At 65.3% G+C, this 55,790-nt stretch carries 61 protein-coding genes and 4 tRNA genes; 44 read left to right on the top strand and 21 right to left on the bottom strand.

Annotated features, from left to right (window positions below; genetic code table 11):
* Both bioD and CH256_RS24400 read left to right on the top strand, forming a co-directional pair.
* Positions 1-667: dethiobiotin synthase (gene bioD / locus CH256_RS24405; RefSeq protein ID WP_094670929.1), on the top strand; the 667-nt coding region annotated here is incomplete at its 5' end.
* Positions 668-776: 109 nt separating this feature from the next.
* The gene (locus tag CH256_RS24400; protein ID WP_143536663.1) at positions 777-1,337 is read left to right on the top strand and encodes a hypothetical protein; all 561 of its coding nucleotides are present in this window, start codon (positions 777-779) and stop codon (positions 1,335-1,337) included.
* Here the strand turns inward: CH256_RS24400 and CH256_RS24395 are convergent.
* Positions 1,334-1,867, bottom strand: a complete 534-nt coding sequence (locus tag CH256_RS24395) for a pyridoxamine 5'-phosphate oxidase family protein (RefSeq protein WP_094670927.1) — start codon at positions 1,865-1,867, stop codon at positions 1,334-1,336. The two genes, CH256_RS24400 and CH256_RS24395, sit on opposite strands and share 4 nt — an antisense overlap.
* 76 nt (positions 1,868-1,943) lie before the next feature.
* Here CH256_RS24395 and CH256_RS24390 point away from each other — a divergent pair, with 76 nt between their 5' ends.
* From CH256_RS24390 to CH256_RS24355, 8 genes are all read left to right on the top strand, one after another.
* Positions 1,944-2,375, top strand: a complete 432-nt coding sequence (locus CH256_RS24390) for a DUF1707 SHOCT-like domain-containing protein (RefSeq protein ID WP_068046377.1) — start codon at positions 1,944-1,946, stop codon at positions 2,373-2,375.
* Positions 2,376-2,443: 68 nt separating this feature from the next.
* A complete protein-coding gene (gene hemL, locus CH256_RS24385) occupies positions 2,444-3,763 on the top strand; it encodes a glutamate-1-semialdehyde 2,1-aminomutase (protein ID WP_094641083.1) in 1,320 nt (439 codons plus the stop codon).
* A gap of 52 nt (positions 3,764-3,815) precedes the next feature.
* Positions 3,816-4,478, top strand: coding sequence for a histidine phosphatase family protein (locus CH256_RS24380; protein WP_068046369.1), 663 nt, complete (start codon positions 3,816-3,818; stop codon positions 4,476-4,478).
* Positions 4,471-5,058 carry a TlpA disulfide reductase family protein gene (locus CH256_RS24375; RefSeq protein WP_068046366.1) on the top strand — a complete coding sequence of 196 codons (588 nt, stop codon included), beginning with the start codon at positions 4,471-4,473 and terminating at the stop codon, positions 5,056-5,058. The genes CH256_RS24380 and CH256_RS24375 overlap by 8 nt, the downstream gene beginning before the upstream one ends.
* An 8-nt stretch (positions 5,059-5,066) precedes the next feature.
* A complete protein-coding gene (locus CH256_RS24370) occupies positions 5,067-5,876 on the top strand; it encodes a cytochrome c biogenesis CcdA family protein (RefSeq protein WP_068046420.1) in 810 nt (269 codons plus the stop codon).
* Entirely contained in the window at positions 5,873-7,492 is a 1,620-nt protein-coding gene (resB, locus tag CH256_RS24365) for a cytochrome c biogenesis protein ResB (protein ID WP_068046363.1), read from the top strand. The genes CH256_RS24370 and resB overlap by 4 nt, the downstream gene beginning before the upstream one ends.
* 3 nt (positions 7,493-7,495) lie before the next feature.
* Complete coding sequence (gene ccsB / locus CH256_RS24360) at positions 7,496-8,461, top strand: c-type cytochrome biogenesis protein CcsB (RefSeq protein WP_094670925.1); 966 nt, start codon at positions 7,496-7,498, stop codon at positions 8,459-8,461.
* Between the two features lie 498 nt (positions 8,462-8,959).
* On the top strand, positions 8,960-10,279 hold the full coding sequence (locus CH256_RS24355) for a MinD/ParA family ATP-binding protein (RefSeq protein ID WP_373454871.1): 1,320 nt from the start codon (positions 8,960-8,962) through the stop codon (positions 10,277-10,279).
* A 13-nt stretch (positions 10,280-10,292) separates the two neighbouring features.
* Here the strand turns inward: CH256_RS24355 and CH256_RS24350 are convergent, their stop codons facing one another.
* Both CH256_RS24350 and CH256_RS24345 read right to left on the bottom strand, forming a co-directional pair.
* The gene (locus tag CH256_RS24350; protein ID WP_032393904.1) at positions 10,293-10,490 is read right to left on the bottom strand and encodes a hypothetical protein; all 198 of its coding nucleotides are present in this window, start codon (positions 10,488-10,490) and stop codon (positions 10,293-10,295) included.
* 136 nt (positions 10,491-10,626) lie between these two features.
* Positions 10,627-10,842 carry a BldC family transcriptional regulator gene (locus tag CH256_RS24345; protein ID WP_037187021.1) on the bottom strand — a complete coding sequence of 72 codons (216 nt, stop codon included), beginning with the start codon at positions 10,840-10,842 and terminating at the stop codon, positions 10,627-10,629.
* A gap of 198 nt (positions 10,843-11,040) precedes the next feature.
* Here CH256_RS24345 and CH256_RS24340 point away from each other — a divergent pair, with 198 nt between their 5' ends.
* Both CH256_RS24340 and CH256_RS24335 read left to right on the top strand, forming a co-directional pair.
* Positions 11,041-11,394 carry a DUF4229 domain-containing protein gene (locus CH256_RS24340; protein WP_082899469.1) on the top strand — a complete coding sequence of 118 codons (354 nt, stop codon included), beginning with the start codon at positions 11,041-11,043 and terminating at the stop codon, positions 11,392-11,394.
* Entirely contained in the window at positions 11,391-12,473 is a 1,083-nt protein-coding gene (locus CH256_RS24335; protein ID WP_094670923.1) for a PLP-dependent cysteine synthase family protein, read from the top strand. The genes CH256_RS24340 and CH256_RS24335 overlap by 4 nt, the downstream gene beginning before the upstream one ends.
* A 6-nt stretch (positions 12,474-12,479) precedes the next feature.
* On the opposite strand, the gene CH256_RS24330 is transcribed toward CH256_RS24335, so the two are convergent.
* From CH256_RS24330 to CH256_RS24320, 3 genes are read right to left on the bottom strand one after another with little or no spacing between them, the layout of a single operon-like run.
* Complete coding sequence (locus CH256_RS24330; protein WP_094641482.1) at positions 12,480-12,791, bottom strand: hypothetical protein; 312 nt, start codon at positions 12,789-12,791, stop codon at positions 12,480-12,482.
* 5 nt (positions 12,792-12,796) lie between these two features.
* Positions 12,797-15,256 (bottom strand): aminopeptidase N, encoded by a 2,460-nt coding sequence (pepN, locus tag CH256_RS24325; RefSeq protein WP_094641087.1) that lies wholly within the window; start codon positions 15,254-15,256, stop codon positions 12,797-12,799.
* Between the two features lie 25 nt (positions 15,257-15,281).
* Entirely contained in the window at positions 15,282-16,649 is a 1,368-nt protein-coding gene (locus tag CH256_RS24320; protein ID WP_143536662.1) for a hypothetical protein, read from the bottom strand.
* A gap of 204 nt (positions 16,650-16,853) precedes the next feature.
* On the opposite strand from CH256_RS24320, the gene CH256_RS24315 reads away from it, so the two are divergent.
* Positions 16,854-17,195 (top strand): nitroreductase/quinone reductase family protein, encoded by a 342-nt coding sequence (locus CH256_RS24315; protein ID WP_094670939.1) that lies wholly within the window; start codon positions 16,854-16,856, stop codon positions 17,193-17,195.
* Between the two features lie 44 nt (positions 17,196-17,239).
* Entirely contained in the window at positions 17,240-17,620 is a 381-nt protein-coding gene (locus CH256_RS24310) for a phage holin family protein (RefSeq protein ID WP_037187032.1), read from the top strand.
* Here CH256_RS24310 and CH256_RS24305 read toward each other — a convergent pair.
* From CH256_RS24305 to CH256_RS24295, 3 genes are all read right to left on the bottom strand, one after another.
* The gene (locus CH256_RS24305) at positions 17,617-18,486 is read right to left on the bottom strand and encodes a 1,4-dihydroxy-2-naphthoate polyprenyltransferase (RefSeq protein WP_094641089.1); all 870 of its coding nucleotides are present in this window, start codon (positions 18,484-18,486) and stop codon (positions 17,617-17,619) included. The genes CH256_RS24310 and CH256_RS24305 overlap by 4 nt on opposite strands.
* A 47-nt stretch (positions 18,487-18,533) precedes the next feature.
* On the bottom strand, positions 18,534-19,790 hold the full coding sequence (locus tag CH256_RS24300) for an Hsp70 family protein (RefSeq protein WP_094670919.1): 1,257 nt from the start codon (positions 19,788-19,790) through the stop codon (positions 18,534-18,536).
* Between the two features lie 194 nt (positions 19,791-19,984).
* Positions 19,985-20,764 (bottom strand): PIG-L family deacetylase, encoded by a 780-nt coding sequence (locus tag CH256_RS24295; protein WP_094641091.1) that lies wholly within the window; start codon positions 20,762-20,764, stop codon positions 19,985-19,987.
* Positions 20,765-20,826: 62 nt separating this feature from the next.
* Here CH256_RS24295 and CH256_RS24290 point away from each other — a divergent pair, with 62 nt between their 5' ends.
* Together CH256_RS24290 and CH256_RS24285 are read left to right on the top strand one after the other, a co-directional pair.
* On the top strand, positions 20,827-22,503 hold the full coding sequence (locus tag CH256_RS24290; RefSeq protein ID WP_179272210.1) for an alpha/beta hydrolase: 1,677 nt from the start codon (positions 20,827-20,829) through the stop codon (positions 22,501-22,503).
* Between the two features lie 178 nt (positions 22,504-22,681).
* Positions 22,682-23,056 carry a nuclear transport factor 2 family protein gene (locus CH256_RS24285; protein WP_094670917.1) on the top strand — a complete coding sequence of 125 codons (375 nt, stop codon included), beginning with the start codon at positions 22,682-22,684 and terminating at the stop codon, positions 23,054-23,056.
* A 244-nt stretch (positions 23,057-23,300) separates the two neighbouring features.
* Here the strand turns inward: CH256_RS24285 and menE are convergent, their stop codons facing one another.
* Positions 23,301-24,389 carry an o-succinylbenzoate--CoA ligase gene (menE, locus tag CH256_RS24280; RefSeq protein ID WP_218829160.1) on the bottom strand — a complete coding sequence of 363 codons (1,089 nt, stop codon included), beginning with the start codon at positions 24,387-24,389 and terminating at the stop codon, positions 23,301-23,303.
* Between the two features lie 147 nt (positions 24,390-24,536).
* Here menE and CH256_RS24275 point away from each other — a divergent pair, with 147 nt between their 5' ends.
* Together CH256_RS24275 and CH256_RS24270 are read left to right on the top strand one after the other, a co-directional pair.
* Positions 24,537-25,898, top strand: a complete 1,362-nt coding sequence (locus CH256_RS24275; RefSeq protein ID WP_094670935.1) for a hypothetical protein — start codon at positions 24,537-24,539, stop codon at positions 25,896-25,898.
* Between the two features lie 105 nt (positions 25,899-26,003).
* Positions 26,004-27,287 carry a sensor domain-containing phosphodiesterase gene (locus CH256_RS24270; protein WP_256989532.1) on the top strand — a complete coding sequence of 428 codons (1,284 nt, stop codon included), beginning with the start codon at positions 26,004-26,006 and terminating at the stop codon, positions 27,285-27,287.
* Here the strand turns inward: CH256_RS24270 and CH256_RS24265 are convergent.
* From CH256_RS24265 to CH256_RS24255, 3 genes are read right to left on the bottom strand one after another with little or no spacing between them, the layout of a single operon-like run.
* Entirely contained in the window at positions 27,284-27,664 is a 381-nt protein-coding gene (locus CH256_RS24265; RefSeq protein ID WP_094670911.1) for a VOC family protein, read from the bottom strand. The two genes, CH256_RS24270 and CH256_RS24265, sit on opposite strands and share 4 nt — an antisense overlap.
* A gap of 48 nt (positions 27,665-27,712) precedes the next feature.
* The gene (locus CH256_RS24260; RefSeq protein ID WP_256989531.1) at positions 27,713-28,834 is read right to left on the bottom strand and encodes a GGDEF domain-containing protein; all 1,122 of its coding nucleotides are present in this window, start codon (positions 28,832-28,834) and stop codon (positions 27,713-27,715) included.
* A gap of 7 nt (positions 28,835-28,841) precedes the next feature.
* The gene (locus CH256_RS24255; protein WP_068046296.1) at positions 28,842-29,735 is read right to left on the bottom strand and encodes a 1,4-dihydroxy-2-naphthoyl-CoA synthase; all 894 of its coding nucleotides are present in this window, start codon (positions 29,733-29,735) and stop codon (positions 28,842-28,844) included.
* Positions 29,736-29,813: 78 nt separating this feature from the next.
* Between CH256_RS24255 and CH256_RS24250 the strand changes: the two genes are divergently transcribed.
* Genes CH256_RS24250 through CH256_RS24240 form a run of 3 tightly spaced genes read left to right on the top strand, consistent with a single transcriptional unit; the run spans position 29,814 to position 31,910 of the window.
* Positions 29,814-30,446 (top strand): PaaI family thioesterase, encoded by a 633-nt coding sequence (locus CH256_RS24250; RefSeq protein ID WP_068046293.1) that lies wholly within the window; start codon positions 29,814-29,816, stop codon positions 30,444-30,446.
* A complete protein-coding gene (locus CH256_RS24245; RefSeq protein ID WP_094670909.1) occupies positions 30,443-31,414 on the top strand; it encodes an o-succinylbenzoate synthase in 972 nt (323 codons plus the stop codon). The genes CH256_RS24250 and CH256_RS24245 overlap by 4 nt, the downstream gene beginning before the upstream one ends.
* Positions 31,415-31,466: 52 nt before the next feature.
* Positions 31,467-31,910 carry a DUF6918 family protein gene (locus CH256_RS24240; RefSeq protein ID WP_094641098.1) on the top strand — a complete coding sequence of 148 codons (444 nt, stop codon included), beginning with the start codon at positions 31,467-31,469 and terminating at the stop codon, positions 31,908-31,910.
* A gap of 51 nt (positions 31,911-31,961) precedes the next feature.
* Here CH256_RS24240 and CH256_RS24235 read toward each other — a convergent pair whose 3' ends face one another.
* The 3 genes from CH256_RS24235 to CH256_RS24225 form a co-directional block, all read right to left on the bottom strand.
* The gene (locus tag CH256_RS24235; protein WP_068046318.1) at positions 31,962-33,359 is read right to left on the bottom strand and encodes a DUF2252 domain-containing protein; all 1,398 of its coding nucleotides are present in this window, start codon (positions 33,357-33,359) and stop codon (positions 31,962-31,964) included.
* Positions 33,360-33,434: 75 nt separating this feature from the next.
* Complete coding sequence (locus tag CH256_RS24230) at positions 33,435-34,499, bottom strand: AbrB family transcriptional regulator (RefSeq protein WP_094670907.1); 1,065 nt, start codon at positions 34,497-34,499, stop codon at positions 33,435-33,437.
* On the bottom strand, positions 34,496-35,083 hold the full coding sequence (locus tag CH256_RS24225) for a flavin reductase family protein (protein WP_094670905.1): 588 nt from the start codon (positions 35,081-35,083) through the stop codon (positions 34,496-34,498). Before CH256_RS24225 ends, CH256_RS24230 begins: the two co-directional genes overlap by 4 nt.
* A gap of 62 nt (positions 35,084-35,145) precedes the next feature.
* Between CH256_RS24225 and menD the strand changes: the two genes are divergently transcribed.
* The 4 genes from menD to CH256_RS24205 are packed head-to-tail and all read left to right on the top strand — an operon-like array spanning position 35,146 to position 38,312.
* The gene (gene menD / locus CH256_RS24220) at positions 35,146-36,756 is read left to right on the top strand and encodes a 2-succinyl-5-enolpyruvyl-6-hydroxy-3-cyclohexene-1-carboxylic-acid synthase (RefSeq protein ID WP_094670903.1); all 1,611 of its coding nucleotides are present in this window, start codon (positions 35,146-35,148) and stop codon (positions 36,754-36,756) included.
* 45 nt (positions 36,757-36,801) lie between these two features.
* Positions 36,802-37,281 carry a DinB family protein gene (locus CH256_RS24215; RefSeq protein ID WP_218829034.1) on the top strand — a complete coding sequence of 160 codons (480 nt, stop codon included), beginning with the start codon at positions 36,802-36,804 and terminating at the stop codon, positions 37,279-37,281.
* 37 nt (positions 37,282-37,318) lie between these two features.
* Positions 37,319-37,921, top strand: coding sequence for a class I SAM-dependent methyltransferase (locus tag CH256_RS24210; RefSeq protein WP_176460400.1), 603 nt, complete (start codon positions 37,319-37,321; stop codon positions 37,919-37,921).
* Positions 37,922-37,976: 55 nt separating this feature from the next.
* Entirely contained in the window at positions 37,977-38,312 is a 336-nt protein-coding gene (locus CH256_RS24205) for a hypothetical protein (RefSeq protein ID WP_218829158.1), read from the top strand.
* Between the two features lie 390 nt (positions 38,313-38,702).
* On the opposite strand, the gene CH256_RS24200 is transcribed toward CH256_RS24205, so the two are convergent.
* Entirely contained in the window at positions 38,703-39,206 is a 504-nt protein-coding gene (locus tag CH256_RS24200; protein ID WP_094641104.1) for a DUF2505 domain-containing protein, read from the bottom strand.
* Between the two features lie 55 nt (positions 39,207-39,261).
* Here CH256_RS24200 and CH256_RS24195 point away from each other — a divergent pair, with 55 nt between their 5' ends.
* The 4 genes from CH256_RS24195 (at position 39,262) to CH256_RS24180 (ending at position 42,033) form a co-directional block, all read left to right on the top strand.
* The gene (locus CH256_RS24195) at positions 39,262-39,702 is read left to right on the top strand and encodes a DUF3592 domain-containing protein (protein WP_176460399.1); all 441 of its coding nucleotides are present in this window, start codon (positions 39,262-39,264) and stop codon (positions 39,700-39,702) included.
* Positions 39,695-40,120: a glutaredoxin domain-containing protein gene (locus CH256_RS24190; RefSeq protein WP_094670899.1), complete on the top strand. Its 426-nt coding sequence runs from the start codon at positions 39,695-39,697 to the stop codon at positions 40,118-40,120. Before CH256_RS24195 ends, CH256_RS24190 begins: the two co-directional genes overlap by 8 nt.
* Positions 40,121-40,183: 63 nt before the next feature.
* Positions 40,184-41,323 carry a glycosyltransferase family 4 protein gene (locus tag CH256_RS24185; protein ID WP_179272209.1) on the top strand — a complete coding sequence of 380 codons (1,140 nt, stop codon included), beginning with the start codon at positions 40,184-40,186 and terminating at the stop codon, positions 41,321-41,323.
* Positions 41,324-41,337: 14 nt separating this feature from the next.
* Positions 41,338-42,033: a demethylmenaquinone methyltransferase gene (locus CH256_RS24180; protein WP_068046274.1), complete on the top strand. Its 696-nt coding sequence runs from the start codon at positions 41,338-41,340 to the stop codon at positions 42,031-42,033.
* A 6-nt stretch (positions 42,034-42,039) separates the two neighbouring features.
* Here the strand turns inward: CH256_RS24180 and CH256_RS24175 are convergent, their stop codons facing one another.
* Complete coding sequence (locus tag CH256_RS24175) at positions 42,040-43,287, bottom strand: geranylgeranyl reductase family protein (protein ID WP_094670897.1); 1,248 nt, start codon at positions 43,285-43,287, stop codon at positions 42,040-42,042.
* 188 nt (positions 43,288-43,475) lie between these two features.
* Between CH256_RS24175 and CH256_RS24170 the strand changes: the two genes are divergently transcribed.
* Together CH256_RS24170 and htpX are read left to right on the top strand one after the other, a co-directional pair.
* Complete coding sequence (locus CH256_RS24170) at positions 43,476-44,495, top strand: polyprenyl synthetase family protein (RefSeq protein WP_094641106.1); 1,020 nt, start codon at positions 43,476-43,478, stop codon at positions 44,493-44,495.
* A gap of 89 nt (positions 44,496-44,584) precedes the next feature.
* The gene (gene htpX, locus CH256_RS24165; protein WP_068046268.1) at positions 44,585-45,454 is read left to right on the top strand and encodes a zinc metalloprotease HtpX; all 870 of its coding nucleotides are present in this window, start codon (positions 44,585-44,587) and stop codon (positions 45,452-45,454) included.
* A gap of 137 nt (positions 45,455-45,591) precedes the next feature.
* Here htpX and CH256_RS24160 read toward each other — a convergent pair whose 3' ends face one another.
* Positions 45,592-46,092: a YajQ family cyclic di-GMP-binding protein gene (locus CH256_RS24160; RefSeq protein WP_008713817.1), complete on the bottom strand. Its 501-nt coding sequence runs from the start codon at positions 46,090-46,092 to the stop codon at positions 45,592-45,594.
* 175 nt (positions 46,093-46,267) lie between these two features.
* On the opposite strand from CH256_RS24160, the gene CH256_RS24155 reads away from it, so the two are divergent.
* From CH256_RS24155 to rplA, 11 genes are all read left to right on the top strand, one after another.
* Positions 46,268-46,350: transfer RNA gene (locus tag CH256_RS24155), tRNA-Tyr, on the top strand.
* Positions 46,351-46,532: 182 nt separating this feature from the next.
* Positions 46,533-46,605: transfer RNA gene (locus CH256_RS24150), tRNA-Thr, on the top strand.
* 62 nt (positions 46,606-46,667) lie between these two features.
* Positions 46,668-46,740: transfer RNA gene (locus CH256_RS24145), tRNA-Met, on the top strand.
* An 81-nt stretch (positions 46,741-46,821) separates the two neighbouring features.
* Positions 46,822-46,989 (top strand): 50S ribosomal protein L33, encoded by a 168-nt coding sequence (gene rpmG / locus CH256_RS24140; protein WP_027498281.1) that lies wholly within the window; start codon positions 46,822-46,824, stop codon positions 46,987-46,989.
* 138 nt (positions 46,990-47,127) lie between these two features.
* On the top strand, positions 47,128-47,640 hold the full coding sequence (gene hadA / locus CH256_RS24135) for a (3R)-hydroxyacyl-ACP dehydratase subunit HadA (RefSeq protein ID WP_068046265.1): 513 nt from the start codon (positions 47,128-47,130) through the stop codon (positions 47,638-47,640).
* On the top strand, positions 47,627-48,052 hold the full coding sequence (gene hadB / locus CH256_RS24130) for a (3R)-hydroxyacyl-ACP dehydratase subunit HadB (RefSeq protein WP_068046262.1): 426 nt from the start codon (positions 47,627-47,629) through the stop codon (positions 48,050-48,052). The genes hadA and hadB overlap by 14 nt, the downstream gene beginning before the upstream one ends.
* A 190-nt stretch (positions 48,053-48,242) precedes the next feature.
* A tRNA-Trp gene (locus CH256_RS24125) sits at positions 48,243-48,315 on the top strand.
* A 30-nt stretch (positions 48,316-48,345) separates the two neighbouring features.
* Positions 48,346-48,825, top strand: coding sequence for a preprotein translocase subunit SecE (gene secE, locus CH256_RS24120; RefSeq protein WP_094641108.1), 480 nt, complete (start codon positions 48,346-48,348; stop codon positions 48,823-48,825).
* A 65-nt stretch (positions 48,826-48,890) separates the two neighbouring features.
* Entirely contained in the window at positions 48,891-49,715 is an 825-nt protein-coding gene (nusG, locus tag CH256_RS24115) for a transcription termination/antitermination protein NusG (RefSeq protein WP_094641109.1), read from the top strand.
* Between the two features lie 62 nt (positions 49,716-49,777).
* Complete coding sequence (rplK, locus tag CH256_RS24110) at positions 49,778-50,212, top strand: 50S ribosomal protein L11 (protein WP_008713829.1); 435 nt, start codon at positions 49,778-49,780, stop codon at positions 50,210-50,212.
* 141 nt (positions 50,213-50,353) lie between these two features.
* Positions 50,354-51,073: a 50S ribosomal protein L1 gene (gene rplA, locus CH256_RS24105; RefSeq protein ID WP_027498276.1), complete on the top strand. Its 720-nt coding sequence runs from the start codon at positions 50,354-50,356 to the stop codon at positions 51,071-51,073.
* Positions 51,074-51,144: 71 nt separating this feature from the next.
* On the opposite strand, the gene CH256_RS24100 is transcribed toward rplA, so the two are convergent.
* Both CH256_RS24100 and CH256_RS24095 read right to left on the bottom strand, forming a co-directional pair.
* Positions 51,145-52,056, bottom strand: coding sequence for an alpha/beta fold hydrolase (locus CH256_RS24100; protein ID WP_094670895.1), 912 nt, complete (start codon positions 52,054-52,056; stop codon positions 51,145-51,147).
* A gap of 10 nt (positions 52,057-52,066) precedes the next feature.
* Entirely contained in the window at positions 52,067-54,013 is a 1,947-nt protein-coding gene (locus CH256_RS24095) for a CocE/NonD family hydrolase (protein ID WP_094670893.1), read from the bottom strand.
* A gap of 237 nt (positions 54,014-54,250) precedes the next feature.
* Between CH256_RS24095 and CH256_RS24090 the strand changes: the two genes are divergently transcribed.
* Positions 54,251-55,489, top strand: a complete 1,239-nt coding sequence (locus CH256_RS24090; protein ID WP_094641113.1) for an SDR family oxidoreductase — start codon at positions 54,251-54,253, stop codon at positions 55,487-55,489.
* Position 55,490: 1 nt separating this feature from the next.
* Positions 55,491-55,688: a serine/threonine protein phosphatase gene (locus CH256_RS24085; protein WP_094670891.1), complete on the top strand. Its 198-nt coding sequence runs from the start codon at positions 55,491-55,493 to the stop codon at positions 55,686-55,688.
* Positions 55,689-55,790 lie beyond the last annotated feature (102 nt).

Here is a 55,790-nt window from a genome sequence, read left to right as displayed (position 1 = left end):
CGGCGTCGGCAAGACCGTGGTGACCGCGGGTATCGCGGCGGCCGCGCGCGCAGGCGGATGGACGGTTGCGGTGTGCAAACCGGCGCAGACCGGCGTCGGAGGTGACTACCCGGACGAAGCCGATATCGATGTGGTGCACCGGCTTTCGGGAATTCGGGGAGTGGAGCTGGCGCGATACCCCGAGCCACTGGCTCCGGACGTTGCGGCGCGCCGATCGGGTCGGCCGATGCTCGAACTCGACGCCGTGGTCGACACCGTGCGCACGCTGGACGCGGCCCACGACCTAGTGCTTGTCGAAGGTGCGGGTGGAGTGGCGGTGCGTCTGGGCGCAGGAGGATTCACCGTGCTCGACATTGCCGGGGCCGTGTCTGCGCCGATCGTCGTCGTGGCCGGTGCAGAGCTGGGAACGCTCAACCACAGCGCGCTGACCACTGCCGCGGCGCGGGCGGTCGGGGTCGAATGCGCAGGGCTGGTGATCGGATCGTGGCCCGCCGAGCCGAGCCTTGCCGCGCGGGTCAACCGCGACGAGCTGCCCCTCGTGACGGGGGTCGGGCTGATCGCGCGCATCCCGGAAGGAGCCGGCCGACTCGCATCGCGGGCCTTCGAAGCCCTGGCCGTGGGTGCCTTCGGCGAGTTTACCGAGTCGTTACTCGGGTACCCGCCGTAGAGAATCTGCGGTCTCGGCATTCGAAAACAGACGGGAAATAGACACCATGAACACCACCGTATGGATCATCGTTGCAGTAGTAGTCGTTCTCTTGGTCATTGCCATCGCCGTGGTCGTTGCCCGCAAGAGCAAGGAACGTAAGAGATTGGAAGCGAACGAGATTCGCGAAAAGGCTGCCGATCAATCCTCTGTCGTCGAGGAGCGTGAACTGATGGCGCGCGAAAGCGAAGCCAAGGCACGCCGCGCGCAGGCAGAGGCCGACGTCAAAGCAGCCGAGGCGGAGAAGCTCGCACAGCAGGCGCAGTCTCATCAAGGAGTTGCGGCGTCGTCACGCGACGAGATGGAATCGCAGTTCGAACGTGCGAATCGAATCGACCCGGACGTGAAGAACGGCAAGAACATGACAGGCGATCGGAACGTCACAGGTGACCGGAACATCGCCCATGACCGCACTGTGGCAGATGACCGCACTGTGGCACATGACCGGACCGTGGCGGATGACCGGACTGTGGCGCATGACCGGACCGTGGCAGACGACCGGAACATTGTCGGTGACAGGAACGTCGTCGGTGACCCGAATGTGGCGGACGACCGGAACATCGCCGGCGATCGGAACGTGATGGGCGATCCGGATGTGCCCCCGACGGCACCCCGGCACGAGCGGAACTAGTCGGTCGAGTTGTGCGGTAGTTCGAGCTCGACGACATCGTGCTCGCCCAGGTTCGGACGCTCGTTGGTGATCTTCGCCTTGGCGTAGGCCAGCAGGTTCGACACCTTCGAGCCGGGCGTGGACCAGTACTCGGCTCCCTCGGCGGCCACGTGGATCAGAGCGACCTCGCGCGAATCGGGGTTCTTCTCGAACCATGCGGCCGCCCGGGTGTTCCACAGCTCCTCGGCCTTGGTGGTGTTCTCGACCACCGCGGCCGTACCGGACAGCGACACCCAGCCTTCACCGGACTGGAACGAGACGTTGACCGTCGGGTTCGCCGCGATATCGGCCACCTTGCGGGAGTCGTGGGCGGCGAAGAACCACAGGTCGCCGTCGAACTCGGCTTCCTGCAGCGCCATCGGGCGCGAAATCAGGTGGCCGTCTCGGCCGACGGTGGTGAACATGCACAGTCCGGCTTCGGACATCAATTGAGCGACTTTCGTGACGCCGTCCCCGGGGTTGTCGGCGCTTGTTCTCTCGGTGTTCGTCATCGAAACCAACTACCCGGTGTGTAGCTCGCTCAACCGTTAAGGTGACAAAACGGACACGAGTACCGGGAGGCTGCGCATGGGAAAGAACCTCGACAAGAACAATCGGCCGGACCTGCGCGTGAGCAACGACGAACGTGAGGCCGTCGTGACCACCCTCGGTCTGGCGATGAGCGAGGGCCGCTTGACGTTGGTCGAGTACGAACAAAGGCTCGACGCGGTGTGGGCGTCGACGACTCGCGGTGATCTGGACGAGGTCGTGCGCGACTTGCCGGCCCCCGAGAAATCGACGGCAACGGATGTCGCTCGTACGACGAGCGAGTGGCGGGAATATCTGGACGAGTGGCGCTGGTGGCTCGGTGGTGCCGTCGTCATGAACGGAATCTGGGCCGTTCAATGGATCTCCGACGGCGAACCGACCTCCTACTGGCCCCTGTGGCCCCTCGGTATCTGGGGCATCATCCTGGTCGCGATGGTGTTCATGCCCGAGGAGAAGAAAACCGACGACTGAGGCCGGCGTCGACCGCATTATTACGCCCTGTAGTTGGTGATTTCGCCGAACCTGGGACACTGGAAGACGTGACTGTTTCTCCCGGCGACGACGCCCCCGTATCGGCCCAACTCTTCGCCCGCGCGAGCGAGGTCATTCCCGGCGGCGTCAACTCGCCGGTACGCGCCTTCGCGTCGGTCGGCGGAACGCCCCGCTTCATCACGCAGGCCAGCGGATACACGATGACCGACGCCGACGGAAAGTCGTACGTCGACCTCATTTCGTCCTGGGGTCCGATGATCCACGGACACGCCCACCCGGCCATCGTCGAGGCCGTCCAGAAGGCAGCCGCGACCGGCCTGTCGTTCGGTGCGCCCACGCTCCGCGAAATCGAACTGGCCGAGGAAATCGTGCGTCGCGTCGGCCCCGTCGACCAGGTTCGCCTTGTGAATTCGGGCACAGAGGCCACCATGAGCGCGGTGCGCCTGGCCCGCGGCTTCACCGGCCGCACCAAGATCGTCAAGTTCTCCGGCTGCTACCACGGCCACGTCGACGCCCTCCTGGCCGACGCCGGCTCGGGACTGGCCACCTTCGGGCTGCCGACCTCCCCGGGAGTCACCGGCGCACAGGCGTCGGACACCATCGTCGTTCCCTACAACGACCTCGCCGCCGTCACCGCGGCCTTCGAGGCCAACCCCGGCCAGATCGCGTGCATCATCACCGAGGCAGCTGCAGGCAACATGGGAGCAATCCCGCCGGTCACCGGCTTCAACGAGGGACTGCGCCACCTCGCGACCGAGCACGGCGCACTGCTGATCATGGACGAGGTGATGACGGGATTCCGCGTCAGTGCCTCCGGTTGGTACGGCATCGACGGAGTTGCCGGTGACCTCTACACCTTCGGCAAAGTCATGTCGGGCGGATTGCCTGCCGCCGCATTCGGCGGTCGAGCAGACGTGATGGCCTACCTCGCGCCCGCCGGACCGGTGTACCAGGCAGGGACGCTCAGCGGTAACCCCGTCGCCGTCGCGGCCGGTCTGACGAGTCTGCAACTGGCCGACTCGGCCGTCTACGAGAAGCTGCAGACCAACTCGCAGCGACTCGGAACACTGCTCGGCGACGCTCTCACCGCCGAAGGCGTCACCCATCACGTCCAGTTCGCGGGCACTATGGTGAGTGTGTTCTTCGCCGATGGACCCGTCACCGATTACGCGCAGGCCAAGGCCGCGCAGACGTGGCGATACCCGGCGTTCTTCCACGCCTTCCTCTCCCGCGGTGTGTACCCGCCGCCGAGCGCCTTCGAGGCCTGGTTCGTCTCGGCTGCCCTCGACGATCGAGCCTTCGAGATCATCGCCGACGCAGCCCCCGCCGCCGCGAAAGCAGCGGCCGCCGCCACCGCTCCTCAGTGACGTCTGCACCGAACTGATTGCCCACCCGACTAGCGAGAAACAGGACCCCGACGTGACCGAGGCCCCCGCAACACATCCGCACTCGACGACGCGCACCATCGTGCACGTCCTCCGGCACGGCGAGGTTCACAACCCCAAGGGCATCCTCTACGGGCGGTTGCCGGGCTTCAAGCTGTCGGTGACGGGCCAGGCTCAGGCCAGGTCGGTCGCGGACGCGCTCGCCGGCCACGACATCACCCACGTCGTGGCATCGCCGTTGCTGCGCGCGCAGGAAACCGCCGGACCCATTGCCGCAGCGCACGGCCTGACCATCGCCGAGGACGAGAACCTCATCGAAGCAGGCAACGAGTTCGAGGGACTGCGCGTGGCCGTGGGCGACGGTGCACTGCGTAGGCCCCGGCACTGGTGGAAGCTGCGCGACCCGTTCACCCCGTCCTGGGGCGAGCCGTACCTGCAGATCGCACACCGCATGCTCGCCGCAGTCAATGCGGCGCGCGTCGAAGCCGTAGGGCACGAAGCCGTCTGCGTCAGCCACCAACTCCCGGTGTGGACACTGCGCCGCTTCCTGCAGGGCGATCGGCTCTGGCACGACCCGCGCAACCGTCAGTGCGGGCTCGCGTCGCTCACCTCGTTGGTCTACGAGGGGGACCAGCTGGTCGACCTCGTCTACTCCGAGCCCGCGGGGGCATCCGACCCAAGGATTTCCGGTGCGTAGGTTTCTGCTGGGTGTGGCCGCAGCGGCCCTCGTCGCGGGATGCTCCACCGGCACCGACGCGGTGGCGCAGGGCGGAACCTTCCAGTTCGTCTCACCGGGCGGACAGACCGACATCTTCTACGAGCCCGACGAGCGCGGCACCATCGGCGAGTTGTCCGGGCCCGACCTGATGACCGAGGGCAAGACGACCTCCCTGTCGGACTACGACGGTGACGTCGTCGTCCTCAACGTCTGGGGCCAGTGGTGCGGACCGTGCCGCGGTGAAGCCGACGACCTCGAAGACGTCTACGAGGCCACCAAGCCCTTGGGCGTCGAATTCCTCGGGATCAACGTGCGCGACGAGTCGCAGACCGCCGCGCAGGACTTCGTCGTCAGCAACAACGTCAGCTACGCCTCGATCTACGATCCGCCCATGCGCACCCTCACTGCGCTCGGCGGCGTCCCCACCTCCGTCATCCCGACGACCGTCGTGCTCGACCGGCAGCATCGCGTCGCGGCAGTGTTCCTGCGCGAACTGCTCGCCGATGACCTACGGCCCGTCGTCGAACGCGTCGCAGCCGAGGAGCCAGTGCAGCCGTGACCGAGACGATGTACCTCGCCGGGATAGGCGCGAGTTTCCAGGAAGCTGCGGCCTCCGGGCCGCTCGTCCTGGCCCTCGGAGCCTGCGTCCTGGCCGGGCTCGTCTCGTTCGCGTCGCCGTGCGTGGTACCCCTGGTGCCCGGATACCTCTCGTACCTCGCCGGAGTCGTCGGAGCCGACGCCCCTGCCGTCAGCGCCGACGAGGCAGCCGTGAAGACGAAGGTGCGCAGCGGGCGGTTGCGCGTGGCCGGAGCGGCGGGTCTGTTCGTCCTCGGATTCACGGTGGTGTTCGTTCTCGCCACCGCATCGGTGTTCGGAGCGATCTCCGTCCTGGCGATCAACCGCGAACTGCTCATGCGGATCGGCGGCGTCGTCACCATCGCCATGGGCCTGGTGTTCGTCGGACTGATTCCCGCGCTGCAGCGCGACGTGCGCTTCGAGCCGAAGCAGATCGGCTCACTGGCCGGAGCGCCGCTGCTCGGGGGCGTGTTCGCGCTCGGATGGACCCCGTGCCTCGGACCGACGCTCGCGGGCGTCATCTCACTCGCCGCAGGGACGGACGGCACGACGGCAGCGCGGGGCGTCGTTCTGATCGTGGCGTACTGCCTCGGTCTCGGCTTACCGTTCGTGATCCTCGCGTTCGGTTCGGTCAGCGCGCTGCGTGGCGTCGGCTGGCTACGTACACATGCACGACAGATACAGGTGTTCGGCGGAATCATGTTGATAGCGGTAGGAATTGCACTGGTCACCGGTGCCTGGGATCAATTCGTCGGCTGGGTGCGCGACGCCTTCGTCTCCGATGTGGTGTTGCCGATATGACCACCGACATCGAAGAGCGCACCGAGGCATCGCCGCCGCGCAAGCAATCCGCGCTGGGCAGGGGAGCGGCGCTGGTCCGCAACACCTGGCGCGGCCTGACCAGCATGCGAACCGCGCTGGTGCTGCTGTTCCTGCTGGCCTTCGCCGCGGTACCCGGTGCCCTGGTGCCGCAGCGCAGCCTCAACGCCGGCAAAGTCGACGAGTACATCGCCGACCGCCCGACCCTCGGCCCGATCATGGACAAGCTCGAACTGTTCGACGTGTTCGGCAGCTTCTGGTTCACGGCGATCTACGCGCTGCTGTTCATCTCGCTGATCGGCTGCATCCTGCCGCGCTGCATCGAGCACGCGAAGCAATTGCGCACCAAACCCGTTCGTGCGCCCCGCAACCTCTCCCGACTGCCGCACCACAGCCGCTACGACGTGGACGGAACGCCGGAGGAGATCGCAGCGCAGGTACGCACCCAGTTGCGCGGTTGGCGCGTCGCCCAACGAACCGAGGACGGCGGAGCCGTGACGCTGTCGGCGGAGAAGGGCTACGTCCGTGAACTCGGAAACCTCGTCTTCCACTTGTCTCTCGTCGGACTGCTCGCCGCGATCGCCATGGGCAAGCTGCTCGGGTACGAGGGCAACCGCATCGTCATCGCCGACGACGGCCCAGGCTTCTGCACCTCGACCCCGGCCAACTACGACTCGTTCCGCGCAGGCAACCTCGTCGACGGCACCGACCTCGAACCACTGTGCGTGCGCGTCAAGGACTTCAGAGCCGACTACCTCGACACCGGCCAGGCCGAGATGTTCACCTCCAACATCGAATACCAGGCAGGCCAGGACCTCACGAACAACGTCTGGCGCGACGACCAACTGCAGGTCAACCACCCGTTGCGCGTCGCAGGAGACCGCGTCTACCTCCAGGGCCACGGCTACGCACCCACCTTCACCGTGACATTCCCGAACGGCGAAACCCGCACCGACACCATCCAATGGCAACCGACGGACGCCACGACCTTCCTCTCCAGCGGAGTGCTCCGTGTCGACCCGCCCGGCGGCTTGTATACCGATCCCCTGGACCGGCGAAAGAACCAGATCGCCATCGAAGGACTGTTCGCGCCGACGGCGTCGTTCCACGGCAGCCTGCTGTCGTCGAGCTTCCCCGCCATGAACGACCCCGCCGTCGCCATCGACATCTACAAGGGCGACACCGGCCTCGACACCGGACTGCCGCAGTCGATCTTCTCGCTCGATCAGGAAATGATCGCCCAGGGCAGGCTCGTGAAGCAGGACCGCGTCAACCTGATGCCAGGAGAATCGGCGACGCTCAGCGACGGAACGGTCGTCACCTTCGACGGCGCGAAAGAATTCGTCAACCTTCAGGTCTCACACGACCCGGCCCAGACCTGGGTGCTCGTCTTCGCACTCACGATGATGGGCGGACTGCTCGTCTCACTGGTGATCAAGCGTCGCAGAATCTGGGTCCGACTCACCGCCGACGCCCAAGCACGACGTACTGTAGTAGACCTCGGCGGACTTGCACGCACCGATCAGGCGGGGTGGGGCGAAGAGTTCGACCGCCTGTGCACCCGCCTGCTCGGCGACACCTCGAAACAGGAGAACTGACCGATGCCGATCAACGAGACCCTCTCGCAGTACAGCGACTGGTCCTTCGAATCAGCGTTCACCATCTACGTGCTCGCATTCGTCCTGCTCATCGCCCAGTACGCCTCCGCCAAGGCCACGGCCGCTCAGGCGAAGGAACTCGTCGGTGCCGGCGCGCCGGTGGCCCAGTCGCGACCGGGACTGGTTGTCGAAGCCCCGAAGCGACCGCTGTCCGAGCGACTCGCAGGCATGGGCTTCGCCCTGCTCGCCCCGGCTCTCGCGCTGCACATCGCCTCGGTGGTGCTCCGCGGGTTCGCCACCCACCGCTTCCCGCTCGGCAACATGTACGAGTTCGTCACCATGGCCACCGCAGCCGCCGCCCTCACCTCCGTGATCGTGCTGCGCAAGAAGACCATGCGCCCGATGCTCGTGTTCGTTCTCGCACCGATCATCGTGCTGATGTTCTTCGCCGCCACCAAGCTCTACGCCGACGCCGCACCCGTCGTCCCCGCGCTGCGCTCCTACTGGCTGCCCATCCACGTCACCATCGTCAGCGTCGGCAGCGGCATCCTCCTGGTCTCCGGCGTCGCCTCCCTGCTGTTCCTGCTGCGCATCAAGCAGCCCATCGGCGAGGAAAGCGTTGGGTTCTGGGGCAAGTTCGCATCCAAGCTGCCCGACGCCCAGGCCCTCGACCGACTCGCCTACAAGACGACCATCGTCGCTTTTCCGCTCTTCGGAGCCGGTGTCATCCTCGGTGCAATCTGGGCCGAAGCCGCATGGGGCCGCTTCTGGGGCTGGGACCCCAAAGAGACGATGTCGTTCATCACCTGGATCATCTACGCCGCCTACCTGCACGCCCGCGCCACCTCCGGATGGCGCAACACCCGCGCCGCCTGGATCAACATCGCCGGATTCACCGCCATGCTCTTCAACCTCTTCATCATCAACATGGTGGTCTCGGGACTGCACAGCTACGCAGGACTGAACTAGTTCTCGCCCGCTGGCAGCCTCCGCGCGGGACTGTCAGCTGGTAGCGTCCGATCCGGCTCGATGGGGGACACATCCGAGCTCGGATCTTCGATGTGGGACGCGAACTGGGGGGAATCGGTCATGGCCGATCGGCACGAGAACAACTGGCAACCCGTCCGGCCATTGGACGACGACGTGCCCGAAGAAGACGTAGCTCGCCCCACGGAATCAGAGCCGGTCGTTGGCGTAGGGGCGGCGGAGGCCACACCCGCACCGCCGCGGGAGCCCTTCAGATCGACTCCCATCACGATGCCGCCCGAAAGCATCGACAATCAGCCCGTGCCGCAGCCCGAGGCCGCCCACACATCGCCGCCGCTTCCCGGGTCGCGGGACGGTGAAGCCCACGGTGACGCAGGTGGTGAGGCGGCGTCGGTCGCGGTGCCACCTGCCGGGGTCGACAAGACCGTCGTCGCACCACCGAGGCCCGTGGAACCGCCGACGACGGCTGTGGCACCGACTGTGAAACTGACTCCTACACATGCGCCGCCCGTCGCATCAGGGCCGCCGATGCCGCAGAATCCGGTGCCGCAGAACCGAGGTGGGCCACAGAACTATTGGGCCCCGCAGAATCAAGCCGGGCCGCAGAACTATTGGGTTCCGCAGAACCAGGGCGGCCCGCATGGGCAATGGCCGTCGGAGGGTCACTGGAATCCCCAGAATCAGTGGAACGGTCAGAATCAATGGGGGCCTCAGCCCGGCCAGTGGCCTGGGCCGCAGCATCAAAATCAGCTGTATCGGAATCAGCCTCAGCAGGTTCGGCAAGGCCCGGGTGACGCGTTGATCGCCACCCCGGGAGCGGCACCGACCGTCGGCCCGAGTCGGTCGGATGAGCAGCCGGTGCCCTCGCTCGATCTCGGTAGTTCGTTGCTCGTCCGATCGGGGAATGCGCCGCCGGTGGCAGGGTGGCGTCGGGCGTTGTATCTGATGTCGCGTGGTCGCCTGAATGTGGGCAACAGTGCCGCTCAGCAGCGACGCCTGGTTCTGACCGCGGAGGTGGATCGGCCTCTCGTCGGGTGCCATCGCGTCGCGGTGCTGTCGCTGAAAGGGGGCGTGGGCAAGACCACGACGACGGCCACACTCGGCTCGACGTTCGCCGAGATCAGGGGTGATCGGGTGATCGCCATCGACGCCAACCCCGATCGGGGAACGCTGGGGCAGAAGGTGCCGGCCGAGACGACCGCCACCGTCCGTAATCTGTTGCGCGACATCGAGTCTCTGGACCGTTACAGCGACGTCAGGGCTTACACGTCGCAGAACGTGCATCGACTGGAGGTGTTGGCGTCCGATTCGGATCCGGCAGCTTCGGAGGCATTCAGCGGTGAGGATTACGATCGCGCCGTGTCGCTGTTGGAGAAGTTCTACAGCATCGTCATCACGGACTGCGGCACCGGTCTGATGCACTCGGCGATGGAGAGCATTCTCGAGGGAGCCGACACGCTGGTGGTGGTCAGTTCGGGCTCGGTGGACGGCGTGCGGAGCGCGTCGGCGACGTTGGATTGGCTCGATGCGCACGGCTACCGCGAGTTGGTCGCCACGTCGGTCGCCGTGGTCAACGGCGTTCGGCCGAGAGCTGGAAAAGTGGACCTGCACAAAGTTGTCGAGCATTTCGAGCAGCGGTGCGCGCGAGTGCGAACGATTCCCTTCGACCCACATCTCGAGGAGGGGGCGGAAATCGAACTGGACCGTCTTCGTGGGCGCACGCGGAAGGCACTGTTGGAAGTCGCGGCGGCGGTAGCGGCAGGTTTCCCCGACGCGCCCACCGCTGCCCACCGCAACTGAGAGCTACCGAACCCTATTCGCTGGGTTCGGTGCCCGCCTCGGTCCCGTCTTTCCCTCCGCGGCGAGCTTCACGGTTGATTCGCCACAGAAAATCGGGATCGTCATCGGGTCCGACAGTGCGGGTGGGTGGAGCCTGTGTGCTGGGTCCGAATGCCTTCCAGAACAGCACGATGACTGCCACCAAGCCGATCAACGCCAATAGATAGATCACGACGCACCTCCTACTACGAGGGTAGCCGCGATGCAACACCCTCCGCACCCGTCGAGCGTCGAAGATTCCTGAGAATGTTCGATGAGTTCGAGCGGGTGCGGAGATCGAGGGTATTTCGTACGTCAGGACGTCCGAATCAGTGGTGTGCGCCGGCTTCCGTGGTCAGAGAGGTCAGTAATTGCATGACCTCGGTCTCGCGGAATCGACGGTGCCCGCCCGGAGTGCGGAGCGATCCGAGGCGACCGGCGTGTGCCCAGCGTGTCACTGTCTTGGGGTCGACGTGAAAAAGCGCGGCTACCTGACCCGGCGTGAGAAGTGAGTCCTGAGCCTTGTGAAATGTGGGTGCGCTCATCTGTCGTGTCCTCCTACGATTCGGTTCGGTGCATATGCGTCGAACCGGAGATATCGGTCTGCTGCGTTCGAACCCCATGGTTGCACTCGAACCCCTAGGTACTCGACTGATACAAGGTTGGTAAAGGGGAGGTAATGGACAAATCGGTCACGCCGGGGGTGGGTCGGAGTGCTTGCCGAGCCCGGTAACCTGGGACCCGTGAGTGACGCGACGAACGCCGACAGCAGCGAACCTACCAGCGGAAACGGCGCGAAAGGTAGGTCGGCGAAGAAGTCTCTCGCCGTGAACCTGGGTGTCTACACCTTCGCGCGCCTGGCGCTCGTCATCGTGATCGGCGCACTCATCGTCGGCATCGGTTTACTCTTCGGCGTCGAGGTTCCGGTACTCGTCGCCGCGATCTTCGCCGTGCTGATCTCGCTACCCCTGTCGCTGCTCCTGTTCAAGAACATGCGCATCCGCGTCAACGAGTCCATCGCAGCAGTCGACGAGGACAGGCGCACCGCGCGTGCGGATCTGCAGTCAAAGCTGCGCGGTGAAGACGGCAAGAAATGACCAGGACGGTCGATCACTCGGGGTCACGGGCGTGGGTCGACAATGCGGTCCGGTTGATCGAGGCCGATTCCCAGCGCAGCGCCGACACACACCTGCTGCGATACCCCCTTCCCGCGGCCTGGGGAATCTCGCTGTACCTCAAGGACGAATCGACGCACATCACCGGCAGCCTGAAGCATCGACTGGCTCGGTCGCTCTTTCTGTACGCAATCTGCAACGGATGGGTCACCGAACGCACCACGGTGATCGAAGCCTCGTCGGGCTCCACTGCCGTCAGTGAGGCCTATTTCGCCGGACTGCTCGGACTGCAATTCGTCGCGGTCATGCCTCGGAGCACCAGCCCGGCCAAAATCGCACTCATCGAGTCCCACGGCGGGAGATGTCATTTCGTCGATCAGCCCGGCGAGATGTACACCGAAGCGCATCGTCTCGCGGCCGAGCCGGACAGCCACTACATGGACCAGTTCACGCACGCCGAACGAGCCACCGACTGGCGCGGAAACAACAACATCGCCGAGTCGATCTTCGACCAACTTCGGCTGGAGGAATGCCCCATTCCAGACTGGGTGGTCGTCGGTGCGGGGACCGGGGGGACCAGCGCCACCATTGGCCGCTACATCAGATATCGCAGGCATGCAACGCAATTGGCGGTGGTGGACCCCGAGAATTCGGCGTTCATCGGCGGCTACGAGTCCGGAGACGCGGGCTACGAGACAGGGCTGCCCTCCCGCATCGAGGGCATCGGCAGACCGCGCGTCGAGCCCTCGTTCGTCGGCCAGGTGATCGATCGAATGATCGCAGTGCCCGACGCCGCCTCCGTGGCCGCCGCACGGTTCACCTCGGACGCACTCGGCAAACGAGTGGGCGGATCGACAGGCACCAACATCTGGGGTGCCTTCGGATTGATCGCGGAAATGATCGCAGCAGGCCGCAGCGGGAGCGTGGTGACACTGCTGTGCGACGGCGGAGACAGGTACACGCAGACCTACTTCGACGACGCCTGGGTTTCGAGCCAGGGTATGGATCTCGACGAACCGACCGCGGCCCTCGAAAAGTTCGTTCGTACCGGGGTGTTCTGAGGAGATCTACTTGCTCACCGCCATCGACGCCGCGGCAGTTGCAGCGGCGACGGTGACGACCGCCGGCCAGGCACCGATCTTCTTGGCCAGCGGGTGCGAGGCACCGAACGCGACGAGATAGGTCCCGAGCAGCGCACCGGCGCGGGTCGAGCCCGAGGACTTCTGCCACCGGGTCGTGCACGCCACACCCGCAGCGGCCAGTACGGCTCCGCCGAGTTGACGGTTGTGCGACTGCCGGGCGACGGCGAAGCCGCCGAGCAATCCACCGGCAGCGAGTGCGGACGTGGCGATCGAGCGTCGAGTGTCGTTGGTGGCCATGATCATCACCCTAGCCGCGCCTGCACCCGCAGACTCCTCGCCAGATGGTCTCGTTGCTCGATCACCAAGCGCCGCAGGGCGGCCGGTGCCCACTCGTGCTCGGCCAGCCAGCTGTCCGCGGCTACCGTCGACGATTGCTGCGGAAACAGTCGGACGACGATGCGCCGTGCGATTTCGATGCTGCGCGAGGTCCACAACGACGCGATGGATTCGAAGTACCGGTCGTGATAACCCTGCGTCAGGTCCGGCCGGTGCCCGGCCCCGAAGCCGGTGATGAAGGCGTCGAGAACATCGTTGGACGCATCGTCGCGCTCGGTGATGGCAGCCCACGCCCTTGCCTTGACCTCTGCGTCGGGGAGCGCCGTCGACGCCGCCGTGTGTGAGGTGCGTCCGGACGACGTGTTGTCGGAGGCCAGCTCTGCATCGAGCTCGGCCGAGGTCGCGTTTCCGGTCGCGGCCAGGGCCAGCCAGAACGACCAGCGCTGGTCGGGATCCAGGCGCAGACCTGGCACGGTCGCCGTGCCGTCGAGAAGTGCGCGTAGGTCGGCTGCGCGGGAGCCGTCGAGTTGGGCCGCGGCCGCGGTGGCTCGCGCCCACACCAACTGGGTATCGCTCCCTGGCTCACTCGTATGCAGCTGCGTCCACGACGCCTCCAGCCACTGCCGAGTGGGTTCGCGCCGTCTGTCCTCCGGGAGGTAATGCTCGAGGGCGTACGCCACATTGGCCGTGACTGCGGACAACAGACCGATCTTGGGCTCATTCGGTGCGAATCTGGTTGCGATGTCGATGTATTCGAGTGCAGACAGCTCGGCGTCGCGGGTGGAGTTCCACAACGCCGACCACACCAGGCCCCGGGCGAGAGGGTCGACGATGCGATCGAGGTGGTCTCGCACAGTGGTAGTGGAGCGCTCGTCGAATCGGATCTTGGCGTATGTCAGGTCGTCGTCGTTGAGCAGCACCAGCGCGGCCTCGGGAAGGTCGACCGGCGTTCGTGCCTCGGCGATGTCGAGTTCTCGTCGGTGGGTTCTCGTCAGATGTCCGGCCTCGTCGAGGTCGTAGAGCCCGACGGCAATTCGGTGGGGCCGCGGGTTCGTCTGTTCGACGGCATCGCCGGTGTAGCTGAGCGTGGAGACGCCGGTGGTCTGCAGCCATGCTGCAGCCCAGGTGTCGAGGTCGCGTCCGCTGGCGGTCGACATCTCGCTCAGCAGGTCCGTCAGCGTCGTGTTTCCGAAGGCGTGCGTGCGAAAGTAGTTGCGGGAGGCGGCGAAGAAGGCATCTGCGCCCACGAACGCCCCGAGCTGCTTGAGGACGCTCGCCCCCTTGGCGTAGGTGATGCCGTCGAAGTTGAGCTTCGCGGCCTCGAGGTCGGTGATGTCGGCGACGATCGGGTGGGTGGTCGGAAGTTGGTCCTGCAGGTACGCCCACGCTTTTCGTCGGTTGGCGAAGCTGACCCAGGCGTCGGTGAATCGGGTCGCTTCGGCCGATGCGTATGCACCCATGAAGTCGGCAAAGGATTCCTTGAGCCACAGGTCGTCCCACCACTGCATCGTCACGAGGTCGCCGAACCACATGTGCGCCATCTCGTGCAGGATCGTGTTCGCGCGGGCCTCGTACTGGGCTTCGGTTGCCGCAGAACGGAATACGTACGACTCGGTGAACGTGACGAGGCCGGGATTCTCCATCGCGCCGAGGTTGTACTCGGGGACGAAGATCTGGTCGTACTTTCCGAAGGGATACGGGTAGTCGAACTTGTCGTGAAAGAAGTCCAGGCCTCGTTTCGTGATGTCGAAGATGTCCTCGGCATCGAAGTACTCGGCGAGAGACGCCCGGCAATAGGCACCGAGGGGGACGGTGAGTTCGCCTCGCGTCCAGGATGATCGGACGCGGTGATACGGACCGGCCGCAACTGCGGTGATGTAGGTCGAGATCGGCAGGGTCGGCGCGAAGGTGGTGACCGTGTCTGTCGTGACACCCTCGCGGTTCGACAGTACGGTCCACGTCGGCGGAGCCGTGACAGTCAGAGTGAAAGGGGCTTTGAGGTCCGGTTGCTCGAAGTTCGCGAACACTCGGCGTGCATCGGCCGGTTCGTACTGCGTGTAGAGATAGACGTTGTCGTCGACGGGATCGACGAACCGATGCAGTCCTTCACCCGACCGGCTGTATCGTCCGCGCGCGCAAATCCGCACGATGTTGTGCTCGGTGAGCCCGACCAGTTGAATCCGCGAGCCGTCGTAGTCGACCGGCGTGTCGATACCGTTGACGGTCACTTGGTCTACTGCCGCACCGATGAAGTCCACCCAGGTCGCAGCCGTGGTCGCGTCGAATTCGATGGTCGTCACGGTCTCGAAGGTGTCGAGGTCCGCGTCCTCTGCGCGCAGGAGATCGAGGTGAACGCGATACTTCACCCCGTCGATGTGGCGCGATCGCCTGCGAGTTTCGGTCCGGGTCAGATTCGCGGTGCTCACCGAACCAACCCTAGGCGATCGGTTTTCACAGGGTCGGCGCGGTGAAGTAGTGGTTTCCGAGAGGGTCGACGATATGCAGGACTCCTTCCGGGAGTAATTCGGTGCGCCAGAGCTTTCGCGTTTTGAGGTTGTGGTGGAGCCGACAGCGCGGGCCGATGTTCGTCCGGATCGTCCAACCCCCTCGCTCCGGATTCTGCCGATCGAATTCGACGATGTGGTCGAGGTCGCACCGTTCCGAAGGCACGTTGCAGCCAGGATGCAGGCAGTACGGATGTTCGGCGCGAACCTGCGTGGCAAGGGCTCTGCTCGGCGCATAGGTCAGTGCCCCCGGCGGCGGAATCGTCATGCCTCCGTGGCCGTCGGGGTGTAGGGCGTGGACGCCGCGCGGGTTGTTCTCGACGATGGCACGCCAGCGTTCGATCAACGTCCCTCCGCCGGGTCTCGATCGAGTCGCTGTATCGGGTGGCGGTGCGTCGGGTGCTGGTGAGACGGGTGGTGGTGTGTCGGGTGGCAGCGGGCCCGTCAGTGCCCTGCCCAGTGGCTCCCTCGTCGGGTGCTCGGACCCCGGCCGTGCGGAACCCGAACCCTCGGTGGCTGTTTCACCGGTGGCGTCGGCATTCGCATCCGAACGGTCGGGCATTGCTGCCACCGGCTCACCGTGTTCGGGAGTTTCGGCATCCGCGACGTCACCCCAAGAGGTCAGGCACGTCGAGCACCCGCACAGCAGTGTCTCGCCGCGCATCAGCGCGGTCTGTGCGTCGCCCCGTCGTTGATCGTCCGAACGTGGATCCTCGGGGTGCAAACGGGAGACTTCGGCGTCGATACGCGAAAGCTGTTCGTCGGCTTCGCCATCGGTCATCACCGTGGTGAGGCTCGACAGCCCTCGTGCCCGTCGCCGAACCCGGACGCGCTTCTCGGTTCGCGCGGCACGTGTGCGTACTGCGCGGTCCCACTCGGCATCGGTCTCGACGAGCAGTCGGTCGATCTCGCGACCCAGGGGGCCCGGTGCCATCTCTCCGGCAGCTTTGAGTACCTCGGCTTCGATGGCGACTACTGTCTCCGGACGCGCATGAAGCAGACGGTCGTGGATCGTTTTGACTCGCTCTTTGTCGAGCGATCCGTTGATGAAACTGTTCCGTACGAGGGGACGTAGCTGACGCCACATCTGAAGCTTGTTGTGAATGGCGGCGAAGGTGGACGACGTTGCCGCGGCCAGCTCGCAGATCGCCGAGCTGTAGAGATCCTTCTCGGTCACTCCTGTGTCCCACGGCGAGGCGCATGCCGTTCGGCCGCGAACGTAGTGGTCCATGAGCGCCAGTTCCGATGCGGCAGCGGCGTTTATCGTCCGGCGCGCACCGAGGACGTCGGCGAGTGCAGAGTGATCGTCCGCCATCCACGTCGACTCACGTAGCCCCATGTCACCCCCCAGCGACGAAGGGCCGAACACGTATTCGACCCGTTGCCGAGAAGTGTAGAACCGGGCACCGACAAGTTTTGGTGCCGATGCAGGACGGTGTGTCTTCGCAGTGACGAACCCGTCGAGCAGCTACGCCGCTACGCTCGTCATCACGTGCAGGGCAAGCCCGGAGGCGGCGCAATGAATACCTTTCAGAAGTCGGCAGCAGCGTTCAACAAGGTTTTTGTGGTCGTCATGAAGGCACCGGTGCTCGACAGGGTTCTCGGACGGTCGATGGGGATTCTGACCTATACCGGCCGCAAGTCCGGCAAGGAGTTCTCACTGCCGGTGGCCTTCAAGCGAACAGGCAATCACGTGAAAGTTGTCGTGGCCGTGCCGGACAAGAAGAATTGGTGGCGAAATTTCGAGAACGACGGCGGACGGGTCGATGTCGACCTCGGCGGCGTCCATCATGCCGGCCTTGCCGTGGCGACTCGCGACGATCGTGGGCGAGTAACTGTCGACATCGACTTGGAGCGCTGAGTACGTCGTAGCCGTCGGGCGCTGACGAACCCTACGATGGCGCCATGAACTTTTTGATTCGGCTCGTGATCAATGCCGTTGCAATCTGGGTTGCCAAGGAATTCGTGGATGGCATCACTGTCACCAGCTCGGGGCGCGGCGATGGGTGGGACATCGTGGTCCTGCTCGGTATCGCGGCCGTGTTGACGGTCGTCAATGCGTTCATCAAACCGCTGGTGCAGCTCATGTCGCTGCCGCTGCTGATTCTGACGCTCGGGTTGTTCACTCTTGTGATCAACGCGTTGATGCTGTTGTTGACGGGTTGGTTGTCGTCGCAGACCGGCTACGGCCTCGAGATCGTCGGGTTCGCCGCGGCGTTCTGGGGCGCGATCATCATCTCGATCGTGAACTTTCTGCTGGGCGCGTTCGTTCCCGACAAGCGCTAGGCGAAGGCCAACGCCACGCCGGTGCTCGCTCCCCAGACGAGCATCGCCAGGCCCGAATCGCGCAGTGCCGGAATCAGTTCGAATCCGTGAGCGCCCTTGCGTACCGGGGAGTTGGCACGTGCGGCGAAAGGCAGCGCGAGCAGGCCGACCAGTGCCCATGGAGTGCGGGCGATCAGTGCCACCGTCATCGCGAACGGCACCACCAATAGCGCGAGATGCAAATAGCGAGTGCGCATGTCACCCAATCGCACTGCCAGCGTGAGCTTTCCGGATTCGGTGTCGGTGGGGATGTCGCGAAGGTTGTTGGCGACGAGTACTGCGCTGGAGAACGAGCCGACGGCCACTGCAGCCAACACACCTGCCCAATCGATCTGCTCGGCCTGTACGAACTGGGTGCCCAGTACCGCAACGAGACCGAAGAACACGAACACGGCTATCTCGCCGAAACCGCTGTATCCGTACGGCTTCGAGCCGCCGGTGTAGTACCAGGCACCGGCGATGCAGACGAGTCCGACGATGACCAGCCACCAGGCGCTGGTCGCTGCCAGAACCAATCCGGCCACGGCACCCACTGTGAAGCAACCGATGGCGGCCTTCTTGACGGCACCGGCGGACGCGGCCTTCGAGCCGACCAGTCTCAGTGGCCCGACTCGGTCGTCGTCGGTGCCCCGAATTCCGTCGGAGTAATCGTTGGCGAAGTTCACGCCCACGATCAGCGCCAACGAGACGACCAACGCCAGCAGCGCCTTCCACCACACTCCTCCGTCCAGCGACGCGGCCGCGCCAGTGCCGACGAGGACGGGGGCGATCGCATTCGGGAGTGTGCGCGGTCGCGCACCTTCGATCCATTGCGCTGTGGTGGCCATGAGCGACGATCTTTCCGTATCTGTCCGACGGGTGAGAACGCGGCCGGTCAGAACGGCAGGCGTGGCAATACCGGCAACGGGATGACGGGCATCTGGACACCGGGAATCTGTGGCAGGGGCACCGTGGGTGCGGGCGGAGGTGCCGGCGGGTAGTAGTGCGGCTGCTGGTACTGCACGTAGGGCGCGGAATTTGCGGCGGCCGGCGCCGGTGCGGTGGTTGTCGGTGGGGGAGGAGGGATGTCGGGAAGCGGTGCCGGCGTGGTCGTCGTCGTGCTGGTGCTCGACGGTCTGGTGGATTGCGACACTGATTCACCGACGCTCGACGGGGTGCTCAGCGGTTGACCCTCGTCGCTGGATCCGAGAGCCGTGAACAGTCCGATGGCGGCAATGACGCCGGCGATCGGAAGTGCGATCATGCCGAGTCGCGCCAGGGCTGGACGGTGCGAGACGAGGGGCGGCACGTGGGTGGCGTCGACGTGGGCGGCGTGTACCGCGGCACCGCCGGCGACGACGAGCTCGGGCCGGTCCGGGACGATGACCGGTAGCTGCAGGAAGCGTTCGAGGGTGGCGCGGACCAGCGGAATGTTGGACGTTCCGCCGATCGCGACGACGGCGTCGGGGTAGAACTCGGCCTCGCGGCCGAGTCGGCGCACTGTCTCGGCGGCCTGCTCGGTGGAGCGCGCGATGGACAACTCGAAGATGTGCCGCTCGAGGAGGATGTGCTCGCCGTCGGGGGTGCTGGTGGTCAGGTGCGAGGACAGCGCTTCCTTTATCCCGCGGCAGAAGGCCGTCAGCGCACTGTCCTCGTCCGGAGATTGGGGCGGACGCACTATGCCGAGTCCGAGTATGTGTTCTCGGACCACCGCGTCGAAGGAGGCACCGCTCATGGCGGTGGTCCGCGCGGAACCGTAGGAGCGGCCGGATTCGACGTCCACGATGTCGACGTCGACACCGGTCTCGCCCGCGTCGAACAGCGCGATGGTCCGGTGGTGGGAGGGGAGCCCTGGGCGCAGGTACTCCATGGCCGCGCCGGTCTTGTCGATGAGGTGGACGTCGGAGACGTACTCCTCGGCCAGTGCGTCGGCGATCTGGGTGCGTTCCTCGGGGGTGCGATAGGCGACGCCGAGAGATTGGGGCGCGTCCGGACTGTCGACGATGCCGCGGACGACGCGCGCGACGTCGGATGCCGTGGGGGAGAACTGCCAGTCGTCGAACGGGGTGCCGTCGGTCCATGCACCGTCTTCGGTGGTCCGCGCCGTGCGAATGCCGCACGTGCCCAGGGACACACCCACTGACGAACGCATCGCTTCTCCGGCCTCTCCATTTCGATGACGGTGTTCTGGTCTGAAGAACTCGCCCTCATGACAGGCGACGTGGACACTGTACCGTCTCGCGGTTTGATTAGAGGCTCGAAACAATCCGATGGTCAGCTCTATGGAGTTGCATCATCGATCTACGATCTGGTTGCCGTCGCGCTTGCGTCCGCCGTTCGGCCAGTTCAGAGCGGGAGTGAGGTCTCCGTGAGGCCGACGCCGCCCGTGCCGCGCAGCTTTCGGAACCATTCGGTACCGAAGGTGGAGGCGAGGTCCTCGACGGACATCTGCAGAAACGGTCCGAAGTCACCGACCTGTGTTTCGTGGGCCTCCATTGCACCCCGCTTCGCGTCCATGACGCTGGAGACGTCGACCACCGTCGTGATCTCGGTTTCCGGCAGACCGAACGTGTCCATGTCCGGCGGTGATGCCTCCTCGCCCCAGTGCGGATTGGCCTCCATCAGTCGGCGCATGTGGTCGCGGTTGGTGGTGGTTTCGTAGACGAATCGAGTGTCGGCGATCTCGGTGGCGCGCTTGCCGACGACGTGAACCTGGATGTGGTCGGGGTGCCCGTAACCACCGTTCGGGTCGTAGATCGTCACGACGTCCGCCTGCTCTTCGAGCAGTACCTCGGCCAATCGCTGTGCTGCGGTGTCGACGTCGACGTTGCAGAAGGCGTCCGGGTTCGCATTCTCCGGAGTACCGGCCATTCCGGAGTCGGCGTAGTGCAGCCGCACGACGCGGGAGACTCCGAGAACGGCTGCCGAACGATCCAGCTCGACGCGTCTGCGCTCGGCCAGTGTCTCACCGGCGGTGAGGATGCCGTCTGGAAACTCACCGAGGGCACCGTCGGTCGCGGTGACCAGGACGACGCGGTGGCCGGCATCGGCGGCGAGCCGCATGACTCCGCCGGTGCCGAATACTTCGTCGTCGGGATGTGCGTGGAAGCAGACCAGAACACTCATGCGGTGAATGCTTGCATGTCGAAGAGGGTGCAGCCCAGTCGGCGGGCAAATACGATCTGCGGATGACCACACAGCGGTCGGCCGTGATTCGTTCGTATTGGCAGGACTCACGAGCGGATCGGTACTGCCGTGCACTGCATCCCGTCGGGATCTTCTTCGCTCTGGTGTTCTTCGCGCTGTCGATGACTCCGTCGCTGCTGCCCAGGGTCTGGTATCTGCAGGCGGTGGCCACCGGAATCAGCGTCGCGATCGGATACGGCGTGGGCTGCCTGATCGCGTGGGTGGTTCGAATCTGCGGAGTGTCGCCGGACTGGTCGGAGCAGTGGCGTCGACGCGGGTGGTGGGCGCTGGCCGTGGCCGCGGTGGTGGTGATCCCGCTGTTCCTGATCCTGGGATCGTGGTGGCAGCAGATCGTCCGCAAGCTCGTCGGTGTGGAGGATCCCGGGAGGCCGCTGTACATCGCGGTGCTGGTGGTCTCGCTGGTGGTTGCCGTGGGAGTGCTCGCCTTGGGTCGTCTGCTGCGGCGAGCCACCCGTGCGTTGACGCGATGGGGCAAGCAGTACGTGCCGAGGCCGGTCGCGAGGATCGCGAGCGTGATCGTCGTAGCCCTGCTGGTGGTGTTCGCCGTCAACGGCGCGCTGATTCGCGGCATCGTGGCGGTCGCGGAGAGATCGGCCTCCACTGCGGACCGCGGCAACCACGAGGGCGTCGAGAAGCCCACCGCGGCCGAACTGTCGGGTTCGGACGCCTCGAACGAGGAGTGGGATTCCCTGGGGCAGGAGGGTCGACGCTTCGTCGTGTCCGGGGTATCGCCGGACGAGATCAGTGAGTTCACCGGAAGGCCTGCGGTGCAACCGATCCGTGCCTACGCGGGCGTGGAGTCCGCGGACACCGTCGAAGGCGTCGCCCAGCGGGTGGTGGCAGAGCTCGAACGTACCGGCGCATTTTCTCGCGCTGTGCTCGGTGTCGCGACGACCACCGGGCGCGGGTGGGTGAACGAGAACGTCGCTCGCCCTCTGGAATACCTGTACGACGGTAACTCGGCGATCGCGTCGATGCAGTACTCGTTCCTGCCGAGCCCGATGGCATTTCTCGCCGATCGCCAGACTCCCCAGGATGCCGGACGGGCCCTCTTCGAGGCGGTATACGAGGTGTGGAGCGAACTCCCCGAGGATTCGCGACCGAAGCTGGTGTTGTTCGGCGAGAGCCTCGGTGCCTACGGCGGACAGGATGCGTTCAGCGGCGCGCAGGACATTATCGCGCGCATCGACGGTGCCCTGTGGGTCGGCAACCCGAACTTCACCCCGCAGTGGGCCCGCATCACTGGTGGGCGCGACGCCGGATCCCGCGAGATCCTGCCTGTCATCGACGGCGGCGAGCACGTTCGTTTCGCCAGCTCGTCCGGTGACCTCGACATCGGCGGGCAATGGGAAGAGCCCCGAATCGTGTACTGGCAGCACGCATCCGACCCCATCGTGTGGTGGTCGCCGGATCTGATCCTGAACCGGCCCGACTGGCTACGAGAACCCCGCGGCGCCGACGTCGATCCCGGAGTGCAGTGGTTCCCGTTCGTGACCTTCTGGCAGTTGACGTTCGATCAGGTCTTCTCCACGAACGTCGACGACGGCCACGGCCACAGCTACGGAGCCGACGCGGTGAACATGTGGGCTGACATCCTCGAGCCTGCCAACTGGTCCGACGCGGACGTCGAGCGGTTGTACGAGAAATTGGCGGGCTGAGGCGTCGGCTGCTCGGTCGTTCGCCCACCCACCACCGGCGCAAATGCGCGCGCGTTTGCCGAACGCGCGCAGGTTCGCTACCTGCTGGCCGACGACTTCGCGTGCACCTGACGAACGCGCGCGCGTTCGTGCGTGAGGTATTCGTGCGTGAGGCGTTCGTGCGTGAGACAGTGCAGCAATGCCGCCTGCCTCTGCCGGTCGACCCAGCGTTGACAAAGATCTGTCGACAGTTCTCGCGCTGGAACGAGAGCTGCAGACTGCGGAGTGTCGACGCGATCGCGAGAGGCTTGCCCTCCTGCTCGCCGACGACTTCACCGAAGTCGGAGCCTCGGGAACGGTGTGGGACAAGTCGTCGATACTCGACTTGCTCGGCAGCGAAAGCCCCGTCGAGATCGAGGTGATCGAACCGATCGGGCGGGTGATCGGTGCAGATTGTGTACTGCTGCAGTGGATTTCGAGAACATCCGATGCGCGAGCTCGCAGAACCTCGCTGTGGCGACGCACGAACACCGGTTGGGAATTGGTGCACCATCAAGGCACGCCGCTCGAGTGACCACCACCGGCGCAAATGCGCGCGCGTTTGCCGAACGCGCGCAGTGTCGCCACCTGTCCGCTGACCAGTCCGCGCGCACCTGACAAACGCGCGCGCATTTGCGCTCAATCCGGAACCGCTGCGCTCAATCCGGAACCGCTGCGCTCAATCCGGAACCGCTGCGCTCAATCCGGAACCGCTGCGCACGATCCGGGCCGCAGTGCTCAACTCGAGACCGCTGCGCTCGGGCGAAATCCCCAGTCGCTCAGCGTTGTTCGAGCACCGTTCGCAGTTTCGCCCGATTCAGTTTTCCCGGCCCTCGTGTCGGCAGTGAGTCGAGGAGGAACAATTCTCGGGGTGCCGCGGTGATGTCCAGTGAAGCGGCGACGTGGGAGCGCAAGTCCGCCAATGTCACCGGGGCGCGGGCCACTACCGCGACCACCACTTTCTGGCCCAGGCGCTCGTCGGGCAGTCCCACGACGGCGCATTCGAGCACCGCGGGGTGGGTGGCCAGCGCAGCCTCGACGACCTGCGGCACGACGGTCAATCCTCCGGTCGAGATTGCCTCGTCGAGTCGCCCCGAGATGCTCAGAACGCCGTCGACGATGGTTCCGGCGTCGTCGGTGCGGAACCATCCCGGTTCGGCGAAGGCCGGGTGGTCGGGCAGTCCGCGGTATCCCGAGGCCAAGGTTTTTCCACCCAACACGACCCTGCCGTCGTCGATACGAATCACTGTGTTGCGCAGTGCAACTCCGTCGTACACGCAGCCGCCGGCCGTTTCGCTCATTCCGTAGGTCCGCACCGATCGGATTCCCGCGTCGTGTGCCTTCTGTCGCAACGGAATCGGTGTTGCCGCCCCGCCCAACAACACAGCATCGAGCGAGGCCAACGCAGCCACGGCCTCGGGGATCTCGAATGCCTTCACCAACTGCCCTGGAACCAGCGACGTGTAGCGCAGGGGCCCCGACATCCGGCCGATCGCGTCGATCAGAGCGGTGGGATCGAAACCTCTCGACACGTCCATGATGACGGGCGAGGTTCCGGCGAGCACACTGCGCAGCAGCACCTGCATTCCGGCGATGTGGTGTGCGGGCAACGCCAGCAACCACGACCCCGGTCCGCCGAGTCGCTCCTCGGTGGCCGTTGCCGAGGCCACCAGCGCAGCGGCCGACAGCATCGCTCCCTTGGGAATGCCCGTCGTTCCGGAGGTCGCGACGACCAGCGCGACGCCGTCGTCGATGGGTGTTCCCGGTGCCAAGGCGTCGTGCAGGCGCTCGGTCTCACGCGGATCGTCGGCCGGCACGGGAAGCAGGGCCGGGCCGTCGCCGGCGAGCATGCGGCTCAGCCGCGGCATGATGTTCGCCGCTGCCGGTCCCGACGGAATGGATACGCTCTCGAGCACGGACTCGAGGCTAGTCGCCGGGCTCGAACCAGGACGGGCGCACCTGTCGGCCCGGCGGTTGTCACCCGACGTCGAGTTGCTGTGGAACAGTGGAACATCGTGAAGGGATCGGGCATGGACGACGCGGTGTGGGCAGCTCTGTCGTACTTCGATTCCGTCGATCCCGCGCTCGCCGCCGATGCGCGCCTGGGGTGGGACGGTCTGGTCGAGGTGTCTCCGCCCGCGGGTCCGACGCAACATTCCGTGCAGACCTACCTGTGGGTGTATCTGCGCCACGCGGCCGAGGGGCCCGAGCGTGCGGTCGATATCGCCCGTGCGCTCGGCGACCTACTCGACCGCCTCGGACGCGTCGGATACGCGGAGATCGCTCGGAGTGCCGTCACCGAGGAGCTCGTGCGAATCGCCGACGATGCCGTGTGGTTGCAGCACTACCGCGCTGCCACCGAACAATCGGGTATCGGTGCCGTCGATACCGATCTCGTCACTTGGCAGGACGCTCCGACCGGCGTCGAGCGGGCCATCGTCGAGAAGATCGGCGAGACGTTGGAAGTTGCGACCATCGCCGGTGAGTTCGAGCCGTCCAAGCCCGGTGGGCGACCGCTCGGCACCAACGCGCAGGCCATGCGCCGACGCGGCGTCACCGATGCTGTGCTGACGTCCGATCGAGGTAAGGACGACTCCGAGGCCGTCCTGCTCGAGCAGCTTCTCGACCACCGGATCGACCTGTGGAGCAACTACAGCGCACCGAGGGCCGAGCTCTATCTGGGGCTGCGCGAGACGCTGCACGAGGCCGCCCAGCCCGTGTACGGCTGCGTGCGCAGGCTGGAAAGCTTCATCGGATGCATCGGCGACGGTGTCGGATTGACCGACGCCGGGTATCTGCCGGACGAGCTGGTGGCGACCATTGCGACCACGGTGTTTCCTCCGGCCGAACGTCCCCTGCACATCGGCCGCGAACTCGACACGGAGAAAGTACTGACTGTCCGACGCCTCCTGATGAGGGTGCGTCTGCTGCGTCGTTCCGCCGGGCGGTTGGTACCGACGGCACGTACACGGCAGCTCAGCTCCGACGGGCTCTGGCGCGTGCTCACCGCAGGCATCGTCGGCACCGAATATCACCCGGACACGATTGCCGCGGAGGTGGTTCTGGCACGGATGATCGTCGGTCACGAGGTGACCGACGTGGACGCGACAGCAGACGACCTCGCGCGTCTGCTGCGAGCCGAAGGGTGGACCCATTCCGGTGAGGAGCCCGCTGCCGAGCACGCCGAGCCGCTGGCGCGGACCCTGATCGCCGAACTGGGTGCCCTCGGAGCGTTCGAGCCGACGGAACCGGGCGCGTCGGGACCGGGTGTTTCGGGACCGGAGCCGTCCGGTTCGGTGGCGACCGAGGAAGGCAAGCGACTCGCCGCAGCGGTGCTGCGGCATCGGCTGCTGCACACGCGCTATCCGTCGTTGTAACCGCTCCAGGTTGGGCTATCGGTCGAAACTGCAGATCCGGCACGGTTAAACTCGCCTGGATCCGGTTCCAGAACGGGCCCGGCTGGTCGTTGCGAGGTGATGCCGGTGGACGGTGAGGTCGCGGACCCCGCGCGCTCCCAGTCTCGCCGGCAGAGCGACTCCGCCCGTCGCTACCTCGATTTCGAGGCGACGACGCCTGCTCTGCGATCGACGGTCGAATTCGCCGCACGCAGCGTCGGATTCGCCATCGCACAGCTCAACGTGCTCGACGAAGACACTCAGTACACGCTGGTCAACATCGGTGGACCGCCGGTGTCCACCGTCGTGCGAGCCGACACCCTGTGCGACGACGTGGTGCGTTCCGGCGAACCTTCAGTCGTGGCGCACGGTCGCGTGCACGCCACCACTCGGCAGCGCGCCATTCTCGACGAGAACGGCATCGCGTCGTACGCGTCGGTTCCGCTGCGCGGGCGAGAGGGCCTGGTCATCGGCACCCTCTGCCTGCTCGATCGCACGCCCCGTCCGCTCTCCGGTGAGCAGATGCAGGAACTCGAACAGTTCGCGTCGGTGCTCGAGGAGCAGCTCGATCTGCATCGCCGCGTCGGATCCGGCGTCATCCGGCTGGGCAGCGACAACGACATCGCCGACTCCATCGCCGACGGTCACATCGTGCCCTGGTTCCAATCGATCGTGGACTTGCGCACCGAGGAGATCGTCGGCTTCGAGGCATTGGCGCGGTGGCACCACCCCACCAGGGGGATGGTGGTGCCGGCGGATTTCGTACCGTTCGCCGAGGCCAGCGAACTGATCATCGACATCGACCTCAGCGTGCTCACTCAGGCCGCTGCCGAAATGAAGAAGTGGCACGTCCATCGTCCGGACCTGCGACTGACCGTCAACATTTCCGGACGCCACCTCGCCCATCCCGACGGCGTCAGTCAGCTGCAGCGTGCCATCGCGTCCTCCGGGGTGTCGCCGTCGTCGATCTCGCTCGAGCTCACCGAGACCACTGCCGTGACGCCGGGGCCACTGCTGCGCAGGCATATCGACGACGTGCACCGGCTCGGCTTCCGGGTGTTGCTCGACGATTTCGGCTCGGGCTGGTCTTCGCTCGAACGACTGGTGACGCTGCAGCCCGACGGCATCAAGATCGACGGGCATCTGACGAGGTTCGTCGACACCGTGGCCGGACGTGCCATGATCAGGTCGTTGGCCGGAGTGGCAAAGGATCTCGATCTGACGATGATCGTCGAAGGCATCGAAAGTCGCGAACAAGCCGATGCGGCCCTCGAACTCGGTTGCACGTTGGCGCAGGGATATCTGTGGTCGCGGCCGCAGTCGGCAACGGCAGTGCTTCGCACGATCGCCGACGGCGTGAAAGACCGCTAGCGGTTGTCCTTACGCAACGGGTGATCCTGTGGAATCTGCACCAGCACGATGGGAATCCCGTCCGGATCCTCGATCCACATCTCGACCAGACCCCACGGCTCGGTTCGCGCCTCACGGACGATCTCGATGCCGCCTGCGGTCAATTCCTCTGTAGCAGAACCGATATCGCGTACCTGCAGCCACAGGGCACCGGAGAACGACCCCGATTCGTCACCGCGATGGTGCGCTGCGACCTCGATCAGTCCTTGCCCCGCGAAGAACACCGTCCCGCCGGGGTATTCACGACACACCGCCAACGACAGACCGTCACGGTAGAACGCGAGAGTCCTCTCGTAGTCGACGGGTCGCAGAATTGTCCGAGAAGCGAGGATGTCCACCCCGCATGGATACCACGGTCACCCGAGGTGGTTCCGCAGGCTCGACTCTCACAGTTCGGTCGTCGCGATTCGGTTACCGCCGGCAGCCTTCGCCTCGTACATCATCGAATCCGCCATCCGCGTTGCCCGTGTCACGACGTCGATGTTCTGATCCCACACCGGTGAACCCGCGTGCACGATCGCAGCCCCCACGCTGACCGTCACCGCAATCGGATCCTCGGGATCGCGCAGTGCCCGGCGCACCCCGTGGACCAGTGCATCGATGTGCAGTCGTGACGTCGAGACGACGGCGAGGTACTCCTCCCCGCCGGTGCGTGCGACCACACCGTATTCGCCCAGATGTGCGCGTAGACGTTGGGCGACGCGCACGATGACCGCGTCGCCTTCCTCGTGCCCGTACAGATCGTTCACCGATTTGAACCGGTCGATGTCGATCATCACCGCCGCGGAGCACTGATCCTTCTCTCGGCCGCGTGGCCACACATCGTCGATGGCAGCGTCGAGACCGCGACGATTGGCCAGGCCGGTCAACGGATCGAGCAACGAACGACGCGCATCGTCGGTCAACATGGTGATCAACAGATGCGAGACGAGCGGAACTGCGGCGATCGTGAGCAGCACGACGTTCGTCCGGAAGATCAGTGATGCGATGTCCACCTCCCCGCGGGAGTACGTCGCTGCGGCGGTAACGAGAGTGCATGTCACCGCGAACACCAGGTGCGCCAGCAGCCAGCGGGGGCTGAGGCAGAACGTGCAGAACGTCCCGATCACGGCGAACAGCGTGCACGTCAGCAGGGCGTCCGTGAGCGGGTTGATCCACAGCGTCGACGCCGTCCCCAGATCGGCGAAGACCGCAAAAGCCACCACCCCGAGCCGGCCGGGAAACGGTCTGGTGATCCAGGCCGTGCTGACGGCCACGACCATGACGATCAGAGCCGATTTCCAGGCGATGGCGAGCGGGCTGCGTGTGGTGTCCTCGGAGAACAACGACACCACCGCCAGCACACCGAAATTGAGCGTCAGGCATGCCAACACCCACCGGATGATTCTTCCGGCGGGCCGGGAGTTCTGGAAGTCCGCCATCCAGCGATAGTCGTAGGGCTGGGTGAACCAGGCTCGCAGAGCGCCCGCAGCACTGTGGTGGTTTCGGCGGTTCGACGTCGAAATCACCGGTAGGTCAGAAGTATCGGGGGAACGGCGACCAGTCGGGCTCGCGCTTGTCGAGGAACGCGTCGCGACCCTCCACGGCCTCGTCGGTCATGTAGGCCAGGCGGGTGGCTTCACCGGCGAACAGTTGCTGACCCACCAGGCCGTCGTCCTGCAAATTGAAGGCGTACTTCAGCATTCGTTGTGCCTGAGGTGATTTCGCGTTGATCTTCGCAGCCCACTCGATTGCCGTGTTCTCTAGCTCTGCGTGATCGACCACCTTGTTCACTGCGCCCATACGGTGCATCTCCTCGGCCGAGTACGTCTCGCCGAGAAAGAATATCTCCCGGGCGAACTTCTGACCGACCATCTTGGCCAAATACGCACTGCCGTAACCACCGTCGAAGCTGCCGACGTCCGCGTCGGTCTGCTTGAACCGGGCATGCTCGCGGCTCGCGAGGGTCAGATCGCACACCACGTGCAGGCTGTGGCCGCCGCCCGCTGCCCAGCCGTTGACCAAGCAGATGACCACCTTGGGCATGAAGCGGATGAGGCGCTGCACCTCGAGGATGTGCAGGCGCCCGGCGCGGGCCTTGTCGACGGTGTCGGCGGTCTCTCCGTCTGCGTACTGGTAGCCGCTGCGTCCGCGAATGCGCTGGTCACCGCCGGAGCAGAAGGCCCATCCGCCGTCCTTGCTGCTCGGCCCGTTGCCGGTGAGTAGAACGGTCCCCACATCGGAGCTCACCCGAGCATGTTCGAGCGCTCGGTAGAGCTCGTCGACGGTGTGCGGCCGAAACGCGTTGCGAATCTCGGGACGATCGAACGCGACCCGGACGGTCGCGTCGGACACGTGCCGGTGATACGTGATGTCGGTCAGGTCCTCGAAGCCGGGAACGGGACGCCACAGTGCTGGGGTGAAGGTCACGGGCGTCAGCTTAGTGCGGGCCGACGCCGGATCAGGGCTGGGTCCGTGCCGACCGGTCGGTGCAGCTAGCGTGCAGTCATGACCGACCCGATCGAACTGGACCGCGATTACGACCACCACGGAGGCTTCCCGCGTTTCGTGCCTGCGAAGGTGGGCCCGGAGTACGGGCAGCTGCTCGAAGCGCTGCGCACGGTGCAGGACCTCGCGGTATCGACCTCGTTGCCGGCCGAGGTCACCCAGGCGGCGGCAGACAAAGCCCGTGAACTGATCGAGCTGCTGACCCCGCACGTGGTGGCCGAGGGCCGCCAGACCGCCGGGCGCGTTCCGCGTCTGCCGGGTCGAGGCTCGCTGCTGTTGATGCCGTGGATCATCGAGAAGATCGACGCCGACGGCGTCCGCAGTCGGGGCATGTTCCGTCGTTTCCATCTCGGGGGAAACTCCGCAGCGCACGGCGGCACCCTGCCGCTGCTGTTCGACGACCTCTTCGGCCTCATCCAGCACGCCTACGGCAGGCCCATCAGCCGGACGGCGTATCTGCACATCAACTACCGCAAGGTGACGCCGCTCGATACCGAGCTGGTCGTCGAGGGTGCGGTGGATCGGGTCGAGGGACGCAAGACGTTCATCAACGCTCGGCTGACCGATCTGGACGGCAACCTGCTGGCCGACTGCGAGGCGTTGATGGTGCAGTTGCTCCCGGGGCAGCAATGATTCCCCCGATCGGCGATGTGCTCGACGGTGCACACGTGCTCTCGCTGCCGATGCGCACCAAGTTCCGTGGCATCACCACCCGTGAGGTGATGTTGATGCGCGGGCCCGCCGGTTGGGGTGAATTCTCACCGTTTCCCGAGTACGACGACGCGGAATCGGCCCCGTGGTTGGCGTCGGCGATCGAAGCCGCGTGGGACGGCCCGCCGAGTCCGCTGCGCCGACGCATCCCGGTGAACGCGACGGTCCCGGCGGTAGCGGCCTCGGACGTGGCGTCGGTGCTGAGCCGGTTCCCCGGGGCCGAGACGGCGAAGGTCAAGGTAGCCGAGAAGGGGCAGACCCTCGCCGACGACGTCGCACGGGTGCGCGCGGTGCGCGAGCTGGTTCCGCGGGTACGGGTCGACGCCAACGGGGGTTGGAGCGTCGACGAGGCGGTTGCGGCTCTCGCCGCCCTGACCGCCGACGGTCCACTCGAGTACGCCGAGCAACCGTGCGCGTCGGTGCCGGAGTTGGTCGAAGTGAGGCGTCGGGTGCGCGGGGTGCGGATCGCTGCCGACGAGAGCATTCGCCGGGCCGAGGATCCGATGAAGGTCGTCCGCGCAGGCGGAGCCGACGTCGCGGTGCTCAAGGTCGCTCCGCTCGGTGGAATGCGGGCGCTGCTCGAGCTCGCAGGCGAACTGGGGGAGTACGGCGTGCCGGTGGTGGTGTCGAGTGCGCTCGATTCGGCCGTCGGTATCTCGGCCGGTTTGGCCGCAGCTGCTGCGCTGCCACATCTCGAATTCGCCTGCGGTCTGGGGACGGGCGCACTGTTCGTTCGAGACGTCGCAGCCGCACCCGAGGTGATCGACGGAACGTATCCGGTCGGCAGCCTCGAACCCGACGCCGAGGCCCTGATCGAGCTCGATGCGGACGCTGATCGCACGCAGTGGTGGATCGATCGAGTTCGGCGCTGCCACGCGCTTCTGCGGTAGTCTTGCGCCCGGTCCGCGTGGGGCCGCTGACATATCTGGGAGGAACTTCGAAGTGGTTGCTGCACTCAAGGATTCACTGCTCGACGAGTCCAAGGCCGACGCGCTGCGCGCCGATGTCCTGGCTCTGATCGACGCCGAGGTCGCAGACAAGAAGGGTGCGAGCGGGCTCGCGGTCAAGGGGGGATACGGCGCGGTGAAGAAGGTCGGGCCGTCGTACATCGACAACGCGGTCTCGGCTCTGTGGCCCGATTTCGTCGACAAGCTCGACCCGTTCTGGCAGTCGTACAACGCTGCCCCGCAGGGCACGTTCGGTCAGTACCTGGCCGCCAACGGCGACGCCGCATCCGACGCACTGCTCTCGGTCACCGATGCCCGCATCGAGGAAACCGACAAGTCCGTCGTGAAGAAGTTCTACGGCAGCCTGCGTGGCTCGGCGAAGAAGAACGTCACCGAGGCACTGCCTCGGGTGGGTGACCTGGTCGCCAAGCACGCCTGAGCGGCTTCGCCGCATGTGAGTGGAAACTCGTAGCCTGCTACGAGTTTCCGTTCACATGCGCGTAGCGCTCAATCGCTCCCAATCGGCTTCCGTCTGATCCGCGTACAGCTGCGCGAAGCGGCACAGCGCAACCTCGAGGGCATCGGAATCGCCGGTGTAACCCGAGATCATCGACGCGCCACTGGTGCGCGCATGTCCTTTGGCCAGCAGTCGGCCCACCACCCGTGCGTAGTCGACCAGAGCGGGCGCATCGATCGACGACAGGTCGATCGTTCCCTTCATGTTGCGGAATTGGCGCACGTAGTACTGCCTTCCGGCTATGGTCGTCCAGCCCAGCAGCGGATCGCTGACGGTCTGCAGATCCTGCTGATACTCCACGACCCGCTGGCCCTGGTGATCGTGCCAGGCCGATTCGCCGTGCACGTACGGCGCGAGCACCGAGCGTCTGGCCTGCTTGAGCTGCAGGAACACCACGTCGTCCTCGCTGGTGCCCTCCAACAACGCCACGTACGCCCGCAGGCCGACGCTGCCGACGCCGACGACGCGGTGCGCCACGTCGATCAACGTGTATCCACCGAGCACTCGACGCCAGTGCGGGGTGAGGGTGAGCAGGTACTCGTCCAATCCGACGGCGAGGAGTTCCTCGTCCCGCGCCGAGATGCGGGTGGTGATCGGCGGCTCCTCGACGATTCTTCGCTTGCCCTCGTGCTTTTCGGTGAAGCGCGGCAGAACGCGGTCACTGGTGCGTCGACGCGCCTTCTTGGTGGCGCGTTTGATCTCCTTGCGCAGCGACCCCTCGGTGGCGTCGCGCTGCAGTTTCTCGGCCGTCAGGCGCTGGAACGAACGCGACATCAGTGGCTCGTCGGCAAGTCTGGCCACCTCGATTCGGTACGCGGACACGCAGGCGGTGACGGCGTCGCGGCACTGGTCCTCGGTGCGGCCGTTCTGCCGGCCGGCCACCCAGATGCTCGCGGCGAGGCGTCGTAGATCCCATTCCCAGGCTCCCGGGTGGGCCTCGTCGAAGTCGTTGAGGTCGATGACGAGGTCGCGTTCGGGGGAGGCGTAGAAGCCGAAGTTGCCCAGGTGCGCGTCGCCGCTGATGACCGGGTTGATGCCGGTCGACGGCAGCATCGCCACGTCCCGGGCCATGACGATGGCCGTGCCGCGCAGGAATCCGTAAGGGGATTCGACCATCCGCTCGAGGCGCGTCGGGATCAACCATTCGATGCGGCCCTGGTGCGAGTATTCGATCTGCTTGACCGGGTCGGGTCGATCCGCCGGTGGGGTCCAGTCACCCAGGGAGGCGATCGGTACCTTCTCGCGGAGGCGTCGACCCAGTTCGTAGCGTTCGGCGCGGGGGAGAGGACGGGCGCGCAGCGAGGCGAACGATGCGCTGTCGACATCTACCGAGTCGGTGACGACCGTGTGACCTTTTCCCAAGCCGGACATGTGAGATGACACTAATCCGTCCTCGGCCGTGCGGACGACATCGGTGGACCTGAGTGCGTATGGGGTCGCGTCGATTCACTCGGGCCGCCCTCGCCGATAGTGCTGGACGACCTTCGCTCCCATCGGCACTGCGAACAGCATCATGAACACTCGGATCACCTGGGCGGCCACGACGAACGTCACGTTCGCACCGGTCGATGCCGCGATGGCCAACACTGCGTACACCCCACCCGGGGTGGTGGCGAGGTAGCCCTCGTATCCGCTGGTGCCCGTCGCCGAGGCCAACCACAGCCCCAACATCGCGCACCCGACGGTGACGGCGATGATGAGCAGCAACGCGGACGGCAGCACCCGCGAGATGGACTTCAGGCTCGCGACGGTGAACCGCAGACCGGCTTGCCACCCGATCACGATGTACGCCGCCCACAGCAGCAACGTGGGAACACTGGCGTCGAACGAGAACCCGAGAAGGTCGGCGCACGTGGCGACGATCAGTGGGCCCAACAGTGCCGGAGCGGGAAATCGGAGTGCCAGTGCGAGCAGCATTCCCACCCCGCCGCAGACCAGAACGAAGGCCAGGTCCACGTACAGCGGAGCTCCGGAATCGGCGAGCATCGTCGACTGACCGGGTTGTGCGCGAAACACCAGTGTCGCCACCAGCGGCAGGGTGGTGGTGACGAGAACGACCCGCAGGTACTGCACCACCGCCACGACGCGTTCGTCGCCGCCGAGTTCCTGGGCGATGGCCACCAGCCCCGACGCGCCGCCCGCGACCAGTGCCAGCGCACCGGTCAGCGAATCGATGTCCTTGCGCAGTCCCAGCAGCGCGCCCGCAGCGATGGACAACACGAGCGTTCCGACGCATGCCAGCAGCACCGGCAACCAGGCGTCGCCCAGTGAGCTGAGGGTGTCTTGCTGCACCAACGTTCCGATCTCGACACCCAACACCGCCTGAGCCACCATGCCGAGTCGGCGCGGCAGCGGGGCGCGTTCGGTTCCCGTGGTCGGTGCCCAGCCGGCGAGCGCGAAGATCACCGCCACCAGCAGCGCGACGAACAGAGCTGCCGACGGAATTCCCAGAGCATCCGCGCCGACGGTCAGGCCGACCGTGACGAGAATCAGCAGCGACCAGCGAATCAAGAAGGGCGCTCGATCTCACGAACCTCGGGCGGCAACCCCCACTCGGTACGGCCGAGGCGGCTGAGCGGAGCGATGGCGTCGAACTCGGGCAGTCCGTCCTCGGCCAGATATTCGGGACGCACCGACAGGGCGACGACGGTGCCCATGACGACGAAGCAGTTTCCTACCTCGACGACGCGATGCAGTCTCGCCTCGATGGCGATCGGAGCGGCCGCCACGCGCGGTGGTGTGACGACGGTGCTGGGCTCGCTCTCGATCCCGAGCTTCTCGAATTCGCTGACGCCGTGATCGAAGCTCGCCGAGCTGCCGTTGACCTGATCCACCAACGGAGCCGTCGCCAGATTGACGACGAACTCGCCGGTGGCCTCGATGTTGCGCAGACTGTCCTTGCGGCTCACCGAGGTGAACTGCACGACCGGCGGTTCCACCGAGGACACCGTGAAGAAGCTGTACGGCGCGAGGTTCGCCACACCGTCGGCCGAGACGGTGGAGATCCATGCGATCGGCCTGGGGACCACCGACGCGGTCAGTAGCTGGTAGAAGCGGCGGGGGGAGACCTCATCGGGCCGGAAGACTGTACGCACACGTCAATACTGTCAAAGCCCGGTTGCGGCGGCTGACCGACACATCTGACACTCTGGATTCTGTGAATCCGTCCACCGCACAGGCCACCGCAGTCGTCGACGAACTGGCGCGCAGCGGGATCCGAGACGTCGTGTTGTGTCCCGGCTCGCGGAACGCCCCGCTGGCGTTCGCGTTGCAGGAGGCGGATGTCGCCGGTCGCCTGCGGTTGCACATGCGGATCGACGAGCGAACCGCGGGCTTTCTGGCCATCGGCCTGAGTCTGGGCAGTGGTCAGCCCGTTCCTGTGGTGATGACGTCGGGAACCGCGGTCGCCAATCTGGGGCCTGCGGTTCTCGAAGCGAACTACGCGCGCATCCCGCTGATCGTCATCAGCGCGAACCGCCCGTACGAGATGCTCGGCACCGGCGCGAACCAGACCATCGAGCAGCTCGGTCTGTTCGGATCTCAGGTACGCGCGACGATCAGCCTCGGACTCGCCGAGGAAGGCCCCAAGCAGAACAGTCAGTGGCGCAGCGCCGTCTCCCGCGTCATCGCCGCAGCGCGCGGCGCACGCTCCGGCAACGCCGGTCCGGTGCACTTCGACATCCCACTGCGTGAGCCACTGGTGCCTGCGATCGGCGACCCCGGCGCGCGTCCGGAGGGTCGGCCCGACGGGTTGCCGTGGACCTCGACCACCCAGGCGACACTCGACGTCCCCGTCGAACTGGATCTGACAATCGACACCGTGGTCGTGTCCGGCCATGGCGGTGCCGTGCGTCCGGAGCTGGCCGGGTTGCCGACCGTCGCCGAGCCGACCGCACCCCTGCACGGAATCCCGTTGCATCCCTTGGCTCTTGCGCAGTTGAAGCCGCGCCAGGCCGTCATCACCGGGCGGCCGACCCTGCACAGGCAGGTCTCGGCTCTGCTGGCCGATCCGGCCGTGGACGTCATCGCGCTCACCACCGGTCCGCGCTGGCCCGACGTCTCGGGCAACGTGTTGGCCACCGGTACCCGAGCAGTCACCACCGGTGCGCCCGACCCCGCCTGGATCACCCGCTGCGCCGCGCTCTCCGAGAGAGCCGAACTGGCTGTGCATCAACAACTTCGAGAGCACCCCAAGCCGACGGGACTGCACGTGGCCGACGTGGTCATGTCTGCGCTGCAGCCCGGAGATCAACTGGTGCTCGGAGCGTCCAACCCCGTGCGCGACGCGGCCCTGGTGGCGACTCCGAACCCGGACGTGAAGGTTCTCTCCAACCGCGGCGTGGCCGGTATCGACGGCACCGTCTCGACGGCTATCGGTGCCGCGATGGCCGGAAAGCTGCGCACCGTGGCACTTCTCGGCGATCTGACATTTCTGCACGACGCATCGGGCTTGCTGATCGGCACCGGAGAACCGCGTCCCGAAGACCTGACGATCGTCGTCGCCAACGACGACGGCGGCGGCATCTTCGAGCTCCTCGAACAGGGCGATCCGCAGTACGCGGGGGTGTTCGAGAGAGTGTTCGGTACGCCCCATGGCATGGACCTCGGCGCGATGTGCGGTGCCTACCGCGTGGAGCACCACCTGGTCGACTTGGCCGATCTGGCAACCGAACTCACCGGACATGCCACGGGAATCAGGGTGCTGGAAGTGACGACCGAACGATCGGGACTGCGAGATCTACACGCGGCGATTCGGGCGCGGCTCTAGAAGTCGTTCTTGCCCTGCCGGAACTTCGCTGTGAAGGAGGACCCCGTGACGGGTGCTTTCGAGGTACTGGTGGACGATGATCGCACTCAGCTCGAGGCGTTCGTCGAGGACTACCGGAGGGCGCTCGATGCGACAGTCGATGGTCTCACCGAGGAGCAGGCGCGCGAACGGTTGGTTCCCTCTGCCACAACGCTTCTGGGACTGCTTAAGCATGTGACATGGATGCAGCGAGTGTGGTTCGAGGAATGCATCGGAGGTGGGTCCCGGGCTGCACTCGGCCTGGTTCGCAGTCCCGCGGAGTCTTTCGTCCTGGAGGACGGCGACACCATCGCCGGCGTCGTCTCGGCGCACAGACAGGCGTGCGCAACTGCCCGAACCGTCGTAGCCCCGTTGGCGCTCGATGCCATCGTGACGGGCCATCACACCGGGCCTCGTACCGTGCACTGGGTATATCTGCAGGTGCTCCGGGAATTGGCACATCACTGCGGCCATGCCGACATCCTTCGGGAACAGATCCTCGCGTGAAACCAGAACTCGGTCGACCGAACGAAGGAGCGGACAAGTGAGTAGAACCCTTGACAGTTACGAATCGGCGGCTGATGTGTACGTTCAGCGAACGAGACGCGATTCGACGCGCGCGTGGCAGCCGTTCATCGACGAGTTCGTTGCACAGGTCGATGCCGGCCTGGTGCTCGAACTCGGAAGTGGACCCGGTTGGCACGCAGCCGAGCTCGAGCGCCGTGATCTTCGGGTCGAGCGGAGCGACGGGGCTGCGGCCTTCGTCGACATGATGGAGAGGGACGGCTACTCGGCTCGCACGCTCGACATCATCACCGACGACTTCGGTGGGATGTACGACGGAATCTTTGCCAACGCTGTGCTCCTGCATCTGAATTCGCTTCAGTTCGATGCCATTGTCGCAAAGGCAGCCGCGGCATTGCGTCCCGGCGGGATGCTTGCTTTCACTCTCGAGGAAGGTGACGGCGAGGAATGGAGTAACGAGAAGCTCGATCTTCCGCGCTACTTCAAGTACTGGCGGGAACCGGACGTTCGCACACGCCTCGATCCGAGTGTGTGGGAGTCGGTATCGATTGCATCCGAGATGTCCCGCGGTGGGCAGCAGTGGCTGATGGTTCTCGCCGAGCGAGGGCGAGCGGTGTCCTGAGACAAATAAATCGAGCGATGCATCCATCGTCGAGTCGATCTGCTCCAGTAGCAGTGTGACTGTATCGCTGGATTCGCTGTCCGTTCGCGTTGCCATTGAGGCGGATGCGGCTGAACTGCTTGTCTTGCAACGCTGTTGCTGGGTTCAGGAAGCGTTTCCCAACGACACCCTCGATACCCCACCGCTTCGCGAGACCCTCGACGAGGTGACGTCGAGGATCGACGAATCGAACGTATCGATCGTGTGTGACGGCCATCGGTTTGTCGGTGCTGTTCGGGTTCGGTTGATCGACCGCACCTGGGAAATTGGCGTTCGAGTTGTTCACCGGCGCGCGCAGCAACAAAAACATCGAGTTGTACCGACGAGCCGGCTACCGGATCGTCGACGTTGATGAGACCCCGCTGGACACATCCGCGGCGCGATTGTCATGCGAAAGCCTGTGTCCGGACGGTGGTATCGGAGGTCACGCGTCGGTCCGAAGTTCAGAAAGAGCCTCGGTGAGGTGCGCGCGCCCTGTTGTGGTCAGCTGTACGGCCATCCCGCTGCGGCGGACAAGCCAACGGTTCCGTAGGCACGATTCGAGAATTGCGGCACCGAGTGTCCCAGCGAGATGAAATCGTCGTACGCCGAGAATTGCTGCCGCAACGGATGCTCCACTCGGATTTGCGACCCCGGGGTTTCTCCGCTTCCGAGCCCCGGAGTGGAGCGAAATGTGCACGCTGGGAGCGCCCCTGACCCAGGGCCGCGCGATGGCAGTTCTCCTTGCTGGAGCTACGTCTCGCTAACCCTGTTGCTCTGCAACCCATTCGAGGGTCTGGCCGGTTTCCTGGTCGATCATGTCCTTGATCATCTTGTTGATCAGGTCCTCGATCTTGCCGCCCACGATGGGGATCTTCACGGTCGAGTCACCCTTGACGATCAGTTTCGCGCCGGTCCCATTGGGGCGCAACGACAGGGTGCCGTTCACCTTCGCGGGCAAACCGGTGGTGCCGCCGATCAGTGTCCCCTCGGCTCGGTCGCCCTCGAGCGGCCCCCAGTGATCGGTGCGCGAGACGATCAGCTTTCCCTTGATCACTTTCGTGACGAAGCCGGGGAGTTCGGACGTGCCGACCTCTTCGGAGATGTCGACGGTCAGGCCACCGTCGTCGTGCTTGGTCAGCTCGTACCCGTCGGTCTTCTTCGCTTTGGCGAACCGCGCCATCCACTGGTCCTCGCTGGTGAGTGCTGCGTGCACGTCAGCGGGGGGATTGGACGATTCGACGGTGAACTCGAAGCTGCGCGACATGAGTCCAGACGCTACCCGAGCCGAGTCCCGTCGGCTGCGAAGTAACCTGATCGCTGTGACCGATACCGACAGAGGCAGCCGAACGCTGCACAGGGCCCGGCTGGTCGTGCTGGTGGTCGCCGTCGCGATTTCTGTCCTCGCCGTGTTGCTCGTCATCGGAGCCTGGCGCAACGACGTCACCATCGATTCCGACAAGGGCACCGCCACCGCCGAGGTGCTGTCCGCGGGCAAGCTGCGCTCGGCCGTCAGCTTCATCACCCCCGACGGTGTGACGCACAACCCCCCTCTCGGCGTGCTGTACCCCACCAATCTCGTCGCGGGCCAACGCATCGAGGTCGAGTACTACAAGGCCGACCCGGACGTCGAGTTGGTTCGCGTCGCGGGCCGCGACGCTACCGTCGCGATCGTTCCGGCCGGATCCGTCATCGTCGTCACGTGGCTGATTGCCGGCCCGGTGCTGTTCTGGTTACGTCGCAAGGAGGCCGAGAATGCGTAACGCCAAGCAGTGGGTCATCGCTGCGCTCGCCGCAATCGCCGGGTTCGCGCTGGTGAATTTCGGCAACATTGCGTCCTCGATCGTGGTGATGGTGCTCGCCGTGGTGTTCGTTCTCGTCCTGACGACGCCCGTGCTGTATCCGCGATCTCTGTCCGACGACGCGTCGCGCAATCAGGCAACGGAGAAATCGGTGCCGTTGATCTACTGGCGTCCGGGATGCATCTTCTGCTTGCGGTTGCGGGTCGCGCTGCTGCTGCGCGGAAAGAAGGCCGTGTGGGCGAGCATCCGCCAGGACCCCGCTGCGGCCGCGCGAGTGCGATCGGTGAACGACGGCAACGAGACGGTTCCCACGGTGTTCGCGGGCTCCGAACATCGCACCAACCCGGATCCGTCGTGGGTGCTCGCGCAATTCGTGTGACGTTGGCCCACACGTAACGTTGTCCATACCTGGCCGACGGCGGGGCCGCCCACACTGAGGATCGTGCGAGTAGCCATCGTTGCGGAATCGTTCTTGCCCAACATGAACGGCGTCACCCACTCGGTGATCCGTGTCCTCGAACACCTCGACAAGACGGGGCACGACGCCATCGTCATCGCCCCGGACAATCCGTCCGGTCCCAGAGCCGCGACGTGGCACGACAACGTTCCGGTGCACCGGGTGCCGTCCGTCATGGTCCCCAAAGTGAGCTCGCTACCCGTCGGCGTCCCCGGGCTCGGCATGGTCTCGGCGATGCGCGCCTTCGCTCCCGACGTCGTACATCTGGCGTCACCGTTCTTGCTCGGAGCGGGCGGGCTGGCCGCCGCCAACCGTCTGGACCTGCCCGCGGTCGCCGTTTATCAGACCGACGTCGCCGGTTTCGCCGCCAGCTACGGCCTCGGCCTCACCTCGAAGGCCGCGTGGCGCTGGACCAGGAGACTGCACAGAGGCGCGGCCCGCACTCTGGCCCCGTCCACCTCGGCCGTCGACGCGTTGGAGTTGCACGGCATTCCGCGCGTCCACCGGTGGGCCAGGGGAGTCGACGCCGTCCGGTTCGCACCCTCGGCCAAGTCGCAGACACTCAGAAGCCAGTGGGGAGCAGGCGAGAAGCTGATCGTCGGCTTCGTCGGCAGGCTCGCCCCGGAGAAGCACGTCGAGCGGCTCGCCGTACTGGCCGCAGACCCGTCGATCCAGCTGGTGATCGTCGGCGGCGGACCCGACACAGCGGCACTGCAGACCCTGATGCCCGGAGCGATCTTCACCGGCCAACTCGGCGGCGACGAACTCGCTCGGGCCTACGCCAGTTTCGACATCTTCGTACACCCCGGCGAACACGAAACCTTCTGCCAGGCAGTGCAAGAGGCCCTCGCCAGCGGCGTCCCGGTCATCGGGCCCGACGCGGGAGGCCCGCGCGATCTGGTCTCGCACTGCCGCAACGGATATCTGCTGCCGGTCGACAAGTTCACCGAACTGCTGCCCAGTGCCGTCGGAGCGCTCGCCGAACCCACCACCCGCGCCCGCTTCGGCGACGCAGCCCGCAAATCGGTACTGCACCGCACCTGGCCTGCCATCTGCGACGAGCTGATCTCGCACTACTACGACGTGCAAGGCATCACAGCGCCGCGGGTGCAGAAGATCGCTTGAGTAGTCTGGACTTCGTGGCCCAGACATCACGCGCAACCCTGGCAAAAGAGCCCCACGAGGTGGCGTCGATGTTCGACGGCGTCGCCCGTCGATACGACATCACCAACACGGTTCTGTCGTTCGGACAGGACCGGAGTTGGCGCAAACTGACTCGGCGCGCCCTCGATCTCAAACCTGGCGAGCGGGTACTCGACCTCGCCGCTGGCACCGGCGTCTCGACCGTCGAACTCGGGCTCAGCGGAGCCTGGTGTGTTGCCACCGATTTCTCCAAGGGCATGCTGCAGGCAGGACTGCAGCGAGGCGTTCCGATGGTCGCAGGCGACGCGATGGCACTGCCCTACGCCGACGCCAGCTTCGATGCTGCCACCATCTCCTTCGGCCTCCGCAACGTCTCCGATTTCGACGCAGGCCTGCGCGAGATCGCCCGCGTCACCAAGCCAGGCGGCAGGCTCGTCGTCTCGGAGTTCTCCACGCCGGTGTTCGGACCGTTCCGCACGGTGTACATGGAGTACCTGATGAAGGCGTTGCCGAAAGTCGCTCGCGCCGTGAGCAGTAACCCCGACGCCTACGTCTACCTGGCCGAATCCATCCGCGCGTGGCCGACGCAGGAGCAATTGGCGCAGCGCATCGCCGACGCCGGTTGGACCGACGTGCAGTGGCGCAACCTCACCGGTGGAATCGTGGCTCTGCACAAGGCAACTCGGCCCTGACGCGATTCACGTAAAAGGCGGCCGGGAATCGATTTTCAGTGATCCGGTTCCCGATGCCCGCCACGTGCGGGCGACGAGGTCGCTGTCCGCTTCGGTGATGAGGTTACCCATGCAGCGGACGGCGACTTTCATCAGTGCCCGTGAGCGCATGCCCACCGGTCCCGCTGCGGGTAGGAATCTCGGCACGGTCAACAGTCCGGCGAGGCGTCGAGCGATGGAGAAGGCCTGCCCGTAGTGCTCGCGCAGCAGGGTCGGCCAGGCGTCGGTGAGGTCGGGGTGATCGAGCAGGTCGACGACCATGCGGCCGCCTTCGAGTCCGTAGTCGATGCCCTCGCCGTTGAGTGGGTTCACGCAGGCTGCGGCGTCGCCGATGATGGCCCAGTTGGTGCCTGCGATTCCCGAGACCGCGCCGCCCATCGGCAGCAGAGCCGACGCCACCGAGCGCAACTCCCCGCTGAGGTCCCATTCGCCGCGGCGCTGGTGGGTGTAGAGGTCGAGCAGTGGCCGCAGCGCTCCGGGTGCCGGCCTCTTGGCGGTGGCCAGGGTGCCGACGCCGATGTTGATGGTTCCGTCGCCCAGCGGGAAGACCCAGCCGTAGCCGGGTTGCAGAGTGCCTGCCGCGTCACGTAATTCGAGGTGCGAGCTGATCCATTCGTCGTTGCTTCGGCCCGAGTCGATGTAGGCGCGAGCGGCGACGCCGAATGCGGTGTCGCGATGCCATTGCCGCCCGAGTTGTTTGCCCAGAGTGGAGCGGACGCCGTCGGCGACGATGAGTGTGCGACAGGAGATCTCGTGTGCGCCGGCGGCGGTCTGCAGGGTTACCGAGCGGACCGAATTGCCGTCTCGGGTGACGGCGACAGCCTTCGCTCCCTCGGCCATCACGGCTCCGGATTCGACTGCGGCGACGCGAATCCTGTCGTCCAATTCGGTTCGGGGAACGGCACTTCCGACGGCGGGAAGGGACTTGCTCGGCCACTGGAGTTCCAGTTCCTGCCCGAATCCGCTCAGTCGCAGTCCTCGGTTGCGCGCTTTGCCGCGCACCCACTCACCCAGACCCAGCTGATCGAGCTCGGCGACGGCACGTGGCGTCAACCCGTCGCCGCACGTCTTGTCGCGGGGGAACACTGCCGCGTCGGCCAGGACGACGTCGCGGCCGGATCGCGCGGCCCATGCCGCAGCGGACGATCCTGCGGGGCCCGCGCCCACGACCAAAATGTCGGTCGCGGTGGGTGGGGCGGGATGGGGAGAGGTCACGGGTTCCAGTATCCCGATTTCTACCAACGGGTGCGGCGAGGGCCTCCGGTCGACGCCGTGTGAAGCGTCACCTGTGGTCGGTGACACCGTCCCACCGGTGTGCACGCTAGGTTCACTACGGTAGAAGGCGAGCAGTGGCGCTTCGCCGCTGCCGCCGGCATGTCGACGACAGGACAGGGACCAACATCGTGAGTACAGACGACGCTGCCGTAGCAACGGTCGTTGCCGGAGTCGACCTGGGTGACCCGGAGCTCGCGCGAACCGTCGCCGACGGCCTCGCACGCGTCGAAGAACTGATGATCAGCGAGCTCTCCGACGGTGAGGAGTTCCTCACCGAGGCCGCTCTGCACCTGGCCAAGGCCGGCGGAAAGCGCTTCCGACCCCTGTTCACCGTGCTGACCGGTCAGCTGGGACCGTCGCCGACCGATCCGGCGATCGTCACCGCGGCCACGGTCGTCGAGCTGGTTCATCTGGCGACGCTCTATCACGACGACGTCATGGACGAGGCGTCGATGCGTCGAGGTGCCGAGAGCGCGAACTCACGCTGGGGCAACAGTGTGGCGATCCTCGCAGGCGACTACTTGTTCGCGCATGCGTCTCGTCTGGTGTCCACCCTCGGACCCGACGCCGTCCGCATCATCGCCGAGACCTTCGCAGAACTCGTCACCGGTCAGATGCGCGAAACCATCGGGGCCAAGAGCACCGACGATCCCGTCGCGCACTACCTGAAGGTCGTGTGGGAGAAGACCGGATCGCTCATCGCCTCGTGCGGACGCTTCGGCGGAACGTTCAGCGGCGGCGACGCCGAACATGTGGGACGCCTCGAGCGCCTCGGTGACGCCGTCGGTACCGCCTTCCAGATCTCCGACGACATCATCGACATCTCCTCGGCAACCGAGCAGTCCGGAAAGACTCCCGGTACCGACCTGCGGGAGGGCGTACACACTCTGCCGGTGCTCTTCGCGCTGCGCGAGGAAGGTGCCGACGGCGATCGGCTGCGCGAGATCCTCGCCGGTCCGGTCACCGAAGACGCGCTGGTCACCGAGGCTCTGGAGCTGCTGCAGCGCTCACCCGGCATGGTCTCGGCAAAGAAGACACTCGGTGAATATGCCGCGCGGGCACACGCAGAACTCGCCCTGTTGCCGCAGGGTCCGGCCAACGATGCCCTCGGCCGCCTGGTGAACTACACCGTCGAGCGCGTCGGGTAGTCGGCTCGGACTTCGGGCCGGGAACTGCCGGTCCAGGTGTTTTCGTTGAATCGGGTAGGAAGACCCGGTACGAGGAGGCATCTTCAGTCATGAACGGTTACGCGAACGGTGCGAAGACTTTCGGCCTGTTGGTCGGGATGTCGGCGCTCATCGTGTTCATCGGTTCGCTGTTCGGTAACGCGACCATTCTCATCGGCTCCATCGTGTTGGCAGTCGGCGTCAACGGCTACGCGTACTTCAACAGCGCGAAGATGGCCCTGCGGTCGATGCATGCGGTGCCGGTGACCGAGCTCGAGCAGCCGGCGATGTATCGCATTGTGCGTGAGCTGGCGACGGCCGCTCATCAGCCGATGCCTGCGCTGTACGTCAGTCCCACCAACAACCCCAACGCGTTCGCCACCGGCCGCAACCCCCGCAACGCTGCGGTGTGCTGCACCGAGGGCATTCTGCGGATCCTGGACGAGCGGGAACTGCGCGCGGTGCTCGGGCACGAGCTCTCTCACGTCTACAACCGCGACATCCTGATCTCGTCGGTGGCCGGTGCGATGGCGTCGGTCATCTCGGGTCTGGCGAACCTCGCCTTCTTCGCCAACATTTTCGGCGGACGCGGCAACGGGGGCCCGAACCCGCTCGCGTTGCTGCTGGTGTCGATGCTGGGGCCCGTTGCGGCCAGCCTGGTGCGCCTCGCGGTCTCTCGCTCGCGTGAGTACCAGGCCGACCAGTCCGGGGCCGAGCTGACCGGTGACCCGTTGGCGCTGGCGTCGGCACTCCGCAAGCTCGAGCAGGGAGTGCAGCTGGCACCGCTGCCGCCCGAGCCGCGGTTGGCGGCGGAATCGCATCTGATGATCGCGAATCCGTTCCGCATGGGCGACAAGGCCGGGCAGCTGTTCGCCACCCACCCGCCGATGGCCGACCGCATCGAGCGACTCGAGCGGATGGCCGGCCACCGGCCGTACTGAGCGGCTGCGCCGCATGTGAGCAGAAACTCGTAGCCCACTACGAGGTTCCGTGCACATGCGGCGCAGGAGTGGAGCCTGCGGAACGACCCAGGTGAGCAGGAGTGGAGCCTGCGGAACGACCCAGGTGAGAAGCCGCTCTACCGGTAGTTGACGAACTGCAGCGCGATGCCGAAGTCCTCGTTCTTGAGCAGCTGCTGGATGGCCTGCAGGTCGTCGCGCTTCTTGCTGCTCACGCGCAGTTCGTCGCCCTGGATCTGCGCCTTGACGCCCTTGGGGCCGTCGTCGCGGATCTTCTTGGAGATCTTCTTGGCGTTCTCGGTCGTGATGCCCTGCACCAGCTTGCCGGTGACCTTGTAGACCTTGCCGGACGCGGCCGGATCGTTGGTCTCGAAGGCCTTGAGGGAGACGTCCCGTCGGATCAGCTTTTCCTTGAACACGTCGAGGGCGGCCTTGACCTTCTCCTCGGATTCGGACGTGATGACGATCGTCTCGGACTCGCCGCTACCGGACCATTCGATGCTGGTGTCGGATCCGCGGAAGTCGAAGCGGGTCGCCAGCTCCTTCGCGGCCTGTCCGACGGCGTTGTCCACTTCCTGTCGGTCGACCTTGCTCACTACGTCGAAGGACGAATCAGCCACTTCTCACACTCTCCAGTCGAATCGAAAATTTGGTTTGGCGGTGGTGTCGGTCCACATCCCGCAGGGACTTTATCGGCCCGCTACCGACCGTATCCACCCGGTTTGCGTTCCGGGGGGACGTTCGTTGTATTCTTCTCACCGCGCCGAAGAGCAGTACGGGCTTCGATCGCATCACGGCAGATTGCCCGAGCGGCCAATGGGAGCGGACTGTAAATCCGTCGGCTTATGCCTACGTAGGTTCGAATCCTACATCTGCCACACCTGGAACCCCGGCGAGGATTTCTCTCGCTGGGGTTTCCATGTGAAGAGGGACATGAACGGCTCGCTGACCACGCAATTTGGTAGTCGGCGCTCCGAATGTGTAACCTCTTGAAGGCTTCAGCGCACGGCTCGATGTGCCCTGGAGTGGAGCCTGCGGAACGACTGTTCCGTAGCCACCCGCCCCCTTAGCTCAGTCGGTAGAGCGTTTCCATGGTAAGGAAAAGGTCAACGGTTCGATTCCGTTAGGGGGCTCGCTGGATTGGATGGCTCGACGTCGCGTTCCCCGCGTGGGATGGTGGACGGTGAGCACCTGAGGCGGTGTAGCTCAGTTGGTAGAGCAAACGACTCATAATCGTTGCGTCGCCGGTTCAAGTCCGGTCACCGCTACACAGTAGGCAAGCACGACCAGTAGCACTCATGAACAGTCCTGATTGACCCTGATCAGATTTACCCGAAAGTAGGCGTCCAGTGGCCTCCTCCACCGATGTGCGGCCCAAGATCACCTTGGCCTGCGAGGTTTGCAAGCACCGCAACTACATCACCAAGAAGAACCGTCGGAACGACCCCGACCGCATCGAGCTGAAGAAGTTCTGCTCCAACTGCGGAACGCACCGGGCGCACCGCGAATCCCGCTAGTCTGCTCGGCTCGCTGGTTCGCAGTCCCGATTTTTCTTCGGCGCCCGGCGTTAGGTCGCATTTTCTTCCCTAACGGCTCTTGCGTCCAGGGTAGAAAAGGTCTCCACCGTGTCACAAGCTCCACATGACGTACCGGCCATGGATGCATCCGCTCACGCGGCGTCCATGGTCGGTTGTCATTTCCGCGTCGACGACTTCTACGAGGTCGGCCGCGAGAAGGTTCGTGAGTATGCGCGTGCCGTCCAGGATTTCCATCCCGCGCACCACGACGAGGACGCAGCGAAGGGCCTCGGTTACGACGGTCTCCTCGCGCCCTTGACCTTCGTTTCCCTGCTCGGGATCATGTCGCAGACCCGCATGTTGCAAGAGGTCATCACGGGTTACGACCCGAGTCAGATCCTGCAGACCGATCAAAAACTGGAGTTCCATCGCCCGATCCAGGTCGGCGATCGAATTTTCTGCGACGTGTATCTCGAGTCGTTCCGGCAGATGGGTGGCAGCGACATCATGACCACCAAGAACATCATCACCGATCAGAACGGCGACCTCGTGCAAACCACGTGGACGACGATCGTCGCGCGAACCGGCGGGGAGATCGACGAGAACATCGCCCATGCGGTGAAGGAAGTGATCAGGCATGGCGCTTCGTAACTTCGACGACGTATCGGTCGGGGACGAACTGCCTGAGCGAGTGGTGTCCCTGACCCGCGGCGACCTGGTCAACTACGCAGGCGTGTCCGGCGATCCCAACCCGATCCACTGGAGTGACGAGGTCGTCGCGCTGGCCGGATTGGACGACGTCATCGCGCACGGGATGCTGACGATGGGCCTCGGTGCCGGTTTCGTCACGTCGTGGCTCGGCGACCCGGGTGCGGTCACCGAGTACAACGTGCGCTTCACCAGTGCGGTGTTGGTCCCGGCCGATGCCCCGGCGTCGGTGGAGTTCACCGGCAAGGTCAAGTCCGTGGACGCCGACGAGCGAACCGCGATCGTCGCCATCGTCGCGAAGTCCGCAGGCAAGAAGATTTTCGGGCGAGCGACCGCAACGGTGCGCTTGGCCTGAGCATGGTCGATCCGGCGGAGGTCGTTCACCGCCGGGACGACGGGATTTATCTGTTCCGAAGGGTGTGCAGTACACTGAGATTTCTGGGGTAATTCGGCGCTCCGCGCTGCCCGCGTCCTCCCTCTGGAGAGCGCGAAGGCTGTGTGTGGGAGCCGAATGGACACCAGAGCGGCCGAGAAGCTTCGGCCGAAGGGGCGTAGCTCAATTGGTAGAGCAACGGTCTCCAAAACCGTAGGTTGCAGGTTCAAGTCCTGTCGCCCCTGCCCAAGGTGTCAGCAACTGAGAGGAACGACGTGAGCGAGGAGCGCGGTAAGCGCGACGGTCGATCGGAGGAGGAGTTCGAGAACTCCTCGGCTTCGGGCGACGTCGCACCTGGCTCCGAGGGCCGTCCTTCCGATGCTGACACCACTGCCGGTGAATCCGCTGCAGACGCCGTGGTGCCCACCGGCAAGCGATCCACCAGCAGGTCCCGCGGTAGCGCTTCGGGCGTGTCGATGTCCAAGGCTCCGGCCGCATCCACCGCGCCGGCCAAGACCAAGACCGGCAGGACTCGTTCGGGCAAGGTCAAAGCCGACAAGCGGCCGAACGTGTTCATGCGTCTGCTGCAGTTCTTCCGTGAGGTCGTCGCCGAGCTTCGCAAGGTCATCTGGCCGAACAAGAAGCAGATGGTCACCTACACCAGCGTCGTGCTCGTCTTCCTGACGTTCATGGTCGCGTACATCAGTGGCCTCGACCTGCTCTTCATCCAGGGCGTCGGCTGGCTGTTCGGCTGACCGATCGCAGCTGCGTGAACTACCGACGATCGAACCGAGCAGGAAACTAGAGAAAGGGTGCTGACGTGAGCACGCCGCACAACGACGCCACCGAAGTGGCCGCATTCGACGCCGATGTCGAGGCGACCAAGCAGGGCCTCGAAGCGGAGCAGGCCGCTCAGGACCGCGAAACCGACGAAGCCATCAAGGCCGACGTTGCCGCCGCTGCCGGTGAGGACGTTCCCGCCGAAGACGGCGAGGCAGCCGACGCCGACGTGACAGCCGAGCCCGAGGATCCCGTCGCCGAGATGAAGGCGGCTCTGCGCCGCGCTCCCGGTGACTGGTACGTCATTCACTCGTACGCCGGCTACGAGAACAAGGTCAAGGCCAACCTCGAGACTCGCGTGCAGAACCTCGACGTCGGCGACTACATCTTCCAGGTGGAAGTTCCCACCGAAGAGGTCACCGAGATCAAGAACGGCCAGCGCAAGCAGGTCAACCGCAAGGTTCTGCCCGGTTACATCCTCGTGCGCATGGAACTCAACGACGAGTCATGGGGAGCGGTTCGCAACACTCCCGGCGTCACCGGTTTCGTCGGTGCCACCTCGCGGCCGTCACCGTTGACCATCAACGAGGTCGTCAAGTTCCTCATGCCGCAGGAAGGTGCCAAGAAGGACGCGAAAGCGACCGCAGGCGCAGCCGAGCAGGGCGGCGACACCACGTCGAAGCCGACCATCGAGGTCGACTTCGAGGTCGGCGAGTCGGTCACCGTCATGGATGGCCCGTTCGCCACCCTCCCCGCGAGCATCAGCGAGGTCAACGCAGAGCAGCAGAAGCTCAAGGTGTTGGTATCGATCTTCGGCCGTGAAACACCGGTCGAGCTCGGCTTCACTCAGGTCTCCAAGATCTAGAAGCCGACCACAGACTTGCAGTAGCAACCGCAAGAAACCCGAGCGAATACAAGGAAAAAGAAATGCCCCCGAAGAAGAAGAAGCTAGCCGGGATCATCAAGCTTCAGATCCAGGCCGGTGCCGCCAACCCGGCACCGCCCGTCGGCCCCGCACTGGGCCAGCACGGCGTCAACATCATGGAGTTCTGCAAGGCGTACAACGCCGCGACCGAGTCGCAGCGCGGCAACGTCGTGCCGGTCGAGATCTCGGTCTACGAAGACCGTACGTTCGACTTCAAGCTGAAGACTCCTCCCGCCGCCAAGCTGCTGCTCAAGGCCGCAGGCGTGGCGAAGGGCTCCGGCGAGCCGCACAAGACCAAGGTCGCCAAGGTGACCATGGACCAGGTGCGCGAGATCGCCAAGACCAAGCAGGAAGACCTCAACGCCAACGACATCGATCAGGCCGCGAAGATCATCGCCGGCACTGCTCGCTCGATGGGCATCACCGTCGAAGGCTGATTTACCTGCCCAGCAGGAGCGAAGCCTGCGGAGCGACCGTTCCAGCAGGAGCGGAGCCTGCGGAGCGACCAAAGACACAGAACGTGGGAGAGCCGGCCAGGCTCGTCAACCACACTGAACTCGAACGAAGGACAGTAAGACATGGCAAAGCGCAGCAAGGCCTACCTCGAGCAGGCCGCGAAGATCGACCAGGACAACCTCTACTCGCCTCTCGAAGCCGCGAAGCTGGCCAAGGAGACCGCGTCGAGCAAGTTCGACCCCACCGTCGAGGTCGCAGTGCGACTCGGCGTCGACCCCCGCAAGGCCGACCAGATGGTGCGCGGCACCGTCAACCTTCCCCACGGCACCGGCAAGACCGCTCGGGTTATTGTTTTCGCCGCTGGTGAGAAGGCTGCAGAGGCCGAGGCAGCAGGAGCCGACGTCGTCGGTGCAGAAGATCTGATCGAGCGCATCCAGGGCGGATTCCTGGACTTCGACGCCGCGATCGCCACCCCCGATCAGATGGCCAAGGTCGGCCGCATCGCCCGTGTCCTCGGACCGCGTGGCCTGATGCCGAACCCGAAGACGGGCACGGTCACCAACGACGTGACCAAGGCCGTCAACGACATCAAGGGCGGCAAGATCAACTTCCGCGTCGACAAGCAGGCCAACCTGCACTTCGTCATCGGCAAGGCCTCGTTCGACGAGACCAAGCTGGTGGAGAACTACGGCGCAGCACTGGACGAGATCCTGCGTGCGAAGCCGTCGTCGGCCAAGGGCCGTTACGTCAAGAAGGTCACCGTCTCGACCACCACCGGACCCGGCGTCCAGGTCGACCCGAACCGCACGCGCAACCTCCTCGAGGACGACGCGAACGCGTAAATCAGCTCAGCACTACGACGAAGGCCGGCCCCGATACATCGGGTGCCGGCCTTCGGCGTTCGTGGAGGTGCCTACGCAGCCCGCGCCCGAGCGAAGTTCGCCAGGATGATGCCCGCGATGCGGTCGATCAGTGCGGCGGGCAGGTCGTGGGCCATACCGTCGATCAGCGTCAGTTCGGCGTCGGGGACAGCGCGGGCGATGGCCTTCCCACCCGACGGCCGGACCAGTTTGTCGGCGGTGCCGTGGATTACCGTGGTGGGAGCGGTGATCTTCTTCGCGTAGGGCCGCAGACTGCCGGTGCCGGTGATGGCGGCCATCTGCCGCACGACACCGGACGGGTTGTAGTTCCGCTCGTACATCACCTGCGCGATCTCCAGTTGCTCCTCGGGCGGAGTGCGATAACCGGGGGAACCGATCGCGGCGAGCGTCTTCGCCGAATGCGCGATGATCTCGTCCTTGGTGGCGTCCTTCCCGACGCCACCGATGAGCGGCAGCAGGGCGCGTGGATCGGGCGGTGGCAGTAACGGTTCGTTGGTGCTCGAGAAGAGGATCCCGACCGACTTCGTTCGTTCGGGATAGCGTCCGGCGAAGACCTGGGTGATCATTCCGCCCATGGAGGCACCGACGACGTGCACCGAGTCGATGTCGAGGTGGTCGAGCACGCCGACGGCGTCGGCCGCCATGTCCGTGATCGTGTAGGGCACGTCCGAGGACATCCCGAACTCGTGCCGGATCAGGCGAAGAATCTGGGAACCCCGCACTTTCTGCCCCGTCATCTTGGTGGACAACCCGATGTCGCGATTGTCGATTCGGATCACCCGGTAGCCGGCGTCGACGAGACGGGTGCAGAAGTCCATGGGCCACAACGTCAATTGCGCGGACAGGCCCATGATGAGCAACACTGCGGGGTCGTCGATCGACCCCATGTCCTCGTACGCGATCTCGACGGAGTTCGTCGGCGCGACACCTTGTTCGATTCTCATGTTCTCGTTCCTACCAGCCGGGCTCACCGAGTACCGGAACCACCAGGTAACTCGGATTCTGCGGATCGATGTCGATGTCCTGTCTGCGCAATCGCGTACGCACCAGATCCGGCAGGATCGGAATGAACCGCGGTGTGTCGGTGGCGAATACACTCACGCGCAGGCGGTGGCCGGATGCGATGACGGCCTCGGTGGTGAGGATGTCGATGTCGAGAGCGATGGGTTCGCCGATGGGGACCGGGAGCAGCGCTGCTTCGGTGAGTGGATGGTAGGGGCGGGTGTAATCGCCGTTCGGGGCGAACAGTGATCGCTCGTCGTCGACGGCTCGGCGGGAGGCGAGCAGTGCGCCGTTGCTCAGCACGATCGATCGACCGCTCGGGGCGACGTCGCAGATCATGATGGCCCACATCGCTTCCGGTGCACGGCAGACGACGCGCAGGTGCAGGTTCATGGGGCCGGACAGTACGGTGTCCGACTCGGCGGGTGCGGTGGTGAAGGTGACTGCGGCCCCCTCGGCGAATCGATTGTCGTAGGTGAAGCCGCAGCCCAGGACTGCCGTCACGCCGGCGAGAACCTGTGTGGTGTCACGAGATACGACGGCTCGCAGTGACGGGCGAACGGTCAGGACGTCGGATTCGGCGGCCGGCTCGCCGGTGAGGCTGCCGTCGCCGACGGCATGAGGGGCGGTGCCGGACGCCGCTGCCGACAGGTACAGCCTGCGTGGTTGTGCCCGGGGAGCCGGAAAGTGCCCGTGCGCAGTCCAATTGCCGCCCTGCTGACGCAGGGTGACGGGGCCGTAGTTCTCGATTCCGTTGTCCACGTCGCGCAGCCATTTGTCGAACCAGGCGCGCTCGAGTACGTCGAGCCGAGGCGGAAATCCTGGTTCGCCGAAGCCGATTCCCGGGTTGCCGTGGTAGCCGTCGCCGACGAGCAGTTGCTTGAATCCGCGTTCGAGGGGCAGCCGGTTGTAGATGTCCGGTGCGGAGCCGCCGAAGATGTCGTGCCAGCAGCCGTACAGAAACGTCGGTGCCGCGATGTCTTCGATGACGGCATCGATGGTGTCGTAGTACTCGTTGTCGTAGATTCGCGGATCTCCGCCTGTGACAAAGCCTTTGGCCAGGTCGAACAGATTCGTTGCCGGGGATCGAGCGCGATCGCGGAGCCAGGCGAGCGTGTCGATTCCGCCGACCGCAGGCGCCCACTTGAGCCCGTTGACGGCCGCGAGCCACAGTGGAATGAACGCCGAGGTGGCACCTCCGGTGGCGAAGATCTCGCGCACGATGTCCACCGAGCCCTCGACTGCGAAGATCGCGTCGAGCCCGGCGGGCTGCTTTGCTGCGGCCTGCAGGGAGTTGATCGCGGAGTACGAGATTCCGGCCATCCCGATCCGGCCGTCGCACCAGTACTGGCGTCGGGCCCAGTCGATCACCTCGAGCGAGTCGAGCTGTTCCCGGGGACCCAGCACGTCCCAGGTGCCCGAGGAGCTGCCGGTGCCGCGGACGTCGACGATCATCTGCACGTACCCGCTGCGGACGAGATGACGGTTGACCGAAAGCAGGTCGGCAGCCCCGCCCGCCACCACTCGGGTGATCTCGGTGATGCCGTCGAATCTGCTTCCGGTCAGGTCGAATGCGGACGAGAAAGCTCTGATGGCACGGCCCAGAACCGGGGTCTCGAGGACGGTGTCGATGCTCTTGATCAACAGCTTGTTGTAGGGCGTGAGGTTCAGGACGGTGGGAAACGTGCCTTCCACCGCCTGTCCCGACGCGTCCGCGGGGCGAAAGACGTATGCGCGCAACGCGGTTCCGTCGCTCATCGGAATGCGCACGTTCGTCGTGATGGACACCCGAGGGTAGCGCGGTTGTTCGCGCACGATTGCCGCCCACGCCGCTGCTGCGTCGCCGCCGCTCGGATCGCGTGCGGGTTGCAGGAGGGGGTGGGGGTGTACTGCCGTCATGGGAAACGATTAGACCGTCGAAGGGCCTCGTTTGTCTCGCGGAACGCGCATCGCCGGTGATGTCACCGACCGGTACAGGGCGATTTGCCGACTTCGATTGGGAACACTCTCAACGCCGGTTGAGCGCCGCTGTGGGGGTTCCCAGACTTTCCCGGTCACCCGGTTATGAGCCCGCGTCATTGCTAACGTCTGCCCGTCCGAGTGATGTGGGACACCGACCGTTGCAGGGGAGCGCGAATGCACGTAGAGGCACTGTTCGGAGACGGATCGTTGCGTCCGATCTGGCCGCACGCAGATGCACTGATCACCAACGAATGCCCGGGGCTTCGTTTCGCCGGGAAGTATGCCGACGTCGTCGCGCTGAGCAACGGTGATCCGACGGCGCTGCGCCCGTTCATCGACGAGGACACTCGCCGCCGTGTGGCAGATATGGCAGCACCGCGTACCGACACCGCGTTGGTGTTCGGGGCCAACGGCTTTCTCGGTGCTCACCTGATCGGCCGCCTCACTCGTGATTCCGCCGTCGAGGTCGTCTATGCGATGGTGCGCCCCACCGAGGAGGAAACGGCTCTCGAGCGCCTGCAACGCACGTTCGACCAGTACGAGATCGCGGTGGACGCAGACAAGATCCGCATCGTCGAGGGCACTCCCACGAAATTCCGGTTCGGTCTCGACAAGACCGCCTACTACGACCTGGCTGCCGGAGTGGGACAGATCTTCAACTGTGCCAGTTCCACCGATTACACCGAGAGCTACGCCGAGCTGCGCGACGACTGGTTCGTCAGCGTCCTGCGCATCCTCGAATTCAGCATCACCTCCACCCGCAAGCATCTGACGTACGTGGGCAGTATCGGTGCCCACCTCTATCAGAAGCCCGAGGATTTCCGTCGTCCCGATTCGTGGTGGTACTCCGGGTACGCGCAGATGAAGTGGGTCAACGCAACGCTGCTCGGGTGGCTGTCGATGTCGGACACCTACTCCGTCACCCTGTGCGAGGCGCCCTACATCCTCGGAAGCACCGAACTCGGTCGTGATCCGGGTCGGGTCTACAGCTTCTGGCGCATCATCGAACTGGCGATCGCGGCCGGTGCCATCTGGGACGGCCCGGGGATGAACTACGTTCCGGTCGACGTGATGTGCGACGTCATGGCGAGCAACTCGTTGCGCAGCCATCCGCTGACGAGGCTGTTGCCGAGCAATCCCACCGGCTACGGTCACGATCTGTACGCCGATCTTCTCGGCCTCGATCTGGTGAGCTGGGACGAGTTCAAGGAGCGCGTCAGTGCGCGCATCTCGCCGCGGTTCGCCGAGACGATGCTGGCAGACAACATCGATCAGCTCATGCGGCTGGTGCACAAGCCCGAGGCGATCCTGCCCGTCGACCACGACGTCTCCTGGTGCGATCATCGCCGACTCTTCGAGCTCTACTTCGAGAAAGCACAGCTCAAGACGCTCACGCCCGCCGCCGTCAACTGACGTGTCGGACGGACTCGAACCCACCTCGGTGCGCCTGCGGGACGTACCGGTCGGCCGCGAGGTGACCAACGGCGTTCTCTCGCTGGGCTTCTACGTGGTGTGCGGGCTGATCGGGCTGCTGCCCGGCTCGCTGAGGAACCGGGCCGCCGACGCCTTCGTGACCTGGTCGGAGAGCGTCGACGAACAGCGGCACAACTGATGTGGTGGGTTCGAGGGGTACTCGTCCTCGGTGTGGTGCTGGCAGCTCCGTTCGCTCTGTTCGTGTACTGGCGGACCCGGTTTTTCTTCCGTGATCCGCACC

It is taken from the genome of Rhodococcus sp. 05-2254-6 (assembly GCF_002258565.1).
Lineage (GTDB): Bacteria > Actinomycetota > Actinomycetes > Mycobacteriales > Mycobacteriaceae > Rhodococcoides.
Note: the sequence above shows the minus strand (reverse complement) of the source record. Positions and strands in the feature narration are given on the sequence as shown.

Coding starts and splice junctions, on each gene's coding strand:
- CH256_RS24395 (WP_094670927.1), bottom strand. CDS start 1,867: ATGACGAACACCGAGAGAACAAGCGCCGACAACCCCGGGGACGGCGTC.
- CH256_RS24390 (WP_068046377.1), top strand. CDS start 1,944: ATGGGAAAGAACCTCGACAAGAACAATCGGCCGGACCTGCGCGTGAGC.
- CH256_RS24370 (WP_068046420.1), top strand. CDS start 5,067: ATGTACCTCGCCGGGATAGGCGCGAGTTTCCAGGAAGCTGCGGCCTCC.
- resB (WP_068046363.1), top strand. CDS start 5,873: ATGACCACCGACATCGAAGAGCGCACCGAGGCATCGCCGCCGCGCAAG.
- ccsB (WP_094670925.1), top strand. CDS start 7,496: ATGCCGATCAACGAGACCCTCTCGCAGTACAGCGACTGGTCCTTCGAA.
- CH256_RS24345 (WP_037187021.1), bottom strand. CDS start 10,842: ATGAGCGCACCCACATTTCACAAGGCTCAGGACTCACTTCTCACGCCG.
- CH256_RS24335 (WP_094670923.1), top strand. CDS start 11,391: ATGACCAGGACGGTCGATCACTCGGGGTCACGGGCGTGGGTCGACAAT.
- CH256_RS24330 (WP_094641482.1), bottom strand. CDS start 12,791: ATGGCCACCAACGACACTCGACGCTCGATCGCCACGTCCGCACTCGCT.
- CH256_RS24320 (WP_143536662.1), bottom strand. CDS start 16,649: ATGGCGGACGATCACTCTGCACTCGCCGACGTCCTCGGTGCGCGCCGG.
- CH256_RS24315 (WP_094670939.1), top strand. CDS start 16,854: ATGAATACCTTTCAGAAGTCGGCAGCAGCGTTCAACAAGGTTTTTGTG.
- CH256_RS24310 (WP_037187032.1), top strand. CDS start 17,240: ATGAACTTTTTGATTCGGCTCGTGATCAATGCCGTTGCAATCTGGGTT.
- CH256_RS24305 (WP_094641089.1), bottom strand. CDS start 18,486: ATGGCCACCACAGCGCAATGGATCGAAGGTGCGCGACCGCGCACACTC.
- CH256_RS24300 (WP_094670919.1), bottom strand. CDS start 19,790: ATGCGTTCGTCAGTGGGTGTGTCCCTGGGCACGTGCGGCATTCGCACG.
- CH256_RS24295 (WP_094641091.1), bottom strand. CDS start 20,764: ATGAGTGTTCTGGTCTGCTTCCACGCACATCCCGACGACGAAGTATTC.
- CH256_RS24290 (WP_179272210.1), top strand. CDS start 20,827: ATGACCACACAGCGGTCGGCCGTGATTCGTTCGTATTGGCAGGACTCA.
- CH256_RS24285 (WP_094670917.1), top strand. CDS start 22,682: ATGCCGCCTGCCTCTGCCGGTCGACCCAGCGTTGACAAAGATCTGTCG.
- menE (WP_218829160.1), bottom strand. CDS start 24,389: ATGCCGCGGCTGAGCCGCATGCTCGCCGGCGACGGCCCGGCCCTGCTT.
- CH256_RS24250 (WP_068046293.1), top strand. CDS start 29,814: ATGACCGACCCGATCGAACTGGACCGCGATTACGACCACCACGGAGGC.
- CH256_RS24245 (WP_094670909.1), top strand. CDS start 30,443: ATGATTCCCCCGATCGGCGATGTGCTCGACGGTGCACACGTGCTCTCG.
- CH256_RS24235 (WP_068046318.1), bottom strand. CDS start 33,359: ATGTCCGGCTTGGGAAAAGGTCACACGGTCGTCACCGACTCGGTAGAT.
- CH256_RS24200 (WP_094641104.1), bottom strand. CDS start 39,206: ATGTCGCGCAGCTTCGAGTTCACCGTCGAATCGTCCAATCCCCCCGCT.
- CH256_RS24190 (WP_094670899.1), top strand. CDS start 39,695: ATGCGTAACGCCAAGCAGTGGGTCATCGCTGCGCTCGCCGCAATCGCC.
- htpX (WP_068046268.1), top strand. CDS start 44,585: ATGAACGGTTACGCGAACGGTGCGAAGACTTTCGGCCTGTTGGTCGGG.
- hadA (WP_068046265.1), top strand. CDS start 47,128: ATGGATGCATCCGCTCACGCGGCGTCCATGGTCGGTTGTCATTTCCGC.
- hadB (WP_068046262.1), top strand. CDS start 47,627: ATGGCGCTTCGTAACTTCGACGACGTATCGGTCGGGGACGAACTGCCT.
- rplK (WP_008713829.1), top strand. CDS start 49,778: ATGCCCCCGAAGAAGAAGAAGCTAGCCGGGATCATCAAGCTTCAGATC.
- rplA (WP_027498276.1), top strand. CDS start 50,354: ATGGCAAAGCGCAGCAAGGCCTACCTCGAGCAGGCCGCGAAGATCGAC.
- CH256_RS24100 (WP_094670895.1), bottom strand. CDS start 52,056: ATGAGAATCGAACAAGGTGTCGCGCCGACGAACTCCGTCGAGATCGCG.
- CH256_RS24095 (WP_094670893.1), bottom strand. CDS start 54,013: ATGACGGCAGTACACCCCCACCCCCTCCTGCAACCCGCACGCGATCCG.
- CH256_RS24090 (WP_094641113.1), top strand. CDS start 54,251: ATGCACGTAGAGGCACTGTTCGGAGACGGATCGTTGCGTCCGATCTGG.